Origin of the sequence: uncultured Arthrobacter sp. (genome assembly GCF_964021775.1) — a bacterium.
In the GTDB taxonomy this organism is placed as follows: domain Bacteria; phylum Actinomycetota; class Actinomycetes; order Actinomycetales; family Micrococcaceae; genus Arthrobacter.
The window spans coordinates 1-48,390 of sequence record NZ_CAXHZI010000025.1 but is presented as its reverse complement, the minus strand read 5'-3'; the positions used below and the strand labels follow the sequence as shown (position 1 = coordinate 48,390).

Annotated in this window: 44 protein-coding genes, 1 tRNA gene, 1 pseudogene and 2 riboswitches; of the genes and pseudogenes, 28 read left to right on the top strand and 18 right to left on the bottom strand. The window is 69.0% G+C overall.

Going from position 1 to position 48,390, the window contains the following annotated elements; genetic code table 11:
- Nucleotides 1–232: L-serine ammonia-lyase, iron-sulfur-dependent, subunit alpha (locus ABIN76_RS15850; protein ID WP_346960632.1), on the top strand; the 232-nt coding region annotated here is incomplete at its 5' end.
- 9 nt (nt 233–241) lie between these two features.
- Here the strand turns inward: ABIN76_RS15850 and ABIN76_RS15845 are convergent.
- Nucleotides 242–796: a TspO/MBR family protein gene (locus ABIN76_RS15845; RefSeq protein WP_346960631.1), complete on the bottom strand. Its 555-nt coding sequence runs from the start codon at nt 794–796 to the stop codon at nt 242–244.
- A gap of 135 nt (nt 797–931) precedes the next feature.
- Here ABIN76_RS15845 and ABIN76_RS15840 point away from each other — a divergent pair, with 135 nt between their 5' ends.
- The gene (locus tag ABIN76_RS15840) at nt 932–2,005 is read left to right on the top strand and encodes a peptidoglycan bridge formation glycyltransferase FemA/FemB family protein (protein WP_346960630.1); all 1,074 of its coding nucleotides are present in this window, start codon (nt 932–934) and stop codon (nt 2,003–2,005) included.
- A gap of 31 nt (nt 2,006–2,036) precedes the next feature.
- Nucleotides 2,037–3,533: a threonine/serine exporter family protein gene (locus ABIN76_RS15835; protein ID WP_346960629.1), complete on the top strand. Its 1,497-nt coding sequence runs from the start codon at nt 2,037–2,039 to the stop codon at nt 3,531–3,533.
- Between the two features lie 25 nt (nt 3,534–3,558).
- On the opposite strand, the gene ABIN76_RS15830 is transcribed toward ABIN76_RS15835, so the two are convergent.
- A complete protein-coding gene (locus tag ABIN76_RS15830) occupies nt 3,559–4,398 on the bottom strand; it encodes a siderophore-interacting protein (RefSeq protein WP_346960628.1) in 840 nt (279 codons plus the stop codon).
- A gap of 26 nt (nt 4,399–4,424) precedes the next feature.
- Entirely contained in the window at nt 4,425–5,204 is a 780-nt protein-coding gene (locus tag ABIN76_RS15825; protein WP_346960627.1) for a uracil-DNA glycosylase, read from the bottom strand.
- 135 nt (nt 5,205–5,339) lie between these two features.
- Between ABIN76_RS15825 and ABIN76_RS15820 the strand changes: the two genes are divergently transcribed.
- The 6 genes from ABIN76_RS15820 to ABIN76_RS15795 all read left to right on the top strand — a co-directional run bounded on the left by ABIN76_RS15820 (nt 5,340) and on the right by ABIN76_RS15795 (nt 11,550).
- The gene (locus ABIN76_RS15820) at nt 5,340–5,633 is read left to right on the top strand and encodes a DUF3263 domain-containing protein (protein ID WP_346960635.1); all 294 of its coding nucleotides are present in this window, start codon (nt 5,340–5,342) and stop codon (nt 5,631–5,633) included.
- 91 nt (nt 5,634–5,724) lie between these two features.
- Nucleotides 5,725–6,369 (top strand): LytR C-terminal domain-containing protein, encoded by a 645-nt coding sequence (locus ABIN76_RS15815; RefSeq protein ID WP_346960626.1) that lies wholly within the window; start codon nt 5,725–5,727, stop codon nt 6,367–6,369.
- 173 nt (nt 6,370–6,542) lie between these two features.
- On the top strand, nt 6,543–6,746 hold the full coding sequence (locus ABIN76_RS15810) for a cold-shock protein (RefSeq protein WP_175322015.1): 204 nt from the start codon (nt 6,543–6,545) through the stop codon (nt 6,744–6,746).
- An 86-nt stretch (nt 6,747–6,832) separates the two neighbouring features.
- The gene (locus ABIN76_RS15805; protein WP_346960634.1) at nt 6,833–8,065 is read left to right on the top strand and encodes an ABC transporter substrate-binding protein; all 1,233 of its coding nucleotides are present in this window, start codon (nt 6,833–6,835) and stop codon (nt 8,063–8,065) included.
- A 298-nt stretch (nt 8,066–8,363) separates the two neighbouring features.
- On the top strand, nt 8,364–10,001 hold the full coding sequence (gene groL / locus ABIN76_RS15800; protein WP_346960625.1) for a chaperonin GroEL: 1,638 nt from the start codon (nt 8,364–8,366) through the stop codon (nt 9,999–10,001).
- A gap of 475 nt (nt 10,002–10,476) precedes the next feature.
- Nucleotides 10,477–11,550 carry a ribonuclease HI family protein gene (locus ABIN76_RS15795; RefSeq protein WP_346960624.1) on the top strand — a complete coding sequence of 358 codons (1,074 nt, stop codon included), beginning with the start codon at nt 10,477–10,479 and terminating at the stop codon, nt 11,548–11,550.
- A gap of 42 nt (nt 11,551–11,592) precedes the next feature.
- On the opposite strand, the gene ABIN76_RS15790 is transcribed toward ABIN76_RS15795, so the two are convergent.
- The 6 genes from ABIN76_RS15790 to ABIN76_RS15765 all read right to left on the bottom strand — a co-directional run bounded on the left by ABIN76_RS15790 (nt 11,593) and on the right by ABIN76_RS15765 (nt 18,745).
- Nucleotides 11,593–11,880 (bottom strand): WXG100 family type VII secretion target, encoded by a 288-nt coding sequence (locus ABIN76_RS15790; RefSeq protein WP_346960623.1) that lies wholly within the window; start codon nt 11,878–11,880, stop codon nt 11,593–11,595.
- Nucleotides 11,881–11,986: 106 nt separating this feature from the next.
- Nucleotides 11,987–13,570, bottom strand: a complete 1,584-nt coding sequence (locus ABIN76_RS15785; RefSeq protein WP_346960622.1) for a HAMP domain-containing sensor histidine kinase — start codon at nt 13,568–13,570, stop codon at nt 11,987–11,989.
- A 2-nt stretch (nt 13,571–13,572) separates the two neighbouring features.
- The gene (locus tag ABIN76_RS15780) at nt 13,573–14,283 is read right to left on the bottom strand and encodes a response regulator transcription factor (RefSeq protein ID WP_175322020.1); all 711 of its coding nucleotides are present in this window, start codon (nt 14,281–14,283) and stop codon (nt 13,573–13,575) included.
- 67 nt (nt 14,284–14,350) lie between these two features.
- Nucleotides 14,351–15,997 carry a DNA repair helicase XPB gene (locus ABIN76_RS15775; protein WP_346960621.1) on the bottom strand — a complete coding sequence of 549 codons (1,647 nt, stop codon included), beginning with the start codon at nt 15,995–15,997 and terminating at the stop codon, nt 14,351–14,353.
- The gene (locus ABIN76_RS15770) at nt 15,994–18,501 is read right to left on the bottom strand and encodes a helicase-associated domain-containing protein (protein WP_346960620.1); all 2,508 of its coding nucleotides are present in this window, start codon (nt 18,499–18,501) and stop codon (nt 15,994–15,996) included. Before ABIN76_RS15770 ends, ABIN76_RS15775 begins: the two co-directional genes overlap by 4 nt.
- A gap of 10 nt (nt 18,502–18,511) precedes the next feature.
- Nucleotides 18,512–18,745: a hypothetical protein gene (locus ABIN76_RS15765; protein ID WP_346960619.1), complete on the bottom strand. Its 234-nt coding sequence runs from the start codon at nt 18,743–18,745 to the stop codon at nt 18,512–18,514.
- A gap of 176 nt (nt 18,746–18,921) precedes the next feature.
- Between ABIN76_RS15765 and ABIN76_RS15760 the strand changes: the two genes are divergently transcribed.
- The 3 genes from ABIN76_RS15760 to ABIN76_RS15750 are packed head-to-tail and all read left to right on the top strand — an operon-like array spanning nt 18,922 to nt 21,360.
- Nucleotides 18,922–19,305 carry a cold shock domain-containing protein gene (locus ABIN76_RS15760; RefSeq protein ID WP_175322024.1) on the top strand — a complete coding sequence of 128 codons (384 nt, stop codon included), beginning with the start codon at nt 18,922–18,924 and terminating at the stop codon, nt 19,303–19,305.
- A 9-nt stretch (nt 19,306–19,314) separates the two neighbouring features.
- Nucleotides 19,315–19,962, top strand: coding sequence for a DUF3027 domain-containing protein (locus ABIN76_RS15755; RefSeq protein ID WP_346960618.1), 648 nt, complete (start codon nt 19,315–19,317; stop codon nt 19,960–19,962).
- Nucleotides 19,963–20,004: 42 nt separating this feature from the next.
- Entirely contained in the window at nt 20,005–21,360 is a 1,356-nt protein-coding gene (locus ABIN76_RS15750; RefSeq protein ID WP_346960617.1) for an MFS transporter, read from the top strand.
- A 27-nt stretch (nt 21,361–21,387) separates the two neighbouring features.
- Here ABIN76_RS15750 and serC read toward each other — a convergent pair whose 3' ends face one another.
- Nucleotides 21,388–22,518, bottom strand: a complete 1,131-nt coding sequence (gene serC / locus ABIN76_RS15745; RefSeq protein ID WP_346960616.1) for a phosphoserine transaminase — start codon at nt 22,516–22,518, stop codon at nt 21,388–21,390.
- 328 nt (nt 22,519–22,846) lie between these two features.
- On the opposite strand from serC, the gene ABIN76_RS15740 reads away from it, so the two are divergent.
- The 9 genes from ABIN76_RS15740 (at nt 22,847) to ABIN76_RS15700 (ending at nt 33,538) form a co-directional block, all read left to right on the top strand.
- Complete coding sequence (locus ABIN76_RS15740; protein ID WP_346960615.1) at nt 22,847–23,539, top strand: metal-dependent transcriptional regulator; 693 nt, start codon at nt 22,847–22,849, stop codon at nt 23,537–23,539.
- Between the two features lie 120 nt (nt 23,540–23,659).
- Nucleotides 23,660–23,904, top strand: a riboswitch (cyclic di-AMP (ydaO/yuaA leader).
- Between the two features lie 4 nt (nt 23,905–23,908).
- Entirely contained in the window at nt 23,909–24,727 is an 819-nt protein-coding gene (locus ABIN76_RS15735) for a M23 family metallopeptidase (protein WP_346960614.1), read from the top strand.
- A gap of 112 nt (nt 24,728–24,839) precedes the next feature.
- Nucleotides 24,840–25,033: riboswitch (cyclic di-AMP (ydaO/yuaA leader) on the top strand.
- 264 nt (nt 25,034–25,297) lie between these two features.
- Nucleotides 25,298–26,080, top strand: a complete 783-nt coding sequence (locus ABIN76_RS15730; RefSeq protein WP_346960613.1) for an NlpC/P60 family protein — start codon at nt 25,298–25,300, stop codon at nt 26,078–26,080.
- 234 nt (nt 26,081–26,314) lie between these two features.
- Entirely contained in the window at nt 26,315–26,815 is a 501-nt protein-coding gene (locus ABIN76_RS15725; RefSeq protein WP_346960612.1) for an HNH endonuclease, read from the top strand.
- Nucleotides 26,816–26,868: 53 nt separating this feature from the next.
- On the top strand, nt 26,869–27,624 hold the full coding sequence (locus tag ABIN76_RS15720; protein ID WP_346960611.1) for an NTP transferase domain-containing protein: 756 nt from the start codon (nt 26,869–26,871) through the stop codon (nt 27,622–27,624).
- A complete protein-coding gene (locus ABIN76_RS15715) occupies nt 27,608–27,895 on the top strand; it encodes a DUF6457 domain-containing protein (protein ID WP_346960610.1) in 288 nt (95 codons plus the stop codon). Before ABIN76_RS15720 ends, ABIN76_RS15715 begins: the two co-directional genes overlap by 17 nt.
- Nucleotides 27,892–29,436: a molybdopterin molybdotransferase MoeA gene (locus ABIN76_RS15710; protein ID WP_346960609.1), complete on the top strand. Its 1,545-nt coding sequence runs from the start codon at nt 27,892–27,894 to the stop codon at nt 29,434–29,436. Before ABIN76_RS15715 ends, ABIN76_RS15710 begins: the two co-directional genes overlap by 4 nt.
- An 84-nt stretch (nt 29,437–29,520) precedes the next feature.
- The gene (gene fdhD / locus ABIN76_RS15705) at nt 29,521–30,390 is read left to right on the top strand and encodes a formate dehydrogenase accessory sulfurtransferase FdhD (protein WP_346960608.1); all 870 of its coding nucleotides are present in this window, start codon (nt 29,521–29,523) and stop codon (nt 30,388–30,390) included.
- Between the two features lie 121 nt (nt 30,391–30,511).
- Nucleotides 30,512–33,538, top strand: a complete 3,027-nt coding sequence (locus tag ABIN76_RS15700; RefSeq protein ID WP_346960607.1) for a glycoside hydrolase family 38 C-terminal domain-containing protein — start codon at nt 30,512–30,514, stop codon at nt 33,536–33,538.
- Between the two features lie 212 nt (nt 33,539–33,750).
- Here ABIN76_RS15700 and ABIN76_RS15695 read toward each other — a convergent pair whose 3' ends face one another.
- From ABIN76_RS15695 to ABIN76_RS15680, 4 genes are read right to left on the bottom strand one after another with little or no spacing between them, the layout of a single operon-like run.
- A complete protein-coding gene (locus ABIN76_RS15695; protein WP_346960606.1) occupies nt 33,751–34,470 on the bottom strand; it encodes a hypothetical protein in 720 nt (239 codons plus the stop codon).
- The gene (locus ABIN76_RS15690; RefSeq protein WP_346960605.1) at nt 34,463–35,206 is read right to left on the bottom strand and encodes a hypothetical protein; all 744 of its coding nucleotides are present in this window, start codon (nt 35,204–35,206) and stop codon (nt 34,463–34,465) included. Before ABIN76_RS15690 ends, ABIN76_RS15695 begins: the two co-directional genes overlap by 8 nt.
- Nucleotides 35,203–35,943 carry a hypothetical protein gene (locus tag ABIN76_RS15685; RefSeq protein WP_346960604.1) on the bottom strand — a complete coding sequence of 247 codons (741 nt, stop codon included), beginning with the start codon at nt 35,941–35,943 and terminating at the stop codon, nt 35,203–35,205. The genes ABIN76_RS15690 and ABIN76_RS15685 overlap by 4 nt, the downstream gene beginning before the upstream one ends.
- Nucleotides 35,940–36,674 (bottom strand): hypothetical protein, encoded by a 735-nt coding sequence (locus ABIN76_RS15680; protein WP_346960603.1) that lies wholly within the window; start codon nt 36,672–36,674, stop codon nt 35,940–35,942. The genes ABIN76_RS15685 and ABIN76_RS15680 overlap by 4 nt, the downstream gene beginning before the upstream one ends.
- Before the next feature lie 233 nt (nt 36,675–36,907).
- Here ABIN76_RS15680 and ABIN76_RS15675 point away from each other — a divergent pair, with 233 nt between their 5' ends.
- Both ABIN76_RS15675 and ABIN76_RS15670 read left to right on the top strand, forming a co-directional pair.
- Nucleotides 36,908–38,578, top strand: coding sequence for an ABC-F family ATP-binding cassette domain-containing protein (locus ABIN76_RS15675; RefSeq protein WP_346960602.1), 1,671 nt, complete (start codon nt 36,908–36,910; stop codon nt 38,576–38,578).
- Nucleotides 38,575–40,488 carry an ABC transporter ATP-binding protein gene (locus ABIN76_RS15670; RefSeq protein WP_346960601.1) on the top strand — a complete coding sequence of 638 codons (1,914 nt, stop codon included), beginning with the start codon at nt 38,575–38,577 and terminating at the stop codon, nt 40,486–40,488. Before ABIN76_RS15675 ends, ABIN76_RS15670 begins: the two co-directional genes overlap by 4 nt.
- Here the strand turns inward: ABIN76_RS15670 and ABIN76_RS15665 are convergent.
- From ABIN76_RS15665 to ABIN76_RS15655, 3 genes and pseudogenes are all read right to left on the bottom strand, one after another.
- Nucleotides 40,485–40,970: an NUDIX domain-containing protein gene (locus tag ABIN76_RS15665; RefSeq protein ID WP_346960633.1), complete on the bottom strand. Its 486-nt coding sequence runs from the start codon at nt 40,968–40,970 to the stop codon at nt 40,485–40,487. The genes ABIN76_RS15670 and ABIN76_RS15665 overlap by 4 nt on opposite strands.
- 6 nt (nt 40,971–40,976) lie before the next feature.
- Nucleotides 40,977–41,399, bottom strand: a pseudogene (locus tag ABIN76_RS15660) (DUF6314 family protein); the annotation flags it as partial.
- 52 nt (nt 41,400–41,451) lie between these two features.
- Nucleotides 41,452–41,524: transfer RNA gene (locus ABIN76_RS15655), tRNA-Arg, on the bottom strand.
- 85 nt (nt 41,525–41,609) lie between these two features.
- Here ABIN76_RS15655 and ABIN76_RS15650 point away from each other — a divergent pair.
- The 4 genes from ABIN76_RS15650 (at nt 41,610) to ABIN76_RS15635 (ending at nt 46,322) form a co-directional block, all read left to right on the top strand.
- Nucleotides 41,610–42,389 (top strand): DUF998 domain-containing protein, encoded by a 780-nt coding sequence (locus ABIN76_RS15650; RefSeq protein WP_346960600.1) that lies wholly within the window; start codon nt 41,610–41,612, stop codon nt 42,387–42,389.
- Nucleotides 42,390–42,679: 290 nt separating this feature from the next.
- On the top strand, nt 42,680–43,207 hold the full coding sequence (locus ABIN76_RS15645) for a hypothetical protein (RefSeq protein WP_346960599.1): 528 nt from the start codon (nt 42,680–42,682) through the stop codon (nt 43,205–43,207).
- A complete protein-coding gene (locus ABIN76_RS15640) occupies nt 43,197–44,732 on the top strand; it encodes an EAL domain-containing protein (RefSeq protein WP_346960598.1) in 1,536 nt (511 codons plus the stop codon). The genes ABIN76_RS15645 and ABIN76_RS15640 overlap by 11 nt, the downstream gene beginning before the upstream one ends.
- Nucleotides 44,733–45,251: 519 nt before the next feature.
- Entirely contained in the window at nt 45,252–46,322 is a 1,071-nt protein-coding gene (locus ABIN76_RS15635; protein ID WP_346960597.1) for a hypothetical protein, read from the top strand.
- Nucleotides 46,323–46,633: 311 nt separating this feature from the next.
- Here the strand turns inward: ABIN76_RS15635 and ABIN76_RS15630 are convergent, their stop codons facing one another.
- Complete coding sequence (locus ABIN76_RS15630) at nt 46,634–47,287, bottom strand: hypothetical protein (protein WP_346960596.1); 654 nt, start codon at nt 47,285–47,287, stop codon at nt 46,634–46,636.
- 131 nt (nt 47,288–47,418) lie between these two features.
- Here ABIN76_RS15630 and ABIN76_RS15625 point away from each other — a divergent pair, with 131 nt between their 5' ends.
- The gene (locus tag ABIN76_RS15625; RefSeq protein ID WP_346960595.1) at nt 47,419–48,291 is read left to right on the top strand and encodes an inositol monophosphatase family protein; all 873 of its coding nucleotides are present in this window, start codon (nt 47,419–47,421) and stop codon (nt 48,289–48,291) included.
- Nucleotides 48,292–48,390: the final 99 nt, after the last annotated feature.

The following is a 48,390-nucleotide window of genomic DNA, read 5'->3' as shown; positions in this document are numbered from 1 at the left end:
CCTGACCTGCGACCCGATCGGCGGGCTCGTGCAGATCCCCTGCATCGAGCGCAACGCCATTGCCGCGGCCAAGGCCATCAACGCCGCCAAGATGGCCCTCTGGGGCGACGGCTCACACCGGGTCTCCCTGGACGAGGTGATCGTGACCATGCGCGAAACGGGCAGGGACATGAGCTCCAAATACAAGGAAACCGCGATGGGCGGCCTCGCCGTCAACGTGGTGGAGTGCTGATTCGCCGGCTTAGTTGTGCAGTGCCGCCCATAGGTTCAGCGACGAGGCGAACACAACCCAGGACAGGTAGGGGAGCATCAGCAGCCCCGCCGGGCGGCTGATCGGGCCGAAGCGCAGCACCGTGACCGCCACGGCAACGGCCAGCGCGGCGATGATGGCGAAGCCGATCCAAAGTGCCGGTGTTCCGAAGGCCGGGTACAGGCCGAAGAACACCGGAGTCCACAACAGGTTCAACACCAGCTGGACGGCGTACACGGTGAGCGCGGCCCTGCTGCCATCCGCCTGGCGGCGCCAGACCAGCCACGCCGCCACGGCCATCGCGGTGTAGAGGAGGGTCCAGACCGGACCGAAGAGCCAGTTCGGCGGGGACCAGGGAGCCTTGTCCGCGGCGGCGTACCAGCCGTCGACATTGCTGGCGCTGGCCAGCCCGCCGAGCGCCGCCACCACTGCCGAGGCGCCGAGCAACACCAGCAGGCCCAGCGCCTGGGCGCCGGGCCGGCGCTTCCCGGCACCGCCCGGGCCGGATTGCGGGCGGGCGACGGGCGGTTCCGGCTGCGCTTGCATACCTCCAGCCTAGTCCCGGCGCCGGCGGCCGGCCCAGGGCCGCGGGACCCTGGGGGCCCGGCCGCCGGATAGACTTGAGGCTGCATGTTCGCCATGCCGCCGAAGCTCGTTCCGCAAAGATTGGATACCGCACCCTTGCGAGAATTCACTGCCCGCTTTGCCTCCGCCGAAGAGGTCGCCAACTGGGACGCACACGTCACCGCGAACCCCAACGGCGGGAATCTGCTTCAATCCGAGGCCTTCGCCGAGGTCAAACAGCACTTTGGCTGGAAGCCCCTGCACCTGGTCTACGAGACGGCTGATTACACGAGCTACAACCTCGTCCTGGAAAAGTCGTTCCCCGTCATCGGCAAACTCTGGTACCTCATCAAGGGACCGGACGTCGCCTCGGTGGAGGACATCCCCGGCATCGCGGCTGCCAACGCGGACTTCGTCAAGCGCGCCCGGCTGGGGGTCTTTGCCATCAAGATCGAGCCGGACATTGTCCTGTCCGAGGACGCCCGGCGCGTCATCGAAGGTGCGGGCCTGGTCAAGACCCACAACCTGCAGCCCAACGACTCCACCGCGCTGCTGGACATCTCGCCGCAGGAAAACCAGCTGCTGCGCAACCTGCACTCCCGCGGCCGCAACGCCGTCCGGCGCGCCATCCGCGAGGGGGTCGAAGTCCACAACGTGGAGCCGACCGAAGAAAACTTCCGGGCCATGTACGCGCTGATGACCACCACCGTGGAGGCCAAGTCCCAGGTCCGGGTCCGCGAATACGAGTACTACCGCCAGTTCTGGACCAACTTCCTGGACCGCGGCCAGGGCCGGCTGCTCTTCGTCTATGAAAACGGTGTGCCCTCCGTCGGCGCCTTTGTGATCAACTACGGGCGCAAGGGCACCTACAAGGACGGCGGCTCGCTGCAAAAGCGCAACCAGTACGGGGACTCGCACCTGGTCCAGTGGACGGCCATCAACCAGCTCAAGGAACTTGGCTGCACCGAATACGACTTCTGCGGCACCCCGCCCAGCGACCAGCTCAAGGACACCTCCAACCCTTTCCACGGCCTCGGCCTGTTCAAGACCAGCTTCAGCAAGACCGTCACGGATTTCGTCGGCTGCTACGACCAGGTCCTGAGCCCGCTGAAGTACAAGGCCTGGATGGCCGCCGGGGAGCGCGTCGCCCGCCAGTTGTACACGCGGCGCACGGGCCAGCAGTTCTACTAGACCGCCCGCAAGGTGAAGTGAGGAGGCCGGAATGACCAAACCACCCGACGGCCGCCGCGGGCCGCAGACGGACGGCCTGCCCCGGACCGAGCCGATGTCGCCCCTGCAGGTGCGCCAGAACGCCGCCGCCAAGCGCATGCTCCGCAGGCTGGTCCAGGGCGAGAACCCGCCCACCGCGCCGCTGAGCATCGTCGACCGGCTGGCCGGCAGCCCCTACGCCAACCCGATGATCCAGGTCGGCGGCGTGGATGCCTCTGCCCGCAAGACCATCGACTTTGCCCTCAAGCTCGCCGAATCGATGTTCCGGTACGGTGCCGGCGCGCTTGAGGTGGAGACCAGCATCATTGCCATCACGGCTGCGCTTGGGCTGAAGAACATTGAAGTGGACATCACCAACCAGTCGGTGGCCATCAACTACGCCCCGAAGGACCAGACGCCCATCACGCTGCTGCGCGTGGTGCGGTCCTGGACCAACAACTACGCCGGCCTGGCCCAGGTCCATCAGCTTGTCACGGACATCGTGGCCGGCGGGGTGGGGCGCGAGGAAGCCGTGCGCCGGCTCGAGGAAATCACGCACAGCTCGAAGCCCTTCCCGCGCTGGATGGTCACCGTGGCGTTCGGCGTCTTCTCCGCTGTCTTCGTCGGCGTCCTGGGTGGCGGGCTGGCCGCCTCGGGGATTGCGTTCCTGTCCAACCTGCTCGTCAGCCTGCTGGCGCGGCAGCTGGGCCGCTGGCGGACGCCGGACTTCTTCATCACGGCCGCGTGCTCCTTTGTGGTCACCCTGGTCGCGCTGCTGCTGTGGCGCTTCGGCAGCCCGCTGGGGATCAACATCGCCCCCGCCATTGTGGTGGTGGGCGGCATCCTGCTGCTCCTGCCCACCGGACGGCTCGTCTCCTCGGTGCAGGACGCGATCAACGGCTTCCCGGTCACCGCCGCGGGGCGTTTCCTGTCCACCATGCTGACGTTCGGGGCGCTCGTCTCCGGGATCGCGGTCGGCTTCGTCGTCGGCGCGATGACCGGGATGGAAGCCATCGACGTCACCGAAACATTCCCGCCGAAGTATCCCTTGTGGGTTCTGGTACCGCTGGTGGCGATCGCCGTCGTCGCGATCGGGGTCACCGAGCAGACCTCGCTGAAGCTGCTGCTCCCGACGGCGGCCGTCGGCGTCGTCGGCCATCTGGTGCTGATCGGCGGGACGGCGGCCGGCATCGGCCCCCGGTTCGCCCCGGCCCTCGCCGCCGTGGTCATCGGCCTCCTGGCCCGGGTGGTGGCGCTCCGGATGGGTGCCCCGCAACTCGTCGTGGCCGTGCCCGCCGCCCTCATCCTGCTGCCCGGGCTGACTATATTCCGGTCCATGTATGTATTGACAATCGAGGAATCCGAGATCCTGATGGGCGCCGGCGGGATGCTCAACGCCGGGGCGATTGTGCTGGGCGTCGCGGCCGGGATTGTGCTTGGCGATACGCTCGCCCGGCCGCTGACCCGGAGCCTGGCCAGCAACGAACGACGCCGGGCCCGGCGCCGCTAGACCGGCACGCGCCGGGGACGGCCGGCTAGATCTTGCCGACGGGCAGTTTCTTCTCGGCCTGGAACTCATCCTCCACCCGGCCCCTGGCCCAGTAGCCGGAGAGCGATACCTGGCCGCGTTCCAGGCCGCGCTGGGCAAAGAAGACCTCGCGCAGGGACTTCATGGAGCCGCGCTCCCCGTGCGCAAAGACGTGGACCCGTCCCTCGGGCCACTGCGCGTCGCGCACCGCCTCCACCAGCAGCCCGCCGTCGCCCGCCGGAGTGCCGCGGCGCAGCAGCCAGTGCAGCTCAACCCCGGCGGGGGAGTCGATCGCCACGACGTCGGCGTCGCCGTCCACTTCCAAGAAGGCCAGGCCGCGGGCGTCGCGGGGGAGGGATTCGATCGCGGCGCTGATCGCCGGCAGGGCGGACTCGTCGCCGGCGAACAGGTGCCAGTCGGCCGCGGGGTCGGGGTTGTAGCCGCCGCCTGGCCCGGTGAACACGAGGGCGTCCCCGGGCTGGGCGGTGGCGGCCCACGGCCCAGCCAGGCCTTCATCGCCGTGGATGACGAAGTCGATCGCCAGCTCGCCCGCGGCCGGATCGACCCAGCGCACGGTGTAGGTCCGGGTGTGCGGCCACTGCTCCCGCGGGTGCGACTCCCGGATGGCCCACAAATCCAACGGCTGCGGGTAATCGACCCCGGGCTGCGGGAAGGCGATCTTGATGTACCGGTCCACGTAGTCGTTGTTGACATAAGCGGCGAAGCCGGGGCCGCCGGCCACGATCCGGACCATGTGCGGTGACAGTTGCTCGCGGCGCAGGACCGTGAGGTTGGTCTGCGGCCGGGAGTTCCGGTTGGCGGTGGTGGCCGCGGGGAGGGAAGTCATGCAGCTAAGCCTAGCCAAGAACCGGTTCAGGGCAGCGGCGGCAGTTCCCAGTCGACGGTCCCGTCACCCTGGGCGGCGAGCAGCTCGTTGGCCCGGCTGAATGGCCGCGAGCCGAAGAAGCCGCGGGCGGCCGACAACGGGCTGGGGTGGGCGCTGGCGATCACAGCGGCAGAGCCCAGCAGCGGCCGGACGCCCTCGGCGTCCTTGCCCCAGAGGATCACCACGAGCGGCGCCGTGCCGCCGTGGTCGCCCCGCCGCTGCGCAACGGCGCTGATGGCGGCCGCCGTGACCGCTTCCCAGCCCTTGTTGCGGTGCGACCCGGCGGCTCCGGCGCGCACGCTGAGGACCCGGTTGAGCAGCAGCACCCCCTGCTCCGACCACCGGCTGAGATCGCCGTGCACGCGCGGCGGCAACCCCAGGTCGGCGTCGAGCTCCTTGTAGATGTTGGCGAGGCTGCGCGGGATAGGCCGGGTGCCGCCGTCCACCGCAAAAGACAGCCCGACGGCGTGGCCCGGCGTGGGATACGGGTCCTGGCCCACGATCAGCACCCGGACGCCGGCCAGCGGCTGCCGGAAGGCCCGCAGCAGGTTCGAGGGGGCCGGCAGCACGTCGTGGCCGGCGGCGGCCTCGGCGGCGGCGAATTCCAGGGCCGCACGCAGCTGCCCCTCGACGGGGGCCAGCGCCGCGGCCCAGTCGGGAGCAACCAGTGACTCCAGCGGCAGCTGCGCCAGCGCCGCGAAGTCCTCCGCGCCGCCGGCCGCGGGTTCGAACTGGAAGAGCGCCTCGGAATCAAACGAATCAAACACGGTCCCATTCTCGCAGGACACCCGCAGGGGCTTCGGGCCAGCCAAATGACAAGCCTGTTATTCGGCCGTAACATGTGGGGAGACCCAACCGACCGAGCCAGGGAGTGTGCAGTGGCCGAAGCAGCACCCGAGTACCTGCCCGCGGAAGACGCCGGGCAGGCACCGGCCACCGAAGACTCGCCGCTGAGCAGCCGGGACCAGCAGATGCTCGCCCTGGAACGGCAGTGGTGGAAGTACGCCGGCGCCAAGGAACAGGCCATCCGGGAGCTTTTTGACCTCTCCGCGACGCACTATTACCAGATCCTCAACGCCCTGATCGATACCGAGGCGGCGCTGGCCCACGATCCCATGCTGGTCAAGAGATTGCGTAGACTACGTACGTCACGCCAACGTGCCCGGACGGCACGCCGTTTGGGCTCGGACGCGTAAACGCGCGTAAAGTCCGGCCGGAGACGCGGTAATCCGCGTGGATTCCGGCGCCGGACCACCAGCCAGAAATCAGCAAGGACGTCGTTTTACCATGACCAAATACGCTCGGGATGAATTTGATCGGGTCCCGGAGACCTCCACGCGCCAGGGTGTCCACCGGGCAGTCTCCGCCCCCGCCGCCCGCCGCTTGGGTGCCATCCTGGCCGTCGGGGCCGCAGCCTTGGCGATCGGCCTCGTCGCGTTCCTCCTGCTGCCCAAACTGGGCTTCGGTGCCAGTTCCGCCGTAACTGCGGACCAGGCCGTCAGCAACTCGGAGGCCTCACAGGCACCCACCACCGCCGCGGCGGGCAGCACGCCGTCCGCCAGCAGCACGCCGACCGGCAGCCTTGCGCCGGCAGCCTCCAAACCGACCCCGTCGGCGACCCCCTCTGCCACCCCCTCGGCCACGACGGGCGGCACCGTGGACAAGACACAACCGGTGGCCGTCTACAACGCAACCGGGACGGCGGGCCTGGCCGGCCGGGTCGGCTCCACGGTCACCGCCGCCGGCTGGGCCGCCGGCCCGCTCGGCAACTGGGGCGGCGCACCCCAGCAGACCTCCGTGGTCTTCTACAACGGCCCGGCCCAGAAGGCCAACGCCGAAGAGTTGGGCTCGCTCCTCGGAATCGGCACCCTGGTGGATTCGGCCGAATTCCAGATGCCGCTGGTCGTGGTCCTGGGCCCCGGGTTCCAGTAAGGCCCGCCGGCCCGCCGGCTTCGGTTACGCCTGAATAACTATTCCGGGCGGATGCGTGCCCGTGCCGGCACCCGGGCGGAGGCCTGTGGGTACAGTGACTGCGGACTTCGTTTCGCATACCGCGGCGCACATCGGGGTGGGCCGTTAGCAAGCTAGCTGAAAGTGTGGAGAACATGGCACTGGGGACCGTCAAGTGGTTTAACGCCGAGAAGGGCTACGGCTTCATCACCGTCGACAGCTCCGGGGCGGACGTCTTTGTGCACTGGTCCGCGATTGCCGGTGAAGGCTACCGCGCCCTGGCCGAGGGCCAGCGGGTGGAGCTGGAAGTCGGCGAGGGCGAAAAGGGCCCGCAGGCCGAAAGCGTCCGGCCCGCCTAGTGGCTTCCTTCGCTGCGGAAGCTGACCCCGGGAACATCGAGCGCCGGCGGAACGCCCGGCGATTCCGCCGCGCCGCAGCTACCGGCATGGCCGCCACCCTTGCGTTGGCAGCCTGCGCCGGTCCGACGGGCAACGCCCGGCTGGACCCGGCCGAGGCAAGCGGCGACGGCACGCTGCGGATCGGCCTGATCCTGGACAACACCGGAACGCAGGACTTCCTCAACGCGCCGCAGCTGGCCGCGGCAAAGCTGGCCGTCAAGGAAATCAACGCCGCGGGAGGCCACAAAGGCAAACCAGTGGAACTGCTGCCGTCAGCGGTTGGCACGGATACCGCCGCCCAGGCCAAGGACCTGGTGGCGGCCAAGGCCGACGTCGTCATCGGACCCACCGACTCCAGCCGGGCCGCGGGCGCCATCGACGTGCTTGCGCGGGCCAAGGTCGCGATCATCTCCCCGGCGAACACCGCACCCGGGCTGAGCACCTACAAGAGCGGCGGCTACTACTTCCGCACCGCCGCCGCCGACGTGGCGCAGGCGTCGATCCTCGTCAAGCTCGCCAAGGACGGCGGCGCCAAGACCATCGCCGTCGTGCACGAGGAAGGCGACTACGGCAAGGACGTCTCCGTCGCCGTCGCGGCGGCCGCGAAGGCCGCGGGCCTGGGCACCGCCGTCGACGCCGAGTTCAAAGCCGGCCAGGCGCAACAGGCGGCAGCAGCCGCCAAGGCAGCGGCCCCGGACGCCGTCGTGCTGGTGGCCCGCGACGGCGCCCAGGGCGCCATTGCCGAACTCAACAACGCGGGCCTGGCCGGGAACAAGCTCATCCTCAGCGACGGTGCGGTCAACCAGTACGGGGACGGCCTCGGCTCCAAGGCCCTGGACGGCGCCCGCGGGGTCTTGCCCGGGACTTTCCCCTCCGCGCACTTCCAGGCCGAACTCGTGGCCGTCGATCCAGGCCTCAAGGACATGGCCTTCGCCGCCGAGACCTATGACGCCGTCAACCTCGCCGCCGTCGCTGCCGCCGCGGCAGAGGACGACGCCGGCACCTCCATCGCCTCGAAGCTGCTCACCGTATCCGGCGGCACGGGGGAGAACAGCGGCGCCGGCGCCCCTTCCGGTGAAGCTGCGGCGTGCAAGTCCTACCGGGACTGTGTGGCCGCCCTCCGGGCCGGCAAACGCGCCGACTACGACGGTGCCTCCGGCCCCATCAACTTCGACAGCAACGGCGACGTCACCGCGGCCGCCTACATGGTCTATAGCTACGGCGCGGACAACACCGCCAAGATGACCGGCAGCGAAACCGCCCGCAGCACCGGCTCTTGATCGCTGGTAGCGAAGCGCCCCGGGCAGTGGGGCCACCGTCCGTCGCCACTGCTTGCACTCTCCCCGGGGGAGTGCTAATTATTGAGTTAGCACTCCCGCGTATTGACTGCTAACACGACGCCCGGTTTAGGCCGGCTGCGGCCGTGGGAGCAGGCGGTCCGGGAGCGAGAGAAATACCTGGCTGGGGTGAGATCCCCGGCCCGGCGGCGTACAGAGGCTGCCGGGCAGGAATCGTCCGTCGCGGGCACCAAAGCCCAGGTTCATTCTTAACGACTGTCCCGAAAGGACTACTGCCGTTATGGCCAAGATCATTGCATTTGATGAAGAGGCACGCCGCGGTCTTGAGCGGGGCCTGAACATCCTCGCCGACGCCGTCAAGGTCACCCTCGGCCCGCGTGGACGCAACGTCGTCCTCGAAAAGAAGTGGGGCGCCCCCACGATCACCAACGATGGTGTTTCCATCGCCAAGGAGATCGAGCTGGACGACCCGTACGAGAAGATCGGCGCCGAGCTGGTCAAGGAAGTTGCCAAGAAGACCGACGACGTCGCCGGCGACGGTACGACCACGGCCACCGTGCTGGCCCAGGCCCTCGTCAAGGAAGGCCTGCGCAACGTCGCGGCCGGTGCCGACCCGCTCTCCCTGAAGCGCGGCATCGAAAAGGCTGTTGACGCCGTCACCCGCGAGCTCCTGGCTTCCGCCAAGGAAATCGAGACCAAGGAAGAGATCGCCGCCACCGCGTCCATCTCCGCCGGCGACAACGAAATTGGCGCCCTGATTGCCGAAGCCCTGGACAAGGTCGGCAAGGAAGGCGTTATCACCGTCGAGGAGTCGAACACCTTCGGCCTCGAGCTGGAGCTCACCGAGGGCATGCGCTTCGACAAGGGCTACATCTCGGCTTACTTCGTCACCGACGCCGAGCGCCAGGAAACGGTCCTCGAGGACCCGTACATCCTGATCGTCAACTCCAAGATCTCCAACGTCAAGGAACTGGTTGCTGTCCTCGAAAAGGTCATGCAGTCCAACAAGCCGCTGCTGATCATTGCCGAGGACATCGAGGGCGAGGCCCTGGCCACCCTGATCGTCAACAAGATCCGCGGCACCTTCAAGTCCGTCGCCGTCAAGGCGCCGGGCTTCGGCGACCGCCGCAAGGCGCAGCTGGCCGACATCGCCATCCTCACCGGCGGCCAGGTCATCTCCGAGGAAGTCGGCCTCAAGCTTGAGACCGCCGGCCTCGAACTGCTCGGCAAGGCCCGCAAGGTTGTTGTCACCAAGGACGAGACCACCATCGTCGAAGGTGCCGGCGACGCCGACCAGATCGCCGGCCGTGTCTCCCAGATCCGTGCCGAGATCGAGAACTCCGATTCCGACTACGACCGCGAGAAGCTGCAGGAGCGCCTGGCCAAGCTGGCCGGTGGCGTTGCAGTCATCAAGGCCGGAGCGGCAACCGAGGTCGAGCTCAAGGAGCGCAAGCACCGCATCGAGGACGCCGTCCGCAACGCCAAGGCTGCTGTCGAAGAGGGCATCGTCGCCGGCGGTGGCGTTGCCCTGATCCAGGCCGGCGCCAAGGCGTTCGCCAACCTGCAGCTCGAAGGTGACGAGGCAACCGGTGCGAACATCGTCCGCGTAGCCATCGACGCCCCGCTGAAGCAGATCGCTTTCAACGCCGGCCTCGAGCCCGGCGTTGTCGTGGACAAGGTCCGCGGCCTGCCCGCAGGCCACGGCCTGAACGCTGCCACCGGCGAGTACGTCGACCTGCTGGCTGCCGGCATCAACGACCCGGTCAAGGTCACCCGCTCTGCCCTGCAGAACGCGGCTTCCATCGCCGGCCTGTTCCTCACCACCGAGGCCGTTGTGGCCGACAAGCCGGAGAAGAACGCTCCGGCCATGGGCGGCGGCGACGACATGGGCGGCATGGGCGGCATGGGCGGTTTCTAATCACCCGGCTTTCCAGTCCTGAACGCCCGGCCTGACGGTTTCCCGTCAGCGCAGCACGTTCGACGACGGCGGTCCCACCTTTGGTGGGGCCGCCGTCGGCGTTAACCCCTCCGCCCGGGACGCTCCCTCAGGTGGTGCGGTGGTTGGCGGGACGCTCCCTCAGGTGGGGCGGTGGTTGGCGGGACGCTCCCTCAGGTGGTGCGGTGGTTGGCGGGACGCTCCCTCAGGTGGTGCGCCGGTGGTGCGGGAGGGTTGGGGGATGTGGTGCCGGTGGTGCGGGAGGGTTGGGGGATTTGGTGCCGGTGGTGCGGGAGGGTTGGGGGATTTGGTGCCGGTAGTGCGGGAGGGTTGGGGGATTTGGCGCCGGTAGTGCGGGAGGGTTGGGGGATTTGGCGCCGGTAGTGCGGGAGGGTTGGGGGATTTGGCGCCGGTAGTGCGAGAGCGTTGGGTGGCGTAGGTCTGGCAGGATGGTGCAGTGACGATTACAGCAGCGGCCGACGGTTCGGCTTTAGGAAATCCCGGCCCGGCCGGATGGGCCTGGTACGTGAACGATGACTGCTGGCGTGCCGGCGGGTGGCCACACGGCACCAACAACCAGGGCGAGCTGATGGCGGTCCTGGACCTCTTCCGGGCCACCGCGCACGTCCCGGACGAGGACCTGCACATCCTGTGCGACAGCCAGTATGTGATCAACTCGGTAACCAAGTGGATGCCGGGTTGGAAGCGGAAGGGCTGGCGGAGGTCCGACGGCAAGCCCGTACTCAACGTCGAGCTGCTCAAGGAAATCGACCAGGCGCTCACCGGACGCAAGTACACCTTCGAATGGGTCCGCGGTCACGCCGGCCACGATCTCAACGAAGCGGCCGATGATCGCGCCCGCGCCGCCGCCACCGCGTACCAGCAGGGCGTCGCGGCCCGGCAGGGCCCCGGCTTTGTCCGCGCCGGCGACACTCCCGCAGCTGATCCGGCCCCCGCAGGCAACGCTCCCGCCCGCGCTGGCGAAACGGCCGCTCCTGCCGCGCAGCAGACGGCCGGGGAGGCCCGCCCCGCAGCCCGGACGGAGTCCCGGCAGCCGCTGGCCGCCCGCGCTGGAACCCGGGAGGTGTTCGCTGAACCGACCCTGTTTGGTGAATCCGGCCTGTTCGCCGAACCCGACCTCTTCAGCGAATTGGAAGAGGAGTCCCGGGCAGCCGCGGCCGGTCCGGAACAAAGCCCGGAGGCCGTCGTCGAGTCGCTGGAGCGCGAACTGCTGCTCCCCGAGACCCGTGCGGACCTGGGACGCCTGGGTGTGCTGCTGCACCCCGACTTCACCGAGATCGGTAGCTCGGGGCGGCTTTGGACCCGCGACGAGCTGATGATGGAACTGGAGGAGAATTCCGACAGTACGGCCGAACTCGAGCTTCTGGCCGCGGACCGGCTCGGCGACACGGCGGTGCTCCTGACCTACCGCAGCCACACCCGCGCCGGGACGGTGCTGCGGAGTTCGCTGTGGGTCCTGGACGGTGCCCAGTGGCGCCTGCGCTTCCACCAGGGCACCCCGGAGGCCTAGCAGCAGCACAACGCCGCCGCTGGCCACGCGGGAAGCCGCCGGCTAGCTGAACCGCTGGGTGTTGTTCAGCTCGGCCTGGGCGTAGCTGGCCGCTGCCGAGTTGAGCGCGAGGTTGATCGAGGCCAGGGAGGCCTCGACCTTGCCCTGGGTCAGCACCCACTCGGCGAGCAGGGCCTGGAAGTTCGTGGCAGCCGAGCCGCGCCAGCTTGCCTGCAGCTCCTCCAGCCCGTGCCGCATCGCCTGCACGTCGGCGCTGATTCTCTCGACGGTGGCCTGGACGTTGGCGGACTTGAGCTGGAGCAGTTCGGTATCGACGGAAATGATGCTCACTTCGGTGGCCTTTCGACGACTTGGGGTGCCCGGACTTTCCGGACACTGTGAGCCTAGGCAGCTGCCGTCACCGTTCCCAGCACGCAGAACCCCTATGTGGAAAAGGCTAGCTGCGCGCCGGGCCGCCTGGTTCGGCTCCGGTCGCCACGTCAGAGCCGGCTCCGGACTCCGCCTCGGCGTCGGGGCCGGTATGCAGGCCGGTCCCGGCAGCGGCGCCGGTGCCGTGCTCGGCTTCGGCCAGCTCCGCCTCCGGAGGCTCCGCGTCCGCCAGGAACGGGAGGCTGACCACCAGGGTGGCGCCGCCGCCCTCGGTCGGCTCCACGCGGACGGTGCCCGAGTGTGACCCGACGATGGCGGCCACGATCGCCAGGCCCAGGCCGCTGCCGCCGGTTTCCCGGGTCCGGGAGGTGTCCGCCCGGTAAAAGCGTTCAAAGATCCGCGCAGCCTCGTCCTCCGGGACGCCGGGGCCGTGGTCGCGGACCTCGATTACCGAGCGGCGCGTCCCGTCGGCGTCGGCCCGCACGCCCACGGCGAGTTCGATCGGGGTGCCCTCCGGGGTATAGCGCAGGGCGTTGCCGACAAGGTTGCCGACCACCTGGCGCAGCTTCGCCTCGTCGCCCATCACCGGGGCGGGAGTGCCGGCGCCGCCGTCGAGGCCGCGGAGCGCGATCACCCGGCTCCGGTCGCTGGCCTGGGTGTCCACCACGGCGTCGTGGGCCAGCAGCAGCAGGTCCACGGGCTTCTGCTGCAGCGGGCGCTGTTCGTCGATCCGGGCCAGCAGCAGCAGGTCCTCCACCATGGCGCCCATCCGCTTGGCCTCGCTCTCGATCCGCCCCATCGCGGTGGCCACGTCCTCGGGCGTGGCCAGGGCGCCGTGCCGGTACAGCTCCGAGAAACCGCGGATGGTGACCAGCGGCGTGCGCAGCTCGTGGGACGCGTCGGCGGCGAAGCGGCGCATCCTGGCCTCCGACGCCATCCGGGCGGCAAAAGCCGACTCAATGTGCGCCAGCATGGCGTTGAGGGACCGGCTCAACCGGCCGACCTCGGTGTCGGGATTCTCGACCTCCACACGCCGGGACAGGTCCCCGGCGGCAATCGCCGCCGCGGTCTTCTCCACCCGCCCCAGCGGGCGGAAGGACCGGGTGACGGTCCAGGTGGCAATGAAAAAGGCCAGCACCAGGGTCAGCAGCCCGACGCCGACGACCACCAGGACGGCGTGCTCCATCACCGAATCCACCGGGTAGAGCGGCAGCCCGATCACGACGACGGCGGCGTGCTGGTTGCCGTCCAGCACGGTAACGGCCACCACCCGCCAGTTGCGGCCCTCGGTGCCGCGGACCTGGAACGGCACCTCGCCGCGGTCACGGGCTTCCTGCGGTGTGATGCTGGTGATGGCCGGACGCGAGCCCTTGCTGCCGCCGAAAACGTAGGACGGCTGGCCCGGGCTGAAGAGCATCAGCGAATAGTCGGTGGGGACATTCGGATTCTGGTCCTGCAGCTGGCTGAAGGACTGCTGCTGGCGGGCCGTCTCGACGGCGGCCTTGAGCTTGTCATCGACCTGGCCCTGCAGGTAGCTGTGCAGCAGGGCGAGGGTGCCGGCGCCGGTAGCGGTGAGGGCCACGAGCATCAGGGCCATCATGATGGCGACCAGCTGGGACCGCAGCGACGCCGTCCTCCAACGGTGCAGCAAGGTCAGCGCTTCTCAGCCGTCCGCAGCACGTAGCCGACGCCGCGTTTGGTCTGGATCAGGGCCGGTGCCGCGGGGTCGATGTCCACCTTGCGCCGGAGGTAGGAGATGTAGGACTCCACGATCGAGGCGTCCCCGTTGAAGTCGTACTCCCAGACGTGGTCGAGGATCTGGGCCTTGGAGAGCACCCGGTTGGGGTTGAGCATGAGGTAGCGCAGCAGCTTGAACTCGGTGGGGGACAGCTCGATCACGGTGCCGCCGCGGCGCACCTCGTGGGCGTCGTCGTCGAGCTCCAAATCGTCGACGCGGATCACGGCGTCGTCGTCCTGGAGCGGCTGGGTGCGGCGCAACACGGCGCGGATGCGCGCCACCACCTCGTCCAGGCTGAACGGTTTGGTGACGTAGTCGTCGCCGCCGACAGTGAGGCCGGTGACCTTGTCCTCGGTGTCGTCCTTGGCGGTCAGGAAGAGCACGGGGAAGTGCTTGCCTGCGGCGCGCAGCCGGCGGGTGACGGTGAACCCGTCCATGTCCGGCAGCATGACGTCCAGGACGGCGAGGTCCGGGGAATGGAGCTCCGCGGCGGCGAGGGCATCGCGGCCGGTGCCGGCAGAGACAACTTCGAACCCGGCGAAGCGCAGCGAGGTGGAGAGCAGCTCGCGGATGTTGGGTTCGTCATCGACGACAAGCAGCTTGGCTTCGGGACCGTTCTTTTTCATGGTTCCCATGATGCTCCCAGAATCTGTGAGTTTTCTGAACGCCGGATGTGTGTTGAGTGGGCGTCCGCTAGTGGCCGGCGCCGACGTCCTTCGCGTCCATGATCCGGTAGGCGTAACCCTGTTCGGCCAGGAACCGCTGGCGCTTCGCCGCGAAGTCCTGGTCCAGGGTGTCCCGGGCCACCAGGGAGTAAAAACGTGCGGCGCGGCCGTCCTGCTTGGGCCGGAGCAGCCGTCCCAGCCGCTGCGCTTCCTCCTGGCGGGAGCCGAAGGAACCCGATACCTGGATCGCCACCGAGGCCTCCGGCAGGTCGATGGAGAAATTGGCGACCTTGGACACCACCAGGGTCTGCACCTCGCCGGCACGGAACGCGTCGAAGAGCCGTTGGCGCTCCTTCACCGAGGTGTCGCCCTTGATCACCGGCGCCTGCAGGCGCTCGCCGATCTCGTCCAGCTGGTCGATGTACTGCCCGATCACGAGCAGCTGCTCGCCGGCGTGCTCGGCCACAAGCCGCTCAACGATCCCGGTCTTGGTCTCCGAGGTGGCGCAGAGCCGGTACTTGTCCGCATCCTCGGCCATGGCATAGGCCACCCGTTCGTCGCGGGGCAGATCCACCCGGACCTCCACGCAGTCCGCGGGCGCGATGTAGCCCTGCGCCTCAATGTCCTTCCACGGGGCGTCGTAGCGCTTGGGCCCGATCAGGCTGAAGACCTCGCCCTCGCGGCCGTCCTCCCGGACCAGGGTGGCGGTCAGGCCCAGCCGGCGGCGGGCCTGCAGGTCCGCGGTCATCCGGAAGATCGGCGCCGGCAGCAGGTGCACCTCGTCGTAGATGATCAGGCCCCAGTCGTTGCCGTCCACCAGCTCCAGGTGCGGGTACAGCCCGCCCCGCTTGGTGGTGAGCACCTGGTAGGTGGCGATCGTAACGGGCCGGACTTCCTTGACGGAGCCGGAGTACTCGCCGATCTCCTCCTCGGTCAGGGAGGTCCGCTTGAGCAGCTCGTCCTTCCACTGCCGGGCGGACACCGTGTTGGTGACCAGGATCAGCGTGGTGGTGGAACTCGTGGCCATGGCGGCCGCACCGACCAGCGTTTTGCCGGCACCGCAGGGGAGCACGACGACGCCGCTGCCGCCGGCCCAGAAGTTCTCCGTCGCCAGCTGCTGGTAGGGCCGGAGTTTCCAGCCGGTTTCGTTGAGCATGATGGGGTGCGGCGTGCCGTCCACGTAGCCGGCGAGGTCCTCCGCGGGCCAGCCGATTTTGAGCAGCAGCTGCTTGAGCTGGCCGCGCTGGGAGGAGTGCACCACCACGGTCTCGGCGTCGATCCGCGGCCCCAGCAGGGGAGCGATCTTCTTGGCGCGGCTGACTTCCTCGAGGACCGGGTAGTCGGAGGTGCGCATCACCAGGCCGTGCTGCGGGTCCTTCTCGAGGCGCAGCCGGCCGTACCGGGACATGGTCTCTTCAATGTCGATCAGCAGCGAATGCGGCACCGGGAACCGGGAGTACTTGAGCAGCGTGTCGAGCACCTTCTCGGCGTCGAGCCCGGCCGCCCGCGCGTTCCATAGTCCTAGCGGCGTGAGGCGGTAGCTGTGGACATGTTCCGGGGCGCGTTCCAGCTCGGCGAACGCCGCGATCGCGTGGCGCGCCTCGGTGGCCTGGTCGTGGTCCACTTCCAGCAGGATGGTCTTGTCACTCTGGACGATCAGCGGTCCGTCATTCACTGGAGCAGTTCCTCTGTGGCTTCAACATCAATGATCCGGTGGATGGACAGGACCCGTTCGGTTTCCTTGGCCGGATCGAACACGCGCACACGCCCGCCACTCACTGCTACCGGAACAACGGTTTCGCGGGTGGCATTCCCCAGGCTGTCGACGACGTTCATCACCACCCGCTGCTTGAGCCGGATGGCCTTCTGCAGCGTCTCCAGGCCCAGCTGCGTCGCGGCCTCGCCGCCGGACGCCCCGGACGCCCCGGCGGCGCCGCGGGCTCCCGGCGCAGCGGCGCCGGGAGCAGACCCGCCGTCGCGCAGCACCGCGAGCTGGGCGTCGACGTCGGCGTCCGCGGGGGCGGTGCGCGGGGCGGTGTAGACCGGCCGGGCGCTGCCCGGTGCCGCGGTGCTGCGGCGCAGCCGGACCGTGGCGGAGTCGGCCTCCTCCACCGCGGGGGACAGGCCCAGGCTGCGGAGCAGCTGGGCCGCTTCCCGGGGCGCTGCATGCGAGACCAGCACGGTCGGCGCGATCCGGACCAGGCCCAGGCCGGAGGCTGCCGGGGTGCTGAGCAGCTCCAGCAGGGCGGTTTCGTCCTCGCTGTGGATGAAGCTCGCGGCGGGACCCACCCGGAGCCGGGCGTGGCGGGCGGCGGTGTCTTCAATGAGGTACTGGAGCGGCTGCGGGACGGCGGTGGCCGAGTGCTCGCGGAGGAAGTCCAGCAGCGCGCCGGCGTCTTGCCCGGCGTCGAGGGCGCGCCGGACCGAGGCCACCGAGAAGCGGTAGATGGTGGCCGGGCCTTGGCCCTCGGCGTCGGCCATGGTCAGGAGCTTCTCGCTCAGTTCCGGGTCCAGGTAGCCGGGGGCGACGGCGGTCAGGTCCGCCTGGAGCAGCACGTGGTTCAGTGCCGCGGGCAGGTGCTCGCCGAGGATGGCCAGCGCTTGGTCGGGCTGTTCGACGGCGATCGCCGCGCCGATCTGGCTCAGGGCGCCGGAGCCGACCAGGCCCAGCATTTCGGCCTCGGCGAGGACCCCCTGGATCAGCGAACTGAACCGGCGCGCCATCCGCGGCTGCGACCAGTCGGCCCGTTCCAGCACGGCGGCGGCGTCCAGTACCGGAGCTTCGCCGTCCGCCGCGGCGGCCTCCACGGTGAGTTCGTTGAGGATTTCCAGGATCCGCTTCCGGACCACCGGGGCGTCCGGCCGCTGCGCCTCCGCGGAGAGGGCGTTGATGGTGCTGCCGGCCGGGCCGCGGTGGGCCTGCGCGGTGGCGACGCCGCTGACCGGTTGGCCGACCAGGGACGGGACCCGCTCGCTGGCAAGCCAGGCGTTGACCAGCCAGAGCCACTGCTCCTGGCGGGGCAGCGTCAGCCATTCCAGCTGCGGCGCCTGCACCCAGGCGGAACTGTCCACGTCCAGGCGCAGCAGCCCGGCGAGGGCGCACAGCTCGGCCAGCACGCCCGCCTCGTGCAGCCCGATCCGCAGCGCGTCGGCGAGGCGCTTCATCTCCCGCACGCCCACACCGCCGCTGCGCAGCGTGACAAGGGGCTGCTCACGCACCGCGTACAGCAGTTCACCGGCCAGCCGCAGCGTTTCGGCGATGGCGCCCAGAGCGGCGTTGCGGCGCAGCGCCGCGGTGGTCAGCCCCAGCCGTGGCGCCGGCGGGCTGAGGGCGAAATGCTCGATCACAAAGCCGCCGCGGAGCGCCACGCCGACGCTGTGCGGCAGTTCCACATGGGCGGCGTCCAGCGGCACCAGCAGCCCGCGGGCCAGCAGCCAGTCGACCGGCCCGACGTCGGAGCCCTCGTTCAGCACCGACGCGCGGCGCTGCGCCTGGGGCACGGCACCCATCGCCCAGTTGCCGAAGCGGGCGAGCAGCGCCGTCGTGCGTTCCGGCGCGGTGGCAAGGAGCGCCTGCAGGGCGTCCGGCGACGCGGTCCAGTGCTGCAGCGACAGCGCCGCCTCCATCGGGGTGGTGGCGGGAGCGATGTCGGCGCCGCTGTGGTGCAGTTCGCCGACCAGTTGCACCACGCGCTGCGCGAAGGCGGGCTGCAGCCGGACGAGCTCGGTGTAGCTTCTGCCCAGCCCGGCAGGGTAGATGCCTATGACGTCCTTGAGGCTGCCGACCGGAAGGTAGTAGCGCTGCCGGCCCGCGGCCGGGGTCACGCCGTGCGGCGGCTCGGCCCGGTGCACCAGGGCCAGCTCCTGCAGCGAGTGCAGCAGCCGTTCCAGCGCGGTGGCCGTGGAGCCGTTGATCAGCCGCTTGAGCGTGGCGGCGGACGCGCTGTGCCCGGTGTCCGTGTTGGTGCACAGGTGCAGGGTCTCGAGGACCTGCATCTCGGGGCGGTTCAGCCGTTCCAGCGCCCGCTGCACGCTGACCCGGCCGCTGGCCCGTGCGGCCAGGGCGGCGAAGTCCGGCACCGCGGGGGACATCAGGTCCGGCCGCGCGGCGAACAGGGCCCGCAACGAGTCGTCGCTGCGTGCCTGCAGTTCCTTGCTGAGCGCGCGGATAAGGGACATCAGTCCAACGTTACCTTTCGCCGTGCCCGGGCGCCCGGCGCCGGGCTGCGACGGCGTCGACCACCAGGGCGAGCATCAGCAGGAACGCCAGCGGCAGCCCATAAAGCGCGGTGGATGTAATCCACGCCGGGGCCACCACGTTGTTGAAGGCCATGACCATGACGGCTCCGACGGCGGCCAGCGAGAGCGCGGCCACGGCGGCCGCAAGAATCAAGAGGGGCCGCCGGAAGCGCTGTGCAGTCATGGAGGCAACGCTAACAGCCCGGCTTCGCCCGCGCCTCAAGCCGTCAAAGTGGCCAAGGCAGGATAACCTTGGAGGAACAGACCAACACGGTCCGGGCAGTCATACCCTGAACCCGCATAACCATGCGGATGCGGTGACCGCCGGCCGCGTCCCCCAGAACGAAGAAGGTTGATTACGTGCCCACCGGCAAGGTCAAGTGGTATGACAAGGAAAAAGGCTTCGGATTCCTCGCAGGCGAAGACGGCCAGGAGGTCTTCCTGCCCAAGTCGGCGTTGCCCGAGGGCGTAACCGAACTCAAGGCCGGAACCCGGGTGGAGTTCGGTGTGGCCGACGGCCGCAAGGGAGCCCAGGCCCTGGGCCTGCGGGTGCTGGACAAGACCCCGTCGATCGCGAAGGCCAAGCGTCCCAGCGCGAAGGACCTCGCACCGCTGGTGCAGGACCTCGTCAGCGTGCTGGACAACCTCTCCGGAACACTGTCCGCGGGGAAGTACCCGGAGGGCAACAAGGCCAAGGCCATCGCCGTCGCGCTTCGTAAGGTCGCCGACGAGCTGGACGCGTAAGGCCCTGCGATGACTCCGGAACCTGAACAGAACGCCGCCGCGGCGGCCGGTGGGGCCGCCAAGGCCGCCGGCGCCAAAGCAGGATCCAAGCCGCGCTATGGCGTGCCCGTCTGGCGCGTCGGCAAGCCCGACGCCTTCCTGGCAGCCTCGGTCGACGTCGCCCGTGCCGCGGTGGAGGGCATCGCCCCGGCGGAACAGATCGGCCGGCACCTGGCCGCCAAGAGCGAGGGCGACCGCCTGGTCACGCACCTTTTTGAGTCCAAGCTGCCCGGTTACGGCGGCTGGCAGTGGTACGCGGTGCTGACGCGCAATTCGCGTTCCAAGACCGTGACGGTGGATGAGCTGGGCCTGTTGCCCTCCGACGAGTCCATCCTGGCCCCGGAGTGGGTGCCGTGGGCCGAGCGGGTGCGTCCGGAGGACGCGCAGCAGGATGAGGCCGCCGACGCCCCTGCGGCTGTTGCCGCGCCGGAAGGGCACGCCGCCGACGACGACGCCCCGGAAGAGCCCGCCGACGACCCCGCCGCCGACGACGCCGCCGACAGCGACGCCCCGGAAGGGTCCGCCGACGACGCCGGCAGCGACGCCCCGGAAGAGCCCGCCGTGGTTGACGCCGCCAGCGAGTCCGGGCAGGCCGAGTCCGCCGCCGAGGCCAACTAGCGGTTTGGAACTGTTCGGGGGAATGCGGCGGAGGGTCGGGACATGAGGTCCACCTTCAAATCGCTGCACATCCTGAACTACCGGATCTGGTTCATCGGCGCCCTCGTCTCCAATATCGGGACCTGGATGCAGCGCACCGCCCAGGACTGGCTGGTCTTTGACCACCTGACCGCGCAGGACGCCGGCGCCATGGGCGTCACGATGGCCCTGCAGCTGGGCCCGCAGCTATTCCTCGCCCCCGTGGCCGGACTGGTGGCCGACCGTTTCAACCGCAAACAGCTGCTGGTCCTGACGCAGTCCGCGATGGCAGTGTTGAGTGCGGCCCTGGGCCTGCTGGTGTTGTCCGGCGCCGCGCAGCTCTGGCACGTCTATGTCTTCGCCCTGCTGCTGGGCGTCGTGTCCGCCCTCGATGCGCCCGTGCGCCAGACCTTCGTCTCCGAGCTGGTCCGCGACGACTACCTGCCCAACGCCGTCGCCCTCAACAGCGCCTCCTTCAACGTGGCGCGGATGATCGGCCCCGCCGTCGCCGGGATGCTCACCGTCGCCATCGGTCCCGGCTGGGTCTTCCTGGTCAACACCGTCACCTTCCTGGCCCTGCTGCTGAGCCTGGCCAAAATCCCCGCCGCCTCGCTCCGGCAACTGCCGCGGGCCCCGGCCGGGAAGGGCAGGATCCGCGAGGGCCTGCGTTACGTCCGGTACCGCCCCGACATTGTTGTGGTGCTGGTGGCCGTGTTCATCGTGGGCACCCTGGGATTGAACTTCGTTCTCTTCATCGCCGCCATGGTCGGCACCGAGTTCGGCCTGGATGCCGGCGCCTTCGGCCTGATGAACTCGATCATGGCGATCGGTTCCGTCGCCGGCGCGCTGCTCTCCGCCGGGCGGGGTCGGCCGCGGATGCGCGTGATCTTCGGCGCGGCCGGTGCCTTCGGCCTGACCTCGGGCCTCGCCGCGCTGGCACCGAACTACTTCTGGTTCGGCGTCGCGCTGGTGCCGGTAGGGCTCTTCGCGATCACCATGATGACCAGTGCCAACGGCTACGTCCAGACCACTACGGACCCGGTGATGCGCGGCCGGGTGATGGCCCTGTACATGGCGATCTTCATGGGCGGCACCCCCATCGGCGCGCCGCTGGTCGGCTGGGTGGCGAACGTGGCCGGCGCGCGCTGGTCGATGGGTGTTGCTGCGGCCGCCGGGGTGATCGCTGCCCTGATCGGCATGGTCTGGATCGTCCGGGCGCAGCAGTTGCGGATCGCTTTCAACCGCCGGGCGCGGGGCTTGCGCTACTTCCGCGTCGTCCCCGGCAATTCTTTCCGGGCGGATAACCCGAAGGAAAACCGGCCGGAAAACCCGGACGGCGCCGCCCGGGAGGAAAACCCGGACGACGCCGTCGGCCGCTGACCCGCCCCGGCCGGGACGGCGCCGGCGCTACTTCTTGAGCTCGCCGACGACGAAGTCGATGCACTCGAGCAGCGCGGAGACGTCGTCCGGCTCGATCGCCACGAAGGTGGCAATGCGCAGCTGGTTCCGGCCGAGCTTGCGGTACGGCTCGGTGTCCACCACGCCGTTGGCGCGCAGGACCCTGGCGATGGCCGCGGCATCGATCGAGTCGTCGAAGTCGATCGTGGCAATCACGTTGGACCGGTCCTCGGCCCTGGCCACGAAGGGGGTCGCGTAGGGGGAGGCCTCGGCCCAGCGGTAGATGCGGCCTGCCGAGTCGGCGGTCCGCGCGGCGGCGAAGTCGAGGCCGCCGTTGGCGTTGAGCCACTGCACCTGCGCGTCCAGGGTCACCAGGGTGGCCAGCGCCGGAGTGTTGTAGGTCTGGTTCAGCCGCGAATTGTCAATCGCGGTCTGCAGATCCAGGAAGTCCGGAATCCAGCGGCCGCGGGCTTTGATCCGGGCCGCGCGCTCCAGCGCTGCCGGGGAGAACAGCCCCAGCCACAGGCCGCCGTCGGACGCGAAGTTCTTCTGCGGCGCAAAGTAGTAGACGTCGGACTCGGCGACGTCCACTTCCAGGCCGCCGGCGGCGGAGGTGGCGTCCACCAGGACGAGGGATCCGGCGTCGGCACCCGGCACGCGCTTCACCGGCGCGGCGACCCCGGTGGAGGTCTCATTCTGCGGCCAGGCGTAGGCGTCGACGCCGGCCTCGGCCTGCGCCTCGGGGCGGGTGCCGGGCTCGGACTTGATGATCGAGGATTCGGCGAGGAACGGTGCCTTGTTGGTCGCCGCGGCGAACTTCGAGCCGAATTCGCCGAAGGACAGGTGCTGGGCCTTGTTCTCCACCAGGCCGAAGCTGGCGATGTCCCAGAACGCCGTGGAACCGCCGACGCCGAGGATGACCTCGTAGCCGTCGGGGGCGCGGAAGAAGTCACTCAGACCGGTCCGGACCGACCCCACGAGGTTCTTCACCGGCGCCTGGCGGTGCGAGGTGCCGAGCAGCTTCGCCGACGCCGCGGACAGGGCCTCCATCTGCTCCGGCCGGAACTTGGACGGCCCGGCGCCAAACCGGCCGTCCTTGGGAAGGAGGTTCGCGGGGATGGTGCTGCTGGTGTCGCTCACAGTGGCTCCAATGTTTCGGCTGGGTGCGTGGCGTGGCTCGGACGGGCCCCGCGCAGGATTCGGCCGGACCCGCTCTATATTCTGCCCGACGGTCGCGGCCGGGCGGGAAAACCGTCCGTCACAGTCCGGTCATTGACGCGGACGCGGGAACCGGACGCGCGGCCGGTTCCGGCGTTGGAAGCAGGTCCACGGAAGAGCGGACAAATTATCCGGACTAATTCAAAATAGGCTAGGCTGTGCGGTGACGTACGGCGGATCTCGCCGGGGCGCATCCTGCACGCTGTACGGTGGGAATGACGCAAGGACGGCGCTCGAGGAGCTGAGCTGAATGACGGATCTGATCGATACCACCGAGATGTATCTTCGGACCATCCTGGAACTTGAAGAAGAGAACATCGTCGCCCTCCGCGCCCGCATTGCCGAACGGCTCCGTCACTCCGGCCCCACCGTGTCCCAGACCGTCGGACGGATGGAACGGGACGGACTCGTGGTCGTTTCCGGGGACCGGCACCTTGAACTGACCGACACGGGCCGGAAACGCGCCATTGAGGTCATGCGCAAGCACCGCCTGGCCGAGCGGCTGCTCGCCGACGTGATCGGACTTGACTGGGCGTACGTCCACGAGGAAGCGTGCCGCTGGGAGCACGTGATGAGCGAACGGGTCGAACGCCGCATCTTCGAAATGCTGGACCACCCGACAGTGTCCCCCTACGGGAACCCGATCCCCGGTCTCGCCGAACTCGGCGGGCTCCCGACGGCGGAACGCGGCGGGGTGGTCAACCTGCTCGAGGCGATGGCCGGCTACGGCGCGGATTCACGGATCACCGTGAACCGGCTGGCCGAGCCGATCCAGGTGGAGCCGGAGCTGCTGGTCCAGCTCGACGAAGGCGGGATCCGTCCCGGAGCCAGGGTGTCGCTGGAGCGTGTGGGGGAGTACATCTCGGTCCGGGTGCCGGACATTGAAGGCGCGCTCGAACTGCCGCCCGAGGTCGCCGCCCACGTGTTCGTTACGCTCGGGTAACCTCGGCTCCTCCCGCATCCGCGGACCCGCCGCCACGTTATGCACAGGCGAGATAACGGAATTATTACTGCTTGCCTTAATCCCTTATAGTTGATGACTAGCACCGATACTAAAGCGTTATCTGATCCGAAGCCGAGCTCTGCCAGCGGATCAGTACAGCGAGTCACCTTCTGGCAGAGGCGGGGGAACCACAACCGGCTGCTGATTCAGCAGCCTTGGGGTGAAGTCCGCTAGCGGCAAGCAAACACCATGAGGGATCCGCTGAGGGTGCCCTTGTGTCTGGATGCTTGCACCGGCGGACCGGGTCTTTGATCTCTCTGACCCGAATCCGACAGCTAACTTCGCAGGCTATCCAGAGAGGAACCCTTCTTGACCACCCAGACCGTCAGGGGCCGCCGTCGTGCGACCGGTCCCGCTCCGGAGCCGCGCCCGGCCGCCGTCGTTCTCACCGAGCGCCCGCGCGATGCGCACCGCGACGAGCGCCGCGGCCGGCGCAGCCCGTTCCGCCAGGTAACCGACTTCGCCGCCGTCAGCGGTGTGGGTCAGAGGGCCGGCATCGCCCTCGCGGCCACCGGACTGGTCCTCACCGTCGCCGTTCCGGCCACCGGCCCCGTGACGGCCACCGAGTCCGCCAGGGCCGGCTCGGTTTCCGCCGCGGCGCAGCCCGAGGTCAAGGCAGCGGCCGCCGAAATCAACTTCAGCCGCACCGCGGTCACCACCAAGGGCGACCCGGACAGCAAGCTCAAGCAGCTGCTCAGCGCCCAGTCCGTGGGAACCATCACCCGGGCGGCCTCGGCCGGGAGCCTCGGGGCCCCGCTGGACGCCATGGTCACAGTGTCGCCGTTCGGCTACCGGGTCAGCCCGATCACAGGCGCCGTCGGCGACTTCCACCGCGGCCAGGACTATGCCGCGCAGTGCGGTACCGCCGTGCGCGCCGCCGCGAGCGGCACCGTGACGTTTTCCGGCTGGCACCCCTACGGGGGCGGCAACCGAGTCGTGATCGACCACGGCAACGGCCTGGAAACCACGTACAACCACTTGGAGTCCTCCAATGTCCGCGTGGGCCAGCAGGTCTCGCGCGGCGATGTGGTGGCGATGAGCGGAACCACCGGCGCCTCCACCGGCTGCCACCTCCACTTTGAGGTGATGGTCAACGGGGAAGTCGTTGATCCGCTGGGCTGGCTCTAAGCCGACCCGAGGGACGACTCGCATTTCTGTGACACGCCGTGATCTGAATGTGACATTGAGTCCCAACTGCTGTACCGTATGAAGCACGCCAACTTCTCCGAAGTTGGCGCTCTTGAGTGGATTGCCTAACTCTGCCACCGCTCAAGGTCCGTTCGCATGACATCGTCTGGCAGGGGCGGGGGAACCAATTTTGGTCTTCGCAAGAAGACCTTGGGGTTAAGTCGCAAAGCTTCCCAGGAAGCGGAGCGGCCGGGTGACTCCCATCCGAATCCGACAGCTCACCTCGTAGGCATTGGGAGAGGCTACTTTCGTGTCTTCACGCCACAATGCTGCGCGTTTTCGCGCTGGCGAGGCTCAGTTGAGCCCGCTGAACTCCATGCTCCGCGTTGCCCTTGCCGGCGCCCGGACAGGATCACGCAACGCAGTTCCCGCTTTTGGCGCGTCTTCGCAGTACACCCTTCGCTAAGAAACCCGTTTCGGGGCGATCCGGCGTACCCCCAAGATGCCGGAGCGTCCTCAGTCCCGCCTGCAAGCAGTGCGGACATTTAGGATCACGAAAGAGAGAACTAAATGACTACTCGTGCAAACATTGCACGCCACCGCGCGGAGGTCACCAAGACCAACTCGCTGGCTGTCATTGCTAAGGCCGTCGGCGACAACGCCGGTGGTATGGGTCGCCAGGCCGCGGTTATCGCTGCAGCCTCCGGCCTGGTTCTGACCAGCGGTATCGCAGCCAACGCTGCCGAGACCAACGTTCAGCGCGAATCGACGTCCGCTTCCGCCCTGGAAGTACAGTCCAACGCTCCGGCCACGATCTCCGCGGCCTCCACCATCGCGATCTCCTACGAGAAGCCCGCGGTCAAGACCGCGCCGGGCCCCGTCGTCGAGGCTCCCAAGCCCGTCGTGCAGGTCAAGGAAGCCACCACCGACGCAACCGCGCCGGCAGATGGCTCCGCCGACACCGCCACCACGGGCACCGCGACCACCGCCTCCGTGGCCACCAAGGCTCCCGCCGCCGTCAGCGGCATGGGCGCTTCGATCGCCGCTGCTGCCTACGCGCAGATCGGCGTCTCGCAGGACTGCACCATGCTGGTGACCAACGCGCTGGCCGCGGTCGGCGTCAACTACCACGGCTGGCCGGCAGGTTACCTGTCCCTGGGCCGCACCGTGAGTGCCGCCGAGGCCCAGCCGGGCGACCTCGCCTACTACCAGAACGGCGGCATGGGCGTGGCCCACATCGCGGTTTACGTCGGCAACGGCATGGCCGTCCACGGCGGCTGGAACGGTGGAACCACCGCGCTGTACAGCGTCAACGTCGGCTCCGGCCCGGTCTTCATCCGCGTCGGCGGCTAGGACCCAGTCCGGACATCAGCCCGAAGCATCGTGAAAGGACCCCTGCCCCGCGGCAGGGGTCCTTTCCGTTAAGCAGCAGGGCGCCCGGCAGCGGCGCGGGGAATCGGGACACAGAAAAATTCGGCAATCCGGGCCTTGGGTGTTTACTCTTGTGGTGTCGATCCATAGCCCGACCATGCACAGGGCAGCCGGCCCTAGTGCCCCTGGCGGGTGCGGCCGTGAAGAGGTATGCGGATGCGCACTCTCGTTCTGAATGCTGGATATGAACCGCTGGCGGTAGTCACCTTCCGCCGGGCGCTGGTCCTTGTATTGACCGGAAAGGCCAGTGTGGTGGCCGAAGGGGACGACCCGGTGGTGGGCCCGCAGGACATCCTCGGCCGCCCGTCGGTGATCCTGCTCAACCGCTACATCAGGCCGCGCTACAACACCTTGACGGCTGTCAGCCGCAGGGGTGTGCTCCGTCGCGACGGCCACCGTTGCGCCTACTGCGGCAAGGCTGCCCACACCATTGACCATGTCCAGCCCAAATCGCGGGGCGGCGCGGACTCGTGGGAGAACCTTGTGGCGGCGTGCCTGCGCTGCAACAACGCCAAGGGCGACCACACCCCCGCCGAGATGGGCTGGAAGCTCGGCTTCGTTCCCGGGCCGCCCAAGGGCACCATCTGGCAGATCAAGGAACTGGAGAAGCCGACCCCGGCCTGGGACCCGTTCCTGCTGCCCGAAAAGGCGCACTAAGCCCCGCTCTGACGGCGACCGCTCCTGCGGCCCGATGCGGCTAGGCTGGGCTGGTGGAATTCGACGCCGTTATCCTCGCCGGGGGCCGGTCCTCCCGGCTGGGTGGTGTGCCCAAGGCCGGGCTGATGGTCGACGGCGCCACCCTGCTTGCGTGGGCGTTGCGGGCTGCCGGGGACGCCCGCCGGATCGTCATCGTCGGCCCCGCGTCCGGTGACCTTCCGCCCGGGGTGCTTGGCTGCCGCGAGGATCCGCCGTTTTCCGGGCCCGCCGCAGCCATCGCCGCCGGCCTCTCCGCCCTCGCCGCGCAAGGCTCAGGTACGCAAGGCTCAGGTACCCAAGGCTCAGGTATGCAGGGCCCCAACGGCCTGCCCGGGGGAACTGTCGCCGATGCCCCGGCGCCGCTGACTCTGGTGCTCGCCTGCGATATGCCCCGCGTCGCCGGCGCCGTGGCCGCACTGCTGGACGCGGCGGCCGAGGACCCGGACGGGGACCCGGCGGGTGCGCGTAGCGGTCTGGTGGCGGTCTCCGCGGACGGCCGCACTCAGCCCCTCGTCGGGCTTTATGACACGGCCGCGCTACAACAGGCTGTGGCCGACGCGGCCAGGCGGAACACACTCGAGGGGGGCTCGGTCTTCGCCCTGCTTGCTAGTCTTGAGCTGCGGACGATTCCGGTTCCGCCCGGTTCCACGGACGATGTGGACACCTGGGATGACGCCTCCGTACTGGGGGCCGCCAGCCCGGGGGCGGGCACGTCCGGGACGCTCCGGCCGAATTCGACTTTGGAGGCAAACGGTGAAAAGCCAGGATGAAACGCTTGAAGACTGGTGCCGCGCGCTGCTTCAGGCCCTTGAACTCGAAGATGTTGACATCGACATCAATGAAGTGCTGGGACTGGCCGGGGTGGCCGCGCACTCGGTCGTGCGCCCCGCCGCGCCGCTGACGACGTTCATCGCCGGCTTCGCGGCCGGCCTGGCATCCGGCTCCGGCCAGGCGCCCGACAGCGTATCGATGCAGGCCGCCATGGGCGTGGCACGGAAACTCGCCAAGGAGTACGCCGCCGCCGAGGCTTCCGGGGCATGACCCCCGCGCCCCCTCTTAGCGAAAGCAACCCTGACCAGGAGAGTTCCGTCCCGGAAGGGGCGGCTGCCGGCCAGCCGGCCCAAACCGACGCCACAGAAACCGGCCAGCCGGCCGAAACCGGCGCCGAAGAAATCCGCCCCGACGCGGCCGCCGACGGTGCCGAGGGCGCAGCCTCCGGTGCGCCGGAAATCCCGCACCATCACCTCGCCCACAGCTGGCAGGAGGCCCGGCAGCTGGCCTTCGACTGCGCCGAGCCCATCCCGGCAGCCCCGGTTCCGCTCCGGCACGCCCTGGGCCGGACGCTGGCCGAAGACCTGACGTCGCTGCATGACATGCCTCACTATGCCTCCTCCGCGATGGACGGCTGGGCGGTCAACGGCAGCGGCCCCTGGATCCTCGCTGAGCCGGGCCAGCGGCTGGCCCCGCACCAGGCCAGCCCGGTTAACACCGGAGGGCTGATCCCGCCCGGCGCAAAGGCCGTGCTCCGCAGCGAAAGCGGCGTCATCGCCCCGGATGAGGACGGGCTGCCGGTCCTGAAACTCGGCGGCCGCGCCAAACCGGGGGAACCCCGCAACGGCGACCACATCCGCAAGGCCGCGGAGGAAGCCGGCGCCGGCGAACTGCTGATCAAGGCAGGCGCCGTGCTCAACCCGGCCCACCTGGCTCTGGCCGCCCTCGCCGGCCACGACGCTTTGCCGGTCCTGGGCAAACCCTTGGTGCGGTTGGTCCTCACCGGATCCGAGGTCGTCAGCGCCGGCGTCCCTGCGCCGGGGGAGGTGCGGGACACCTTCGGGCCGCAGCTGGCCGCCGTCGTGGAAATGCTCGGCGGGATCTGCGCGGCGCAGGTCAAAATCGGGGACAGCGACGCCGAATGGCTCGCCGCTCTCGAAGACACCGATGACCCCGGCGCAGGCCAGGATCCTGCCGGCGGCGCGGAGCTGCCCGGCGAGGAATTGCCGGCCGACGTCGTCATCACCACCGGCGGCACGGGCCGCTCCGGCACGGACCACCTCCGGCGCACGGTGGCGGAACTGGGCGGCCGGCTGCTGATTGACGGCATCGCCATGCGCCCGGGCCATCCCGCCGTGCTGGCCGAGCTGCCGGACGGCCGGTTCGTCATTGGCCTGCCCGGCAATCCGCTCGCCGCCATGATGGCACTGTCTACCATCGGCGCCCCGCTGCTCGCCGCCCTCGGCCACCGGCCGCCGCCGCCGCTGACCGAGGTGCCGTGCGGGACCATGATCGAGGCGGACCCCGGCCGGACCCGGCTGATGCCGTTCCGGATGTTGTACGGCATGGCATCGCCGGCGCGGCACACCGGTCCGGGCATGATGCGCGGACTGGCCGCGGCCGACGGCGTTCTGGTGGTCCCGCCGCACGGTGTCCAGCTGGGCGAACCAGTGCCGGCCTTTGCGCTGCCCTGGGGCGCGGCCCTCCCGGAGCCGGCCGCCGCGAAACCCGCGGCGAAGCCGGCCACGAAACGGCCCGCCCGGAAACCGGCCGCCGACGGCCCGGTTGACTGGAGCGGCCTGCTTGGCTGAGCCGGGGCCAGAGTTCATGATGGATCAAGGGGTGTGCCGCCGCCGGCGGCCGAACCCGTACGCAATGCTGATGAGGAGTATCCGATGGGCCGCGTGACACAGCGCCGCAAGGTGCACAAATTTGTCCTGGACGGCTCGCCGCAGGCGCAGGAATTCCCGGTCCGGTACCGGGAGGACGTGCTGGCGGTCGAGGAGCCGCTCGAAATCCGGCTGGGCACCCTGTCCTTTTCCGTCACGATGCGGACCCCGGGCAACGACTTCGACCTGGTCGCCGGGTTCCTCGTCTCGGAGGGCGTCATCTGGTCCCCGGAGCAACTCGTCTCGCTGCGCTTTTGCGCCGGCGAGGACGAGGACGGCGTCCAGACATTCAACGTCGTGGAGGCGCAGCTGCGCCCCGACGTCGTCCGGCCGGACACGGGCCGCAACTTTTTCACCTCCAGCTCCTGCGGGATCTGCGGCACCGACTCGATTGACGCGGTACGCAAGTCCTCGCACTACAGCCCGGCCGCGGACCCGCTGACCGTGCCGGTGGAAACCCTGGCCTCGCTGCCGGACCGGCTGCGGGAAGCCCAGGCAGTCTTCGACGTCACCGGCGGCGTCCACGCGGCAGGGCTGTTCCGGATCGCCGACGACGGCTCGGCCGAGCTGCTCTGCCTGCGCGAAGACGTGGGCCGGCACAATGCGGTGGACAAGGTGGTGGGCTGGGCGCTGCGGGAAGGCCTGCTGCCCCTGAGCGGAACCGTCCTGCAGGTCTCCGGCCGGGCGTCCTTCGAACTGGTGCAAAAAGCGTCGCTGGCCGGGATCCCGGTGCTGGCCGCCGTCAGTGCGCCCTCCAGCCTGGCCGTGGAGCTGGCCGAGGCAGGCGGGATGACGCTCGCCGGGTTCAGCCGGGGCACCACGCTGAACGTCTATGCGGGCCACGAACGCGTGTCCGCGCCGGCAGCTATCGGCTGAGGCGGCGCCGGGCTTAACCCGTTGGCCAAACCGCGGCCGCCCCAGTAGATTTTATCCATCGACTGGACACAAGGCTCGAACACGACGTCGCATCAACCGCACCAGCGCTAAGAGGATCACATTGCACGACGACCGCCGTCTCACGGAAGTCCGGCTGGACCGTTTTCTGCGCGAACGCATCATCCCCGCCGTCTACCCGCGCCGCGTGCCGCTCACGCTGAGCAGCTGGGACGCCCCCGGCGAACCCGTCCCGGCGGCGGAGGCGCTGCGGCAGGACTTTGTCCCGCAGGAGCAAGGCGCCGCCTGGGGCCGGCCCTGGAGCACCAAGTGGCTGCGGCTGCAGGGCGACGTCCCCGATGCGTGGGGCAGCAGTCCGGACACCGCCGTGGAAATCCTGGTGGACCTGGGCTTCAGCGCCGACCTTCCCGGCTTCCAATGCGAAGGCACCGCTTGGCGGCCCGACGGAACGGTCATCAAGGCAATCTCCCCGCGGAACCAGTACATCCCGCTGAAGCTGCTGGGCAGCGGCATGGCCGTGGACTTCTATGTCGAAGCTGCCGCGAATCCCGACCTGTCACAGGGCTGGACCTTCGCAGCCACCCCGTACGGGGACAAGGCGACCGCCGGCGCCGAACCGCAGTACCGGCTGGGCCCGATCGTCATCGCCGAGCTGAACCAGGCCGTCTGGGAACTGAGCCAGGACATCGGCACGCTCAGCGGATTGATGCACGAACTCCCGATGGAGCTGCCGCGCCGGCACGAGATCCTCCGTGCGCTGGAGCGGATGCTGGACGTCATGGACCCCGACGATGTGCCCGGGACGGCGGCCGCGGGCCGTGCGGCGCTCGCGGAAGTCCTGGCCCGGCCGGCCTACGCCTCGGCCCACCAGCTCGTCGCCACCGGCCACGCCCACATCGACTCCGCCTGGCTCTGGCCCGTCCGGGAAACCATCCGGAAATGCGTGCGGACGTTCTCCAACGTCGTGGCGCTGATGGATGAGGATCCCGGGTTCGTGTTCTCCTGCTCCTCCGCGCAGCAGCTGGCCTGGATCAAGGAGTACCACCCGGAGCTGTTCGCGCGGATCCGGGAAAAGGTCAAGACCGGCCAATTCGTCCCGGTCGGCGGCATGTGGGTCGAATCGGACAGCAACATGCCCGGCGGCGAAGCCATGGCGCGCCAGTTCCTGGAGGGCAAGAGCTTTTTCCTCGCGGAGTTCGGCGTCGAGTGCCGGGAAGCATGGCTGCCGGACACCTTCGGTTACTCCGCCGCGCTGCCGCAGATCGTCAAGGCGGCGGGCAGCCGTTGGTTCCTGACCCAGAAGATCTCCTGGAACCAGGTCAACCGGATGCCGCATCACACCTTCAACTGGGAAGGGATCGACGGCACCCGGCTCTTCACGCACTTCCCGCCGGTGGACACCTACAGCTCCGAAATCAGCGCCCGGGAACTGGCGCACGCCGAGCGCAATTACCGGGACCACGGCCGCGGCACCATGTCGCTGCTCCCGTTCGGTTACGGCGACGGCGGCGGCGGACCGACCCGGGAAATGTTGGCGGCGGCCCGGCGCACCGCGGATCTGGAAGGATCGCCCAGGGTGCGGCTGGGCTCGGCCGCGGACTTCTTCGCCAAGGCTGAAGAGGAATACGAGGGCCTGCCGGTCTGGGTGGGCGAGATGTACCTCGAACTCCACCGCGGCACGTACACCAGCCAGGCCAACACCAAGCGGGGCAACCGGCGCAGCGAGCACCTCCTCCGGGAGGCGGAGCTGTGGTGCGCCACCGCGGCGGTCCGGGCCGGCGCCACCTACCCGGCGGCGGAGCTCAAACGGCTCTGGCGGCTGGTGCTGCTGCAGCAGTTCCACGACATCCTGCCCGGCAGCTCGATTGCCTGGGTGCACCAGGATGCCGAGCGGAACTACGACGCCGTGGCCCGCCAGCTGGAGGCGGTCATCGCCGACGCCGCGGCCGCCGTGCTGGGGGAGGGCGACCAGGAGCTCCTGCTCAACGCCGCCCCGCACGCCCGCGACGGCGTGCCGGCCCTCGGCGCCGCGGTCCCGGTCGGCGCGGCTGCGGCCGTGGAGTCGGCGGCCGCCCAGGGCGGCTACGTGCTGGACAACGGGATCATCCGCGCCGTGGTGAACGCCGACGGCCTCCTGATCTCGCTGCGGGACCGCGCCAGCGGCCGGGAAGCGATCGCGCCGGGCGCGTTCGGCAACCTCCTCGAACTGCACCGGGACACCCCCAACGAATGGGATGCGTGGGACATCGATGCCTTCTACCGCCGCAACGTCACCCCGCTGACCGCGGCCCGCTCCGTGACGCTGGAACGCGACGGCGGGGCCGTCGTCGTCGTGGTGCAGCGGCTGGCCGGAACCTCCGCCGTGACGCAGCGGATCCGGCTGGAACCGGGCGCGCCGTCGCTGGCCATCTCCACCGCGGTGGACTGGCAGGAACGCGAGAAGCTGCTCAAGCTCGGCTTCGCCCTCGACGTCCGGGCCGACCGCTCCGCCTCGGAGACGCAGTTCGGCCACGTGTTCCGGCCCACCCACCTGAACACCTCGTGGGAGGCCGCCAAGTTCGAGATCTGCGCGCACCGGTGGATCCACGTGGCCGAGCCCGGGTACGGAGTCGCGGTCTCCAACGCCGCAAGCTACGGGCACGACGTCACCCGCAATGTCCGCGGGAACGACGGCGGCACCACCACCACCGTCCGGGTCTCGCTGCTGCGGGCACCCAAGTTCCCGGACCCGGATGCGGACCGCGGCCTGCATGAACTGACGGTCACCGTCCGGCCCGGCGCCAGCATCGCGGACGCCGTTGAGGAGGGTTACCGGACCAACCTCGCCCCGCGCGTGGTCAGGGGAGCGCACGGCGTGGAGCCGCTGGTCACCGTGTCCAACCCCGGCCTGGTGGTCGAGGCGGTCAAGCTCGCGGAGGACGGCTCCGGCGACGTGGTCGTCCGCCTCTACGAGTCCCTGGGGGAGCGCTCGTCCGGCACGGTGGCAGCGAACTTTGACTGCTCGGGAGTGCGGACCGTGGATCTGCTGGAAAGGCCAGCGGACGCGCCGGGCGTGACCGCCGGTCCGGGCGGCACCGCCAGGCTCACGCTGCGGCCGTTCCAGTTGGTGACGCTCAGGTTCCAACGCTGACGGGAGGCAGCGGTGCAGAGGGCAATCGGGCGCTTAAACAGGCTGAGTGGGAGCGGTCCTTGCGGACCGCTACCACTCATCCCCCCAATGGCGCTTGGACGACCCGCCTGGCTCCGTAAGACCGAATCCCCATTCACGGAACCGACTGTCGCTTTCACACATTTATGATTCTCTCACGCTCTAATGATTTTGTGAACGCCTGCCACTACTTCTTAACGTAACGTTGCAGGAGCGTTATCCGGAGGCCGGGCGATTCTCCCGGAAAACCAGAACAACAGCAGTCCCAGGACGTAGCCCAGCACCGCCGCGTAGTTGACGGCCAGCCGGACGGGGTCCCAGGACTCCGGCGCGAACGACGCCGGAACGCTGGCGATCGCCGCGGCCGCCCCCAGTATCGTCAGCGCGGCGCCGGCCCGCACCAGCCTTGGCAGTGCGGCTGCGGCAGTAGCAAGCAGCGGGGGCAGCAGGACGAGCGAAACGAACGCGGGGTAGCTGCGGCCGGCCGCTGCGTAGAGCGGGGCGAGGACGGCGTTCCGGCCGTTGTCTGCCAGGTCCTGCAGCCCCGCCGATGACATCCGGGTGTCCATCAGCAGGAACGTCGCCGTCACGGCCAGGCAAGCGGCTGCCAGTCCCCAGCGTCCCGCGCGGCCGGTGATCACGTCCCGGGCGTAGCCGGCACCCAGTCCCTTGCTCAGCCGCACCCCCACCAGGAAAACCATCCCGAACACGATGAAGCGCAGGATCAGGTTGGTCAGGTTCCAACCCCCCAGCGTCCGGTCGATCGCGGCGTAGGGTCCCGGGATGCTGAGCAGGCTGCACAGCGTCGCTAGGAACAGGATTCCGAACACGGCCCGGTTGCGGCCGCGGAGGGCATCCGGCACGCGCAGCAACAGGGCCAGGCCGCAGACGATCAGGGTGCCCCATTCAAGCATCGGAGGCTCTCCGCACCCTGGTCCTTGCCTGCCGGCGGGTGGCGGCCAACCTGGCCAGCCAGATGACCGTCAGGCCGAGGCTTACGCCGAGCACGGCCGCGTAGCTGATGATTGACTGGCACCACGCCCGCCCTGCCGGCAAGAGCGGGTACAGGGCGCCGGCAACCATGGCGGCATAACCGACCGACAGCAGAAGGGCCCCGGTCCGGAGCGCACGCGGGAACCGTCCGCCCACGGCGCGCAGCGTGGCCGGCACCAGGCAGACCGCCACGAAGGCGGGGTAGACCCTGCCGGCCGTCGCGTACAGTCCAATCAGCTGGGCGTTCGCCTCGCTGCGCAGGGGCAGTCCGGTGAGTCCGGTGGAGGAGCCTGCGGTGTCGGCCAACAGGAAAGTCACGGTGGTGACCGCGGCGATGCCGACCAGCACGGCAAGCCCTGCCGGCCCGGTAATCCGCCGGGTGCCGCTGGCATCGCCGAAGGCCTTTGCGGTGCGGTACCCGGCGAGCATGACGGCCCCGTAGACCAGGAACCTCAGGAGGAGGTTGGCGTAGTTCGCGCCGCCGAGCCACGCATCAACGGCCAAATACGGGGCATCGATGCTCAGCAGGATGGCAAAAGTGGTGAGCAGGAAGGCGCCGAAGATGGAGCGGTTGCGCCCCCTGATCGCGTCGGGAAAGCGGGCAAGGGCCACGGCCCCGCAGATCACCAGAGCGGACCACTGCAGGGCCTGGATCATCGGGACGCTCCGGCGGCCCCCGGCTTCGGCGCGCGCCTCGCTGCCAGCCGCCCCACCCAGATCAGGACGAGGCCGAGGATGAGGAAGAGGAGGCCGGTGTAGTTGATGACAAACCGCCAGAACGCCAGTGCCGGCGGCACCAGCGGGAACCCCAACGTCAATGCCATGGCCACAGACCCGACTGCGAGGGCGACGGCGCTGCCGCGGATAATCAGCGGCAGGCGGCTGCGGGCGGTCCGGATCATCGCGGGAAGCAGTGCCAGCAGGACGAAGGCCGGATACAGCCGGCCGGCGGCGCCGTAATACTCAACCAGGGCACGGTTGCGGCTGCTCTTTGCCGCGACCTCCACCAGGCCGGCTGATGAGCCGGTCCTCTCCATCATCAGGAACAGGACGATGACCACAGCGGAGGAGAGCACCGCCATGGTGATTCCCACCGGACCGGTCAGGAAACGCCGGGCATCCTCGGCGCCGAAGCCTTTCGCTATCTGGAGGCCCAGGAAGAAGACCGCGGCAAAACCAATGAACCGGAGCACCACGTTCGCTACATTGAACCCGCCTAGGAGGCCGTCGATGGCCTCGTAGGGTTCGTCGATACTCAGCAGGATCGCCGCCGACACCAGCACCAGCACGTAGAAGACCGGACGGTTTTCACCGCGCAGCGCGCTGGGAATCCGGGCGAACGCCACGAGGGTGCAGACCGTGAAGGTGCTCCATTGCAGGGCCGTGACAATCATCCGAGGTTCTCCCAGATCTTTTCTGTTTGAGCTTGCTCCTGCTCCTGGCGGCGGAGCGCCTTGCCGAGCGTCTGCAGCCGCTCCCCGGCCAAGGCAACGAGTTCCCCGTCGGAGAGTGTGTCCAGTGCCGATTGCCGGGCCTCCGCGGACCAGCCGGCCTCGGCTTCGGTGATGAGTCCCGTCGCCACGAGGCCGCCGGAGAAGCCGACGCCGGCGGCGCGCGAGGTTGCCACGGCGAGTTCCGGCGAGAGCCGGTTGGCCGTCAGCTGCGCCGAGTAGTTCTGCGGAGCCACACCGGTGGCGGCGGAAACGCGGTGGCGGAGTTCGCCGTCGTCGATCGCATCCACCCAGTTCCGCACCGAGGTGGCGTGCGGCGCCGGGCTGAGCGGGCGCGGGGACCCGGCGCTGGGTCCGTGATCCGCGGCGGAACGGGTGATGACCGCCTGCAGCAGGTCCATGGTGGCGATCTGGCTGACAAGTTCCGCCGTGGTGGGCGGCTGTGCCAGCCGGGTCAGGTCCGCATAGGTGTCGAAAGTGGCGAGCGACTCAGCAGGGTTCAGGCCGAGCGCCCGGCTGATGCTGACCACGGTGGTTTCTGCGACCTTACCGCGCACCAGTTGCTGCGCGAGGGTGGTGCGCTTGACGCCGGAGATCCTGCAAATGTCCGCGGTGCTCATCGCCGGCGCGACACTCTGGAGCCAGTGCTGGAACGCCTTGGCGGGTAAGGGCATCTAGGGGCTTTCTGCTTCGTTGAGCCGGAGGGCGGGGCTGACTAGCGATTTTACCTGCTCGCCTTCTTCAACTATGCTAGATGCTCGAACCCGCTGGTCCGTACACCCCCCAAGTCCGGACCAGCGGGTTCTTCTATGCCCGGCGGAATGTGCGCCGATTCCGGCGGTTTTCCCGGCCCCGGCCGGGCGCCGTCCTGGCCGCCCGTTTTGGGCCTCGGTGAGAGAATGGACTAATGACTGCAACCCTTGTTGCCAAGGACCTCTCCGGTGGTCACGACCACCGCACACTCTTTTCCAAACTCTCCCTCACCGTCGCGCCCGGCGACGTCGTCGGCGTCGTGGGCGCCAACGGCGCGGGCAAGTCCACGCTGCTGCGGCTGCTCGCCGGCGTCGACCAGCCGCAGGAGGGTACGGTCAGCCTTGCCCCGGCCGACGCCTTCGTCGGCTGGCTGCCGCAGGAACACGAACGGATCGAAGGCGAAACCGTGGCCGGCTACATCGCCCGGCGCACCGGCTGCGGGCAGGCGACGGCGGACATGGAATCCACCGCGGAGGCGCTGGGTACCGGCGCCCCGGGTTCCGAGGACGCGTACTCGGTGGCATTCGACCGCTGGATGGCCTCCGGCGCCGCCGACCTGGAGGAGCGGATCCCGCCGGTGCTGGCGGACCTGGGCCTCGAGGTGGGACCCGACGCCGCAATGACCGGGCTCTCCGGCGGGCAGGCCGCCCGGGTGGCGCTCGCGGCCCTGCTGCTGAGCCGTTTCGACATCGTCCTGCTGGACGAGCCGACCAACGACCTTGACCTCAATGGCCTGGCCAAGCTGGAGGCCTTCGTCCAGGGCCTGCGCGGCGGCGTCGTGCTGGTCTCGCACGACCGGGAATTCCTGGCCCGCTGCGTCACCACCGTCGTGGAGCTGGACCTCGCCCAAAACGCCGTCGCGGTCTACGACGGCGGCTATGAGGCGTATCTGGAGGAACGCGCCGTGGCCCGCCGGCACGCCCGGGAACGCTATGAGGAGTTCGCCAGTGCCAAGGCAGATCTCGTCTCGCGGGCCCGCACGCAGCGGGAGTGGAGCTCCCAGGGCGTCCGCGACGCGATGAAAAAGAGCCCGGACAATGACAAGATCCGCCGTGCCGCGAACACCGAGTCCTCCGAGAAGCAGGGCCAGAAGGTCCGGCAGATGGAGTCCCGGATCGCCCGGCTGGAGGAAGTCGAGGAACCGCGCAAGGAATGGCAGCTGCAGTTCAGCATCGGCGCGGCGCCGCGCTCCAGCGCCGTCGTCGCGACGCTGCGGGACGCCGTCGTGCACCAGGGGGACTTCACCTTGGGGCCGGTGAACCTGCAGCTCAACGCCGGCGAGCGGATCGGCATCACCGGGCCCAACGGCGCGGGCAAGTCCACCCTGCTGCGGCTGCTGCTGGGCGCGCAGCGGCCCGACGCCGGAGACGCGTCCATGGGCGCCTCGGTGGCGGTCGGGGAAATCGACCAGGCCCGCGGGCTGCTGGCCGGCCGCCTCAAACTTGCCGACGCCGTCGAAGCCGTGCTGACGGACCAGACCCCCGCGGAGGTACGGACCCTGCTGGCCAAGTTCGGGCTCAAGGCCGACCACACCTCCCGGCCCGTGGACTCACTTTCACCGGGCGAACGGACCCGGGCCGCGCTGGCGCTGCTGCAGGCGCGCGGGGTGAACCTGCTGGTCCTCGACGAGCCGACCAACCACCTGGACCTCCCGGCGATCGAGCAGCTCGAGGATGCCCTCGACAGCTACGACGGCGCCCTGCTGCTGGTCACGCACGACCGCCGCCTGCTGGAAAACGTGCGCCTGGACGTGCGCTGGAACGTCGTCAACGGCGTCGTCACCGAACTGCTGGGCGCGAACGCCCCGAAAGGTACCAACTCATGAGCATGGACCGGGTTGCCTGGAGCTCCCTGTACAACATCACCCGCGCCTCGTCCGGCTCCAAGCCGTTCTCCAAGGAGCTCCTCAAACGTGTCTTCGGCTTCGCCCGGCCGCACCGCGGCCGGCTGATCGCCTTCGTGCTGCTGTCCATCGTGATGGCCGTCCTCGCGGTTGCGACGCCGGTGCTGGCCGGCCAGGTGGTGGATGCGATCATCGCCAAGGCCGACGCCGGCACGGTGATCTGGCTCGCCGTGCTGATCGCGATCGTGGCGGTGGGCGAGGCCGGGATCGGGTTGGTGACGCGCTGGCTGTCCTCCACCATCGGGGAGGGCGTGATCGTGGACCTGCGCACCAAGGTCTTTGACCACGTGCAGAAGATGCCGATCGCATTCTTCACCCGGACCCGCACTGGGGCGCTGGTCAGCCGGCTCAACAATGACGTGATCGGCGCGCAGTCCGCCTTCGCCGGCACGCTCTCCGGTGTGGTCAGCAACGTGGTGGCCCTGGCCCTCACGCTCGTGGTGATGCTGAACAAGTCCTGGCTGGTGACCGTGCTCGCCATGATCCTGCTGCCGATCTTCCTCATCCCGGCCCGCCGGATGGGCTCCAGGTTGGCCGAACTGCGCCGCGAGGCCGCCGAGCACAACGCGGCGATGGGCACGCAGATGACGGAGCGCTTCTCCGCCCCGGGGGCCACCCTGGTCAAGCTCTTCGGCCGGCCGGACGAGGAATCCCGCGAGTTCGCGCTCCGCGCCGGCCGGGTGCGGGACATCGGCGTCCGCACCGCGATGCTGCAGTTCACTTTCGTCACGGCCCTGACCCTCGTCTCTGCCCTGGCCCTGGCGCTGGTCTACGGCCTGGGCGGCTGGCTGGCGCTGGGCGGGCAGCTTGCCGCGGGCGACGTCGTTGTGCTGGCGCTGCTGCTCACCCGCCTCTACGCGCCGCTCACCGCGCTCTCCAACGCACGGGTGGAAATCATGAGCGCCCTGGTCAGCTTCGAGCGCGTCTTCGAGATCCTGGACCTCAAGCCGCTCATCCAGCAGAAGCCGGACGCGGTGGAATCGCCGCGCGGCCCGCTCTCGGTTGAGTTCGACGACGTCCGCTTCTCCTACCCGTCGGCGGACAAGGTCTCGCTGGCCTCGCTCGAGGACGTCTCCACGCTGGATACCCGCGGCGGCGAGGAAGTGCTGCACGGCATCAGCTTCCGGGTGGAACCGGGCCAGACCGTGGCCCTGGTGGGTTCCTCAGGCGCCGGCAAATCCACCATCGCCCAGCTGCTCTCCCGGCTCTACGACGTCGATTCGGGCGCCGTCCGCTTCGGCGGGGCGGGCTCCGGCACCGGCGTGGACGTCCGCGACCTCACCTTCGATTCGATGCGCGAAACCCTGGGCATGGTGACCCAGGACGGGCACCTGTTCCACGAGAGCATAGCCTCCAACCTGCGCCTGGCCCGCCCGGGTGCCAGCGAGGAGCTGATGTGGGACGTGCTGCGCCAGGCCCGGCTCGAGGACATGATCCGCTCGCTGCCGGACGGCCTGGACACCGTGGTGGGGGAGCGCGGCTACCGGCTCTCGGGCGGCGAACGGCAGCGGCTCACCATCGCGCGGCTGCTCATTGCCCAGCCGCGGGTGGTGATCCTGGACGAGGCCACGGCCGCGCTGGACTCGACCAACGAGGCCGCGGTGCAGGAAGCGCTGGGCGCGGCGCTGGAGGGCCGCACCGCCGTCGTGATCGCGCACCGGCTCTCCACCATCCGCGCCGCCGACGCCATCCTGGTGGTTGAGGACGGCGTGATCGTTGAGCGCGGCACCCACAACGAACTGCTCGCCGCAGAGGGCCGCTACGCGGAGCTGTACCGGACCCAGTTCGCCGAGGCCACCGCGGTGGCGGCCGAAGCGGTGCCGGAGCTTTAGTCCTGGCTTAGGGTGCACCGGCCTGGGGTGCGCCGGCCTGGGGTGCGGCCGGCCGTGTGCCGGCCGGGCTGCGCGGCGAGGGCGGGCAGCACGTGCTCCGTGAGCAGCGGCGCCAGGTCCTCCGGCAGCGGTCCGGCCAGGTCCAGCCAGCGGATTTCGGCGATCTCGGCGGACGGGCGTGCGGTCCAGCTGCCCGTTGCGTTAATCAACGTGGGCGCGGTGAAGACCGTGGCCTCGATCTGTGTGGCGGCCTCGTTGGCGGCCTCGGCCAGCCAGCTGCCGAGGGGTTCCAGGTCCTCGGCCGCCACCACAATGCCGACTTCCTCTTCGAGTTCGCGCGCGGCAGCCTGGGCCGCGGTTTCGCCGGCCTCGGGCTTGCCGCCGGGATGCATGAATTTGTCCGTGCCGCGTTTGCGGACGGTCAGCAGCCGGCCGGCGGGATCGAAGACGCAGACGGCGGAGACCACAATGCGGGGATTCACGCCCGTTCTGGTGAGCACGGAGTCGAGCTCCAGGTCCTTTGCCGGGCCGGTGACATCCCAGCGGTAACGGAACTCATCCGGCCCGAGCCGGGTGTAGTCGACCCGGTAGGTGTCCGGATCGCACCAGTGCGTGTCCCGGCTGTCCTGGCCGCCGAAGCCGATGCGGTGAAAGGGGCGGCCGTCGGGGAAGAACATGTCCATCGCCTCCGGTGTTGCCGACGGTTTCAGGAGGTACTCGCGGCTCGCCGGGCCGGTAAAGGGCGCGGCGCCTGCCGGGTTCCAGTGCACGGTGCCTTCTTCGCGGAAGCGGAGGCCGCCGTCGTCGGTGTCCGTAAAGCGGACGACGCCGGTGAAGGTGCCGCGGCTGCCGGTGGCCCGGTCCAGCAGGGTGCGGGCCACGGTCCAGCTGCCCAGCAGGTAGGTGCGCATTTCAAAGCGCCGTTGATCGTCTTCGCCGGCGGCCGGCGTCTGGGAGTCCAAGTGCCCTCGATTGGAATCGAACCAACGACACCGGCTTTAGGAGAGCCGTGCTCTATCCACTGAGCTACGAGGGCGGGCGTGCAGGCGGGTGGCCGTCGGCCGGCCCGTCCGGACACGGATACAAGCATACAAGGTGAGTGCCCGTACTACGCTCTTGGCATGACAGCCTCAGCCCGGACGGTTTCCCGGGACCTTATTTATTTTCCCGATGTGGCCGCCACGAGGTTCTATCTCGGAGCGCTCGCGAAACTGAGCGTGCTGCAGTATTTCGTCGCCGAGGCGGCGGTGATCGGGGCGTGGGCGGGCCGGGAGCCGTACAGCCGGCGCACCGGCTACATCAGTGACCTCGGCGCCCTGGGCTGCGGCGAGTTCTCCGGCCGCGACGTCTGTTCGCCGGCTCACCTGCTGATGAACGCCTCGTTTGTGGTGCAGGGGATCGGCATGATGGTCGGGGCGCTGCTGCTCAGCTCCGCCGTGATCGGCGTCGCTGCCCGGGCCGGCGCGCGGCTCGCCGTCGTCCCGGGGCGGCGTTCGCCGTCGACCGCCGCCTTTGCTGCCCGGTCGCTCAGCGTGACCGCCGGCGCCGGGACCGTGATCGTGGGGCTGGTGCCCGAAGACGCCGGCTCCGGCTGGCATCTGGCCGGGGCGCTGATGTACTTCGCCGCCGGCGGCCTGGCCCTGGTGCTGGTGGGCTGGCTGTGGCGCCAACAGACGCCGCTGGGCTGGTTCATCCTGGCCTGCGGCGCCGTCTCGCTGGCCGCCCTCATCACCGGCGGGGCCACCGGCATGCGGGTGCCCGAGCCCGGCACCCTGGAACGGCTGATGGGATACCCCATCACCATTGGTACGGCGGCGCTGGGGCTGGTGGTCGCGCAACGCGTCCGGCAGGAGCTGGTGACGCGCAAGCTGGCGCGCGTGCAGGGGACTTCTCCCCGCTGACGCGGCGCAGGCGGGCACCGCGTGCGGTCCGCTACCTCTTCGGCGCTTTCGGCCAATCTGTGTCGTGGGGTGTCTTATGTCTCATCCGGGCGGTGGCTTGCACTATTATGGGGGCATTCGCCGGAACGCTCCGGTGCCTCGTGCAGGAGCTTGGCTCCAGCGCACGCCGAATTGCCGACTTGTAGTCTGTGGGGGCACATGTCTGATCAGCTGGTTGCGCCGCGCCTGGCAGCGACTTCCTTCGGCGACCACCCCGCCCATGTGGCTGTTGTCCGTCGGGTTGCTGCCCTGTGACGGTCGAGGCCCCCGTCGCGCCGGACGGGCAAGTCCCCGAGGAAACCCCGGCCCTACTTGACGCACCCGGCGACGGGTCGCCGTCGTCGTCCCTTACAGTGCTCAGCCTCGCGGAACTGGGACTGGCCGAACCGGGAGTTCCCCCAGCGGAAGCTCCCGCGGAGCCAGTCATCGGCGTCCGGCTGCTCGAAGGCGGCATCATCGAAGTCGCGCTCCCGCCGAACCGGGAGATCGAGGGGCCGGAGGCGCGAGAGGCCGGTGCCGCAGTCCGGACCCTTGCGGACGGTAAGCGGGTTCCGGTGCTCCTGGTCATTTCCGGCGTCGTCGGCGTCAGCGTGGAGGCCCGCCAGGTCTATGCCGGATCCATTGCCGCCTCGGCGTTCGCGCTGGTGGGGGAAAGCCCCGTGGACCGCGTTATTGCGCATTACCTGCTGCGTTCAAGGACGGAAACCATTCCGGCGGAGTTCTTCATTTCGCGCACAGACGCCCTCAAGTGGTTAAGGCCTTATACGAGTGAAAAGTGATGTACCAGACCCCCGGCTCCATAGCCTCGTGGAGGGAATCGTCCGGATCGCCAGCGGCGATCTAAGCACCCGGATTCCCCACTCCGGCGCGCGCGACGACGTCGCCGCCGTCATTGCGGGCATCAACCTGATGGCTGATGATCTGCAGACCATCTACCAGGAGCTTGAGGAGCGCGTCGAAAGCCGGACCGCGATGCTGCGCCAGGCCCAGGTTGAGCTGGAACGGATGGCGCTGACGGACCCCCTGACCCAGCTGGCCAACCGGACCGCGCTGAACTCGGTGCTCAGCCACGCGCTCGCCGAAACGTCCCGCGGAGAGATGCCGCCGGCCCTGCTGATTCTCGATCTTGACTCCTTCAAGGGCATCAACGACACGCTGGGCCACAGCGCGGGCGACGACGTGCTGCGGGTGATCGCCCGGCGGCTGCAGGACGCGGTGCGGGTGACGGATACCGTGGCGAGGCTCGGCGGCGACGAATTCGCCGTCATGCTGCCCAAATCCAACCTCGTGCGCGCCCGGCGGGTGGCCAACAGGATCCTCAAGGCCCTCAGCGAGCCTCTGGAGATCGGCGACTTGAGGGTTACCTGCGGCACCAGCATCGGGGTGCGTGTGGCGGAGCCGGGCCAGTCCGCCGATGACCTGGTGATGGAAGCCGACACGGCCATGTATGCGGCGAAGGCGCAGCCGCACAGCGGGATCAAGATCTTTGAACCGGCGCTGCTGTACGCCCGCAGGCTTCAGAGCCTGATGGTCACCGAAATGCGCGAGGCGATCCGCCAGGACCAGCTGACGCTGCACTTCCAGCCGGTGGTGGAGCTCGCTACCGGGCGGATCGAGGGCGTCGAGGCGCTGGTCCGTTGGAACCACCCCGAGCGCGGGCTCCTGATGCCGGACCAGTTCATTCCGCTGGCGGAGGAGACCGGGATGATCGTGGAGTTGGGGCACTGGGTCCTGCGCAACGCCGTCCGCCAGCTCCGGGACTGGCAGGAGCGGCTGCCGCTGGACAGCGAGTTCTCCGTCCGGGTCAACATCTCCACCACCGAGTTGCAGAACCTCGAGCTGATCGAACACGTTCAGGACATCCTCCGCGAGACGGGCGTGGATGCCGCGAACCTCATCATCGAGCTGACGGAATCCATGGCCGTCACCGGCGGCGACGTGGACAAGTACTCGCTCAGCGGGCTGCGGCAGCTCGGCGTGCAACTCGAAATCGACGACTTCGGCACGGGATACTCCTCCATCAGCTACCTGCGCCGGCTCCCGGTCAACGTGGTCAAAATCGACAAGAGCCTGATCGACGGACTGGGAACGGACGAGGAGCAGGGCGGCTTTGTCGAGGCCGTGCTGCATTTGATCCATGCCTGCGGGCTCAAGGCCGTGGCGGAGGGCATTGAGACGGCCGAGCAGGCCGAGGAGCTGGTCCGGCTGGGTTGCGGCAGCGGCCAGGGCTACTACTTCGGCCGGCCGGCGCCCGCCGAAGCCGTCGAAGCCCTCATCAGCGAGGGCCGGGCGGTTTCGCAGTAGGGATCCGGCGGGGGCTGCCCGGGCGAACGACGGCGGTTGGCGGGGGTGCGGCTGGCGGGGTGCGGTTGGCGAACGCCGGCGGCTGGGATGCTCTGTTTCTGGGTATGACAAAGGGCGGGAGCCGGAGCTAACTCCGATTCCCGCCCTTTGCGGTTGCTGACTCCGTTAGTTCTTCGGGGTGGAGTCCGGCCAGTAGAACACAGCCATTACTGAGCCCTGGTCCGAGGTGCTACCACTTGCGGACACAGCAGATGCAGCAGAGAATCCTGCTGCCGCGAGGGCGCCGGCGACAAGCAGTGTTGCAAAGGTTTTCTTCATGTAGGGCTCCTGTTATTTGAGAGGCTGATGTGACTCAAGTGATTGTGCAACCTCAGTATAGGGCCTTCCAACACGCCGCAATATAACAATTGCAACGAATGAGCCAATCGCCTGTGCTAATCGGAGGGGCCTGCTCCGGTTCGCCGGGCGCGCTTGCGTGTGCTGTCCGCGTTAGTGCCTCCGGGAGCGGATAATTGAAACATGCGACAACATTCAGTCTCGTCGGCTTATGCCGCGGCCGAGCTTCGGGCGCGTGAGCATCGGGCCAATCACGACTTCTCTGAAGCCGCTATGAGCGCCGGCGAAGCCGCCGACATCGCTCTGAACGAAGGCGATCTCGAATCTTGGAGGTCGATGACCTACCTCCGGGCAGAGAGCTACCTCTCGGACGCCAACTTCGAGGCATGCGCTGAGGCGGCCTCAACACTCGTCAAGGATGCTCAGGCGATTTCCCCGCAGCTGCGCGCCCAGGTTCACATTCTTATGGCCCAGGCTCACCAAGGGTCAGGTCTGCTCGACTCCGCGGCTGCTGAGGCCAAAGCGGCCGCGGACCTGACAGGCAATGAATCCGATGTCGAGATTAACGTCAGAGCAAGACAGGCTCTGATCGCAGCACTGGCTGATTCGGGAAAGCTCTCCGAGGCTTGGTCGGAATGCAAGGAACTGGCTGGCGTCATTTCGGACGAGTTGGATGAGCAGTTAGCGGGCAAGGCCTATTGGGTCATCGGCAACGTGGCATTTCTATGCGATGACGTACCGGAGGGCCTGCGCTACCACGAACTTGCCGCGACGACCTTCTCACCCGCACGCAACTTGAATGTCTGGGCTAAGTTCAACAAGGCGTCAGCTGCCATGCGACTCGCTGCGAATGTCGCTGATGCCGACACGCTTCGCTGCATTGAACGCGCCGAGTTGGCCACGGACGTTATCGGGGGCAGCGAGATCGATTTACTGCTCCTCAGGCGCAACCGGGCCCACTGGAGCTACCTCGCCGGCGACGCCGCGTCCGCTGTCGCCATACTGGAAGACGTCTGCACCGCGACAACCGCATCACAAGTACTTGGGGACGCCTGGTTTCTTTTGGGGAGGGCGTACCTCGCAACTGGCGACAAGAATGCGGCCCGGCAGGCTCTTTCAGAAGCGGCAGTACATTTCGAAAGCGCTGGCGCTCCCCATCGGGCCCAGCAAGCCCGAGACTTTCTCAAAGCTGAGTTAGGGCGAGAATCGTTCCGGTCCTGGCTGCTTCGTGTCACGGGCTTCGACGGCAACTAATCCCCCGTCCTCAGCACTTCCCGTGCGCCCTGGATCGGCGTTCACCAGCCTTGCGGCGCATGCCCCTCGCGCACTCCGGGCATCGGACATAGTGGGTATGTGCCACTGAACCCCGCCACGAATGGGCATGTCCCGTGGCGCCACGCTCCAAAGCCGCAGCTTAGATGGAGCATGCCCCTCGCGGGCACCCCGCACTGGACATAGGGGGTATATGCGCACTGAGTCCCGCCAAGAATGGGCATGTCCCACTGTGGGCCCGGACGCTTGGCATACCAGGCCCGGGGCCAACCCGAGCCTCGGCCCCGTGAATGCTAAAGAGTGGCGGATCCTGCCGCGTCAGCCCGGGCGGACGAGGCCTTGCGGCCCAGGAAGACTGCCGCCCCGCCGACCACCAGGCTCAGCACGAGCAGGATCCAGCCGGCCACGGTGAGCCCCGACGCCAGGGCGACCTGGCCGCCGTCGAGCGTATCTGCGGACAGCATGGCGTCGATGGCCGAGTTACCCCACAGCCGCACCCCCGCGAACAGCAGCGGGACCGCCCACAGGGCCCAGCGGAGCGGCTTCCGGGCCACATTGGTGCCGATCAGCAGCAGCCAGGTGAAGCCGAAGATCAACGGGAACAGGGTGCCGGCCGTCTTGTGCACGTAATTGAGCTGCCCGCGGGCGTCTCCGTCCATGGCGGAGCGCAGCTGCTCCACGAATCCCCGGTCGAAGCCGCCGACCAGCGAATCGGGCATCGGGATCCCGCCGGTCAGCTGCGTGAGCTGGTTCAGGGTCAGCAGGTGCACGTACCAGAACAGGAACAGGCTCGCGACGACACCGGCGATCAGGATCAGGTTGCTGTTGCTCTGCGCCTTCTGCGGGGTCCGGCTGGTACTGGGGTTGATCACCGCGGGCAGATGGTGCTGGGGAACGGCAGCGTTCGTGCCGTGCTTCTTGATCCGCTGCGCGGGTGTCTTGGCCATGGCTCCATTATCGCCCCTGGCCGCCGCCGCGCCGGCCGGGCTTCGGCGAGGCTTCCGGCCGGGCTTCGGCGAGGGCGGCGTTGGTTCGGCGTGCCTGTTCAGTTCTTCTGGGCGCCCGTTAGGCTGAACGCGTGAGCGAATCAGGCAGCAATGAACTTGGCAGGCACCGGCTCGGCCGGCACAGCACCGCGGAACTCAGCCCCGAACTGGATGACTACCAGCTCGCCGAGGCCCTGGTGCGGGAGGCCGGCACCCTTGCGCTCCTGATGCGGCAGGCAGGACTGCAAGGGCAGCGGAAGACGTCCGTCTCCGATGTTGTGACCGCGGCCGACCACGCCGCCGAGGCCTATGTGCTCGAACAGCTGCAGCGCTGCCGGCCCGACGACGGCATCCTCGGCGAGGAAGGTGCCTCCGAGCAGGGCAGCAGCGGCCGGACCTGGGTGATCGACCCCGTGGACGGCACCTACAACTTCCTGCACGGCTCCAGCTACTGGTGCTCCGCGATCGCCCTCAAGGACTCCTCCGGCCCGCTGCTCGGTGCCATCTTCCAGCCGGAGGAGGACAAGCTCTGGCTCGGCGGCACCACGCGCGCGGCCACGCTGAACGGTGAGCCGCTGACCAGTTTCCGGCCCCGCGCGGCAGGCGGCAGGGGACGCGCAGACACACCGCTGGCCGAGCTGGGCGCTGCCACCTACATCCATCCCACCTGGCTCGCGGACCCGATGTGCGCCATGCCCTGGCACGCCGCGGCGACCTCGGCAGCGGCGCTGCGGATGTTCGGCTCCGGCTCGTGCGACCTCGGCCGGGTGGCCGACGGCGGCCTGGACTGCTGGTTCCAGCACAGCTCCCCGGAGTGGGACTGGCTGCCGGGCCAGGCGATTGTGCTCGCGGCCGGCGGCGCCACCGACGTCGTCCGCGTCAACGGCCTGGACTGGTTCGTCGCCGGAGGTACGACGGCGGTCCGGCAGCTCCGCGCCGCGCTGGAATCCGGGTCCGTAGGCTAGCGGGCCCCCCTGTCCCGCCAAACGACCGCGGAGCATGCTCAACCTTGACGCAGCCGCCAGGGGGACATGCTCATTCTTGGGCTCGAAGCGTGGACATAA

Bases quoted from the DNA above. Each gene is read 5' to 3' on its own strand.
- ABIN76_RS15730 (WP_346960613.1), top strand. From the start codon at position 25,298: ATGACTACTCGTGCAAACATTGCACGCCACCGCGCGGAGGTCACCAAG.
- ABIN76_RS15675 (WP_346960602.1), top strand. From the start codon at position 36,908: ATGACTGCAACCCTTGTTGCCAAGGACCTCTCCGGTGGTCACGACCAC.
- fdhD (WP_346960608.1), top strand. From the start codon at position 29,521: ATGGGCCGCGTGACACAGCGCCGCAAGGTGCACAAATTTGTCCTGGAC.
- ABIN76_RS15680 (WP_346960603.1), bottom strand. From the start codon at position 36,674: ATGCCCTTACCCGCCAAGGCGTTCCAGCACTGGCTCCAGAGTGTCGCG.
- ABIN76_RS15725 (WP_346960612.1), top strand. From the start codon at position 26,315: ATGCGCACTCTCGTTCTGAATGCTGGATATGAACCGCTGGCGGTAGTC.
- ABIN76_RS15670 (WP_346960601.1), top strand. From the start codon at position 38,575: ATGAGCATGGACCGGGTTGCCTGGAGCTCCCTGTACAACATCACCCGC.
- ABIN76_RS15750 (WP_346960617.1), top strand. From the start codon at position 20,005: ATGAGGTCCACCTTCAAATCGCTGCACATCCTGAACTACCGGATCTGG.
- ABIN76_RS15740 (WP_346960615.1), top strand. From the start codon at position 22,847: ATGACGGATCTGATCGATACCACCGAGATGTATCTTCGGACCATCCTG.
- ABIN76_RS15810 (WP_175322015.1), top strand. From the start codon at position 6,543: ATGGCACTGGGGACCGTCAAGTGGTTTAACGCCGAGAAGGGCTACGGC.
- ABIN76_RS15685 (WP_346960604.1), bottom strand. From the start codon at position 35,943: ATGATTGTCACGGCCCTGCAATGGAGCACCTTCACGGTCTGCACCCTC.
- groL (WP_346960625.1), top strand. From the start codon at position 8,364: ATGGCCAAGATCATTGCATTTGATGAAGAGGCACGCCGCGGTCTTGAG.
- ABIN76_RS15830 (WP_346960628.1), bottom strand. From the start codon at position 4,398: ATGACTTCCCTCCCCGCGGCCACCACCGCCAACCGGAACTCCCGGCCG.
- ABIN76_RS15765 (WP_346960619.1), bottom strand. From the start codon at position 18,745: ATGACTGCACAGCGCTTCCGGCGGCCCCTCTTGATTCTTGCGGCCGCC.
- ABIN76_RS15690 (WP_346960605.1), bottom strand. From the start codon at position 35,206: ATGATCCAGGCCCTGCAGTGGTCCGCTCTGGTGATCTGCGGGGCCGTG.
- ABIN76_RS15630 (WP_346960596.1), bottom strand. From the start codon at position 47,287: ATGGCCAAGACACCCGCGCAGCGGATCAAGAAGCACGGCACGAACGCT.
- ABIN76_RS15780 (WP_175322020.1), bottom strand. From the start codon at position 14,283: ATGAAAAAGAACGGTCCCGAAGCCAAGCTGCTTGTCGTCGATGACGAA.
- ABIN76_RS15635 (WP_346960597.1), top strand. From the start codon at position 45,252: ATGCGACAACATTCAGTCTCGTCGGCTTATGCCGCGGCCGAGCTTCGG.
- ABIN76_RS15650 (WP_346960600.1), top strand. From the start codon at position 41,610: ATGACAGCCTCAGCCCGGACGGTTTCCCGGGACCTTATTTATTTTCCC.
- ABIN76_RS15695 (WP_346960606.1), bottom strand. From the start codon at position 34,470: ATGCTTGAATGGGGCACCCTGATCGTCTGCGGCCTGGCCCTGTTGCTG.
- ABIN76_RS15770 (WP_346960620.1), bottom strand. From the start codon at position 18,501: ATGTCCCTTATCCGCGCGCTCAGCAAGGAACTGCAGGCACGCAGCGAC.
- ABIN76_RS15755 (WP_346960618.1), top strand. From the start codon at position 19,315: ATGACTCCGGAACCTGAACAGAACGCCGCCGCGGCGGCCGGTGGGGCC.
- ABIN76_RS15815 (WP_346960626.1), top strand. From the start codon at position 5,725: ATGACCAAATACGCTCGGGATGAATTTGATCGGGTCCCGGAGACCTCC.
- ABIN76_RS15835 (WP_346960629.1), top strand. From the start codon at position 2,037: ATGACCAAACCACCCGACGGCCGCCGCGGGCCGCAGACGGACGGCCTG.
- ABIN76_RS15710 (WP_346960609.1), top strand. From the start codon at position 27,892: ATGACCCCCGCGCCCCCTCTTAGCGAAAGCAACCCTGACCAGGAGAGT.
- ABIN76_RS15845 (WP_346960631.1), bottom strand. From the start codon at position 796: ATGCAAGCGCAGCCGGAACCGCCCGTCGCCCGCCCGCAATCCGGCCCG.
- ABIN76_RS15805 (WP_346960634.1), top strand. From the start codon at position 6,833: ATGGCCGCCACCCTTGCGTTGGCAGCCTGCGCCGGTCCGACGGGCAAC.